The 57,138-nt window shown below is 36.0% G+C and carries 63 protein-coding genes, 1 tRNA gene and 1 riboswitch (1 of these 65 running past the window's edge); of the genes, 26 read left to right on the top strand and 38 right to left on the bottom strand.

The features are described 5' to 3' along the window. Positions 1–205 precede the first annotated feature (205 nt). A complete protein-coding gene (locus FIT61_RS06630) occupies positions 206–532 on the top strand; it encodes a hypothetical protein (protein WP_139873991.1) in 327 nt (108 codons plus the stop codon). Here FIT61_RS06630 and FIT61_RS06625 read toward each other — a convergent pair. From FIT61_RS06625 to argS, 8 genes are all read right to left on the bottom strand, one after another. Then, positions 529–1,626 carry an alkene reductase gene (locus tag FIT61_RS06625; RefSeq protein ID WP_139874083.1) on the bottom strand — a complete coding sequence of 366 codons (1,098 nt, stop codon included), beginning with the start codon at positions 1,624–1,626 and terminating at the stop codon, positions 529–531. The genes FIT61_RS06630 and FIT61_RS06625 overlap by 4 nt on opposite strands. A gap of 86 nt (positions 1,627–1,712) precedes the next feature. After that, positions 1,713–2,120 (bottom strand): hypothetical protein, encoded by a 408-nt coding sequence (locus FIT61_RS06620; RefSeq protein ID WP_139873990.1) that lies wholly within the window; start codon positions 2,118–2,120, stop codon positions 1,713–1,715. A gap of 17 nt (positions 2,121–2,137) precedes the next feature. After that, positions 2,138–2,395, bottom strand: a complete 258-nt coding sequence (locus tag FIT61_RS06615; protein ID WP_139873989.1) for a hypothetical protein — start codon at positions 2,393–2,395, stop codon at positions 2,138–2,140. After that, a complete protein-coding gene (locus FIT61_RS06610; protein WP_139873988.1) occupies positions 2,395–2,748 on the bottom strand; it encodes a helix-turn-helix domain-containing protein in 354 nt (117 codons plus the stop codon). The genes FIT61_RS06615 and FIT61_RS06610 overlap by 1 nt, the downstream gene beginning before the upstream one ends. Before the next feature lie 70 nt (positions 2,749–2,818). Continuing rightward, positions 2,819–3,613: an SDR family oxidoreductase gene (locus tag FIT61_RS06605; protein WP_139873987.1), complete on the bottom strand. Its 795-nt coding sequence runs from the start codon at positions 3,611–3,613 to the stop codon at positions 2,819–2,821. Next, the gene (locus tag FIT61_RS06600) at positions 3,585–4,217 is read right to left on the bottom strand and encodes a thiol:disulfide interchange protein DsbA/DsbL (protein ID WP_139873986.1); all 633 of its coding nucleotides are present in this window, start codon (positions 4,215–4,217) and stop codon (positions 3,585–3,587) included. The genes FIT61_RS06605 and FIT61_RS06600 overlap by 29 nt, the downstream gene beginning before the upstream one ends. Before the next feature lie 11 nt (positions 4,218–4,228). After that, positions 4,229–4,795, bottom strand: coding sequence for an SPOR domain-containing protein (locus FIT61_RS06595; protein WP_139873985.1), 567 nt, complete (start codon positions 4,793–4,795; stop codon positions 4,229–4,231). Positions 4,796–4,810: 15 nt separating this feature from the next. After that, positions 4,811–6,484 (bottom strand): arginine--tRNA ligase, encoded by a 1,674-nt coding sequence (argS, locus tag FIT61_RS06590; protein WP_139883879.1) that lies wholly within the window; start codon positions 6,482–6,484, stop codon positions 4,811–4,813. A gap of 76 nt (positions 6,485–6,560) precedes the next feature. Here argS and FIT61_RS06585 point away from each other — a divergent pair, with 76 nt between their 5' ends. After that, entirely contained in the window at positions 6,561–8,768 is a 2,208-nt protein-coding gene (locus FIT61_RS06585) for a primosomal protein N' (RefSeq protein WP_139883877.1), read from the top strand. Positions 8,769–8,772: 4 nt separating this feature from the next. Here the strand turns inward: FIT61_RS06585 and FIT61_RS06580 are convergent, their stop codons facing one another. The 3 genes from FIT61_RS06580 to FIT61_RS06570 are packed head-to-tail and all read right to left on the bottom strand — an operon-like array spanning position 8,773 to position 11,063. Next, entirely contained in the window at positions 8,773–9,501 is a 729-nt protein-coding gene (locus FIT61_RS06580) for a lysophospholipid acyltransferase family protein (protein WP_139873982.1), read from the bottom strand. 9 nt (positions 9,502–9,510) lie between these two features. Then, positions 9,511–9,858 (bottom strand): DUF3147 family protein, encoded by a 348-nt coding sequence (locus FIT61_RS06575; protein WP_320410140.1) that lies wholly within the window; start codon positions 9,856–9,858, stop codon positions 9,511–9,513. After that, entirely contained in the window at positions 9,858–11,063 is a 1,206-nt protein-coding gene (locus tag FIT61_RS06570; protein ID WP_139883875.1) for a GNAT family N-acetyltransferase, read from the bottom strand. The genes FIT61_RS06575 and FIT61_RS06570 overlap by 1 nt, the downstream gene beginning before the upstream one ends. A 39-nt stretch (positions 11,064–11,102) precedes the next feature. Between FIT61_RS06570 and FIT61_RS06800 the strand changes: the two genes are divergently transcribed. Both FIT61_RS06800 and FIT61_RS06785 read left to right on the top strand, forming a co-directional pair. Then, a complete protein-coding gene (locus tag FIT61_RS06800; RefSeq protein WP_222845042.1) occupies positions 11,103–11,402 on the top strand; it encodes an HNH endonuclease signature motif containing protein in 300 nt (99 codons plus the stop codon). A 42-nt stretch (positions 11,403–11,444) separates the two neighbouring features. After that, complete coding sequence (locus FIT61_RS06785; RefSeq protein WP_187351800.1) at positions 11,445–11,618, top strand: hypothetical protein; 174 nt, start codon at positions 11,445–11,447, stop codon at positions 11,616–11,618. On the opposite strand, the gene FIT61_RS06560 is transcribed toward FIT61_RS06785, so the two are convergent. Further along, on the bottom strand, positions 11,608–12,510 hold the full coding sequence (locus FIT61_RS06560; RefSeq protein ID WP_139883873.1) for an ROK family protein: 903 nt from the start codon (positions 12,508–12,510) through the stop codon (positions 11,608–11,610). The genes FIT61_RS06785 and FIT61_RS06560 overlap by 11 nt on opposite strands. Continuing rightward, positions 12,511–13,122 carry a DedA family protein gene (locus tag FIT61_RS06555; protein ID WP_139883871.1) on the bottom strand — a complete coding sequence of 204 codons (612 nt, stop codon included), beginning with the start codon at positions 13,120–13,122 and terminating at the stop codon, positions 12,511–12,513. Between the two features lie 401 nt (positions 13,123–13,523). On the opposite strand from FIT61_RS06555, the gene FIT61_RS06550 reads away from it, so the two are divergent. Continuing rightward, positions 13,524–14,942 (top strand): MBL fold metallo-hydrolase RNA specificity domain-containing protein, encoded by a 1,419-nt coding sequence (locus FIT61_RS06550; RefSeq protein WP_139883870.1) that lies wholly within the window; start codon positions 13,524–13,526, stop codon positions 14,940–14,942. A gap of 122 nt (positions 14,943–15,064) precedes the next feature. On the opposite strand, the gene FIT61_RS06545 is transcribed toward FIT61_RS06550, so the two are convergent. Continuing rightward, positions 15,065–15,340, bottom strand: a complete 276-nt coding sequence (locus FIT61_RS06545) for a cupin domain-containing protein (RefSeq protein ID WP_139883868.1) — start codon at positions 15,338–15,340, stop codon at positions 15,065–15,067. A gap of 111 nt (positions 15,341–15,451) precedes the next feature. Here FIT61_RS06545 and FIT61_RS06540 point away from each other — a divergent pair, with 111 nt between their 5' ends. Continuing rightward, positions 15,452–16,915 carry a protein adenylyltransferase SelO gene (locus tag FIT61_RS06540; RefSeq protein ID WP_139883866.1) on the top strand — a complete coding sequence of 488 codons (1,464 nt, stop codon included), beginning with the start codon at positions 15,452–15,454 and terminating at the stop codon, positions 16,913–16,915. A 51-nt stretch (positions 16,916–16,966) separates the two neighbouring features. Here FIT61_RS06540 and FIT61_RS06535 read toward each other — a convergent pair whose 3' ends face one another. The 6 genes from FIT61_RS06535 to FIT61_RS06510 all read right to left on the bottom strand — a co-directional run bounded on the left by FIT61_RS06535 (position 16,967) and on the right by FIT61_RS06510 (position 19,585). Beyond that, the gene (locus FIT61_RS06535) at positions 16,967–17,293 is read right to left on the bottom strand and encodes a uroporphyrinogen-III C-methyltransferase (protein WP_139873974.1); all 327 of its coding nucleotides are present in this window, start codon (positions 17,291–17,293) and stop codon (positions 16,967–16,969) included. 165 nt (positions 17,294–17,458) lie between these two features. Further along, positions 17,459–17,767 (bottom strand): hypothetical protein, encoded by a 309-nt coding sequence (locus FIT61_RS06530; RefSeq protein ID WP_139873973.1) that lies wholly within the window; start codon positions 17,765–17,767, stop codon positions 17,459–17,461. 183 nt (positions 17,768–17,950) lie between these two features. Then, positions 17,951–18,253: a hypothetical protein gene (locus FIT61_RS06525; RefSeq protein WP_139873972.1), complete on the bottom strand. Its 303-nt coding sequence runs from the start codon at positions 18,251–18,253 to the stop codon at positions 17,951–17,953. 31 nt (positions 18,254–18,284) lie between these two features. Beyond that, a tRNA-Phe gene (locus tag FIT61_RS06520) sits at positions 18,285–18,360 on the bottom strand. Positions 18,361–18,527: 167 nt separating this feature from the next. Continuing rightward, complete coding sequence (locus FIT61_RS06515) at positions 18,528–18,950, bottom strand: cupin domain-containing protein (protein ID WP_222845041.1); 423 nt, start codon at positions 18,948–18,950, stop codon at positions 18,528–18,530. Positions 18,951–19,120: 170 nt separating this feature from the next. Further along, a complete protein-coding gene (locus tag FIT61_RS06510) occupies positions 19,121–19,585 on the bottom strand; it encodes a MarR family winged helix-turn-helix transcriptional regulator (protein ID WP_139883862.1) in 465 nt (154 codons plus the stop codon). A gap of 141 nt (positions 19,586–19,726) precedes the next feature. On the opposite strand from FIT61_RS06510, the gene FIT61_RS06505 reads away from it, so the two are divergent. The 6 genes from FIT61_RS06505 (at position 19,727) to FIT61_RS06480 (ending at position 25,596) form a co-directional block, all read left to right on the top strand. Then, positions 19,727–20,320, top strand: coding sequence for a thermostable hemolysin (locus tag FIT61_RS06505; protein WP_139883860.1), 594 nt, complete (start codon positions 19,727–19,729; stop codon positions 20,318–20,320). 2 nt (positions 20,321–20,322) lie between these two features. Next, entirely contained in the window at positions 20,323–21,771 is a 1,449-nt protein-coding gene (locus FIT61_RS06500; protein WP_187351799.1) for an AMP-binding protein, read from the top strand. Then, positions 21,768–22,415: an iron-containing redox enzyme family protein gene (locus FIT61_RS06495; protein ID WP_139883856.1), complete on the top strand. Its 648-nt coding sequence runs from the start codon at positions 21,768–21,770 to the stop codon at positions 22,413–22,415. Before FIT61_RS06500 ends, FIT61_RS06495 begins: the two co-directional genes overlap by 4 nt. Positions 22,416–22,433: 18 nt before the next feature. Further along, a complete protein-coding gene (locus FIT61_RS06490; protein WP_139883855.1) occupies positions 22,434–23,219 on the top strand; it encodes an SDR family oxidoreductase in 786 nt (261 codons plus the stop codon). A 10-nt stretch (positions 23,220–23,229) separates the two neighbouring features. Next, the gene (locus tag FIT61_RS06485) at positions 23,230–23,886 is read left to right on the top strand and encodes a tetratricopeptide repeat protein (RefSeq protein WP_139873960.1); all 657 of its coding nucleotides are present in this window, start codon (positions 23,230–23,232) and stop codon (positions 23,884–23,886) included. A 183-nt stretch (positions 23,887–24,069) separates the two neighbouring features. After that, the gene (locus tag FIT61_RS06480) at positions 24,070–25,596 is read left to right on the top strand and encodes a phosphoethanolamine transferase (protein ID WP_244925192.1); all 1,527 of its coding nucleotides are present in this window, start codon (positions 24,070–24,072) and stop codon (positions 25,594–25,596) included. A gap of 211 nt (positions 25,597–25,807) precedes the next feature. Here the strand turns inward: FIT61_RS06480 and FIT61_RS06475 are convergent, their stop codons facing one another. Then, entirely contained in the window at positions 25,808–26,161 is a 354-nt protein-coding gene (locus tag FIT61_RS06475; protein WP_139883853.1) for a diacylglycerol kinase, read from the bottom strand. A gap of 163 nt (positions 26,162–26,324) precedes the next feature. Beyond that, positions 26,325–27,017 carry a GGDEF domain-containing protein gene (locus FIT61_RS06470; protein WP_222845040.1) on the bottom strand — a complete coding sequence of 231 codons (693 nt, stop codon included), beginning with the start codon at positions 27,015–27,017 and terminating at the stop codon, positions 26,325–26,327. 327 nt (positions 27,018–27,344) lie between these two features. On the opposite strand from FIT61_RS06470, the gene FIT61_RS06465 reads away from it, so the two are divergent. The 5 genes from FIT61_RS06465 to FIT61_RS06445 all read left to right on the top strand — a co-directional run bounded on the left by FIT61_RS06465 (position 27,345) and on the right by FIT61_RS06445 (position 32,761). After that, a complete protein-coding gene (locus FIT61_RS06465; RefSeq protein WP_139883849.1) occupies positions 27,345–28,664 on the top strand; it encodes a glycosyltransferase family 2 protein in 1,320 nt (439 codons plus the stop codon). After that, positions 28,661–29,578: a hypothetical protein gene (locus FIT61_RS06460; RefSeq protein ID WP_139883847.1), complete on the top strand. Its 918-nt coding sequence runs from the start codon at positions 28,661–28,663 to the stop codon at positions 29,576–29,578. Before FIT61_RS06465 ends, FIT61_RS06460 begins: the two co-directional genes overlap by 4 nt. Before the next feature lie 12 nt (positions 29,579–29,590). Beyond that, complete coding sequence (locus FIT61_RS06455) at positions 29,591–30,601, top strand: HD domain-containing phosphohydrolase (protein WP_139873955.1); 1,011 nt, start codon at positions 29,591–29,593, stop codon at positions 30,599–30,601. A gap of 254 nt (positions 30,602–30,855) precedes the next feature. Further along, the gene (locus tag FIT61_RS06450) at positions 30,856–31,710 is read left to right on the top strand and encodes a mechanosensitive ion channel family protein (RefSeq protein ID WP_139873954.1); all 855 of its coding nucleotides are present in this window, start codon (positions 30,856–30,858) and stop codon (positions 31,708–31,710) included. A 127-nt stretch (positions 31,711–31,837) separates the two neighbouring features. Continuing rightward, a complete protein-coding gene (locus FIT61_RS06445; protein ID WP_139873953.1) occupies positions 31,838–32,761 on the top strand; it encodes a class I SAM-dependent methyltransferase in 924 nt (307 codons plus the stop codon). Between the two features lie 57 nt (positions 32,762–32,818). On the opposite strand, the gene FIT61_RS06440 is transcribed toward FIT61_RS06445, so the two are convergent. Both FIT61_RS06440 and FIT61_RS06435 read right to left on the bottom strand, forming a co-directional pair. Then, a complete protein-coding gene (locus FIT61_RS06440) occupies positions 32,819–34,516 on the bottom strand; it encodes an alginate export family protein (protein WP_139873952.1) in 1,698 nt (565 codons plus the stop codon). A gap of 319 nt (positions 34,517–34,835) precedes the next feature. Next, the gene (locus FIT61_RS06435) at positions 34,836–35,741 is read right to left on the bottom strand and encodes a LysR family transcriptional regulator (protein ID WP_139873951.1); all 906 of its coding nucleotides are present in this window, start codon (positions 35,739–35,741) and stop codon (positions 34,836–34,838) included. A gap of 100 nt (positions 35,742–35,841) precedes the next feature. On the opposite strand from FIT61_RS06435, the gene FIT61_RS06430 reads away from it, so the two are divergent. Together FIT61_RS06430 and FIT61_RS06425 are read left to right on the top strand one after the other, a co-directional pair. Continuing rightward, a complete protein-coding gene (locus FIT61_RS06430) occupies positions 35,842–36,810 on the top strand; it encodes a sodium-dependent bicarbonate transport family permease (RefSeq protein ID WP_139873950.1) in 969 nt (322 codons plus the stop codon). A gap of 2 nt (positions 36,811–36,812) precedes the next feature. Further along, the gene (locus FIT61_RS06425) at positions 36,813–37,652 is read left to right on the top strand and encodes a DUF6671 family protein (protein WP_139873949.1); all 840 of its coding nucleotides are present in this window, start codon (positions 36,813–36,815) and stop codon (positions 37,650–37,652) included. 84 nt (positions 37,653–37,736) lie between these two features. On the opposite strand, the gene FIT61_RS06420 is transcribed toward FIT61_RS06425, so the two are convergent. From FIT61_RS06420 to FIT61_RS06410, 3 genes are read right to left on the bottom strand one after another with little or no spacing between them, the layout of a single operon-like run. Continuing rightward, entirely contained in the window at positions 37,737–39,509 is a 1,773-nt protein-coding gene (locus tag FIT61_RS06420) for a TolC family protein (RefSeq protein ID WP_244925191.1), read from the bottom strand. Then, positions 39,506–40,822: an HlyD family secretion protein gene (locus tag FIT61_RS06415; protein ID WP_139873948.1), complete on the bottom strand. Its 1,317-nt coding sequence runs from the start codon at positions 40,820–40,822 to the stop codon at positions 39,506–39,508. Before FIT61_RS06415 ends, FIT61_RS06420 begins: the two co-directional genes overlap by 4 nt. A 14-nt stretch (positions 40,823–40,836) precedes the next feature. Beyond that, positions 40,837–42,426: an ATP-binding cassette domain-containing protein gene (locus FIT61_RS06410; protein ID WP_244925190.1), complete on the bottom strand. Its 1,590-nt coding sequence runs from the start codon at positions 42,424–42,426 to the stop codon at positions 40,837–40,839. Between the two features lie 365 nt (positions 42,427–42,791). Between FIT61_RS06410 and FIT61_RS06405 the strand changes: the two genes are divergently transcribed. Both FIT61_RS06405 and FIT61_RS06400 read left to right on the top strand, forming a co-directional pair. Then, entirely contained in the window at positions 42,792–43,280 is a 489-nt protein-coding gene (locus FIT61_RS06405; RefSeq protein ID WP_139873946.1) for an arsenate reductase ArsC, read from the top strand. Further along, positions 43,270–43,908, top strand: a complete 639-nt coding sequence (locus tag FIT61_RS06400) for an aquaporin (protein ID WP_139883844.1) — start codon at positions 43,270–43,272, stop codon at positions 43,906–43,908. The genes FIT61_RS06405 and FIT61_RS06400 overlap by 11 nt, the downstream gene beginning before the upstream one ends. 62 nt (positions 43,909–43,970) lie before the next feature. Here FIT61_RS06400 and FIT61_RS06395 read toward each other — a convergent pair whose 3' ends face one another. Further along, on the bottom strand, positions 43,971–44,360 hold the full coding sequence (locus tag FIT61_RS06395; RefSeq protein ID WP_139883842.1) for an MAPEG family protein: 390 nt from the start codon (positions 44,358–44,360) through the stop codon (positions 43,971–43,973). A 122-nt stretch (positions 44,361–44,482) separates the two neighbouring features. Here FIT61_RS06395 and FIT61_RS06390 point away from each other — a divergent pair, with 122 nt between their 5' ends. Next, a complete protein-coding gene (locus FIT61_RS06390) occupies positions 44,483–45,142 on the top strand; it encodes a pyridoxamine 5'-phosphate oxidase family protein (protein ID WP_139873943.1) in 660 nt (219 codons plus the stop codon). A 7-nt stretch (positions 45,143–45,149) separates the two neighbouring features. Here the strand turns inward: FIT61_RS06390 and FIT61_RS06385 are convergent, their stop codons facing one another. After that, positions 45,150–45,734, bottom strand: coding sequence for a hypothetical protein (locus FIT61_RS06385; protein ID WP_139883840.1), 585 nt, complete (start codon positions 45,732–45,734; stop codon positions 45,150–45,152). Between the two features lie 14 nt (positions 45,735–45,748). Next, entirely contained in the window at positions 45,749–47,638 is a 1,890-nt protein-coding gene (locus FIT61_RS06380) for a TonB-dependent receptor domain-containing protein (RefSeq protein ID WP_187351797.1), read from the bottom strand. 113 nt (positions 47,639–47,751) lie between these two features. Next, positions 47,752–47,962, bottom strand: a riboswitch (cobalamin riboswitch). A 75-nt stretch (positions 47,963–48,037) separates the two neighbouring features. Between FIT61_RS06380 and FIT61_RS06375 the strand changes: the two genes are divergently transcribed. Further along, a complete protein-coding gene (locus tag FIT61_RS06375; RefSeq protein ID WP_139873941.1) occupies positions 48,038–48,310 on the top strand; it encodes an oxidative damage protection protein in 273 nt (90 codons plus the stop codon). Positions 48,311–48,374: 64 nt separating this feature from the next. Here FIT61_RS06375 and phoU read toward each other — a convergent pair whose 3' ends face one another. After that, positions 48,375–49,079, bottom strand: a complete 705-nt coding sequence (gene phoU, locus FIT61_RS06370) for a phosphate signaling complex protein PhoU (RefSeq protein ID WP_139873940.1) — start codon at positions 49,077–49,079, stop codon at positions 48,375–48,377. A gap of 68 nt (positions 49,080–49,147) precedes the next feature. Beyond that, on the bottom strand, positions 49,148–49,807 hold the full coding sequence (gene rpiA / locus FIT61_RS06365) for a ribose-5-phosphate isomerase RpiA (protein WP_139883837.1): 660 nt from the start codon (positions 49,805–49,807) through the stop codon (positions 49,148–49,150). A gap of 83 nt (positions 49,808–49,890) precedes the next feature. Here rpiA and ilvA point away from each other — a divergent pair, with 83 nt between their 5' ends. After that, complete coding sequence (gene ilvA, locus FIT61_RS06360; protein WP_139873938.1) at positions 49,891–51,402, top strand: threonine ammonia-lyase, biosynthetic; 1,512 nt, start codon at positions 49,891–49,893, stop codon at positions 51,400–51,402. A gap of 98 nt (positions 51,403–51,500) precedes the next feature. Beyond that, the gene (locus tag FIT61_RS06355; protein WP_139883835.1) at positions 51,501–52,544 is read left to right on the top strand and encodes a beta-propeller fold lactonase family protein; all 1,044 of its coding nucleotides are present in this window, start codon (positions 51,501–51,503) and stop codon (positions 52,542–52,544) included. Positions 52,545–52,588: 44 nt separating this feature from the next. Here FIT61_RS06355 and FIT61_RS06350 read toward each other — a convergent pair whose 3' ends face one another. From FIT61_RS06350 to FIT61_RS06325, 6 genes are all read right to left on the bottom strand, one after another. Continuing rightward, positions 52,589–53,047: an EVE domain-containing protein gene (locus tag FIT61_RS06350; protein WP_139873936.1), complete on the bottom strand. Its 459-nt coding sequence runs from the start codon at positions 53,045–53,047 to the stop codon at positions 52,589–52,591. A gap of 286 nt (positions 53,048–53,333) precedes the next feature. Next, on the bottom strand, positions 53,334–53,627 hold the full coding sequence (locus FIT61_RS06345) for a cell division protein ZapA (RefSeq protein WP_139873935.1): 294 nt from the start codon (positions 53,625–53,627) through the stop codon (positions 53,334–53,336). Beyond that, positions 53,624–53,824 carry a hypothetical protein gene (locus FIT61_RS06340; RefSeq protein ID WP_139883833.1) on the bottom strand — a complete coding sequence of 67 codons (201 nt, stop codon included), beginning with the start codon at positions 53,822–53,824 and terminating at the stop codon, positions 53,624–53,626. The genes FIT61_RS06345 and FIT61_RS06340 overlap by 4 nt, the downstream gene beginning before the upstream one ends. Before the next feature lie 60 nt (positions 53,825–53,884). Next, on the bottom strand, positions 53,885–54,778 hold the full coding sequence (gene xerC, locus FIT61_RS06335) for a tyrosine recombinase XerC (RefSeq protein WP_139883831.1): 894 nt from the start codon (positions 54,776–54,778) through the stop codon (positions 53,885–53,887). A 5-nt stretch (positions 54,779–54,783) separates the two neighbouring features. Next, positions 54,784–55,629 carry a diaminopimelate epimerase gene (gene dapF, locus FIT61_RS06330; protein WP_139883829.1) on the bottom strand — a complete coding sequence of 282 codons (846 nt, stop codon included), beginning with the start codon at positions 55,627–55,629 and terminating at the stop codon, positions 54,784–54,786. A 14-nt stretch (positions 55,630–55,643) separates the two neighbouring features. Next, positions 55,644–56,483 carry a lysophospholipid acyltransferase family protein gene (locus tag FIT61_RS06325; RefSeq protein WP_139883827.1) on the bottom strand — a complete coding sequence of 280 codons (840 nt, stop codon included), beginning with the start codon at positions 56,481–56,483 and terminating at the stop codon, positions 55,644–55,646. Positions 56,484–56,550: 67 nt separating this feature from the next. On the opposite strand from FIT61_RS06325, the gene metK reads away from it, so the two are divergent. After that, positions 56,551–57,138, top strand: the 5' portion of a protein-coding gene (gene metK, locus FIT61_RS06320) for a methionine adenosyltransferase (protein ID WP_139883825.1). The gene runs 570 nt beyond the window's last position; only the first 588 of its 1,158 coding nucleotides appear in the window; it begins with the start codon at positions 56,551–56,553; its stop codon lies beyond the right edge, outside the window.

Raw genomic sequence — 57,138 nt, 5'->3', positions numbered from 1 at the left:
CGATGCACATTAAGGTATAAAGTTTAATCCGCGACCTCGGCTAAATAAAGAGCCCCCACTAAGCCTACATAACCAGAAGCAATAACTGTGATTTTCATAATAATTCGTTGAATTTAAAGCTATATTTTATCTCTTTTGTTTAAGGCTTTCCTTTTCTGGGCATGGATTTCACTTATAATTTGAAGAATATTAAGAAAGGTTCAACATGGCGGCTTTATTTGAGTATTTACATGAGGTTCAAACAATCTGGGTAGGCAATCTTGAGTATCAAGTTAAACAAGGTTGGTTATGGTTAGACCCGTTACTTACCTTAGTGCGCGATTATTTTTTTGAGACCACCGTGGTTGTAACCGTCATTCTCTTATATTCCATTATTTTTTTCGGCATTTCACTTTATGGCAAAAAAAAGATAGCTAAAAAAATTGTTTACACAGATGAGTTCAAAAATTTAGTGAAAGGTATAGACCTTCATTTAGGCGATGAACCTAAAAAACCTGCAGCGAAAAAGCCTGCAAAAAATAAAATTAGTTAATCGCTATAAAAAGGGTAATCGATATAACCTTTTTCAGTACCACCATAAAAAGTTCTTTGATTTGGCGTATTAAGTGGGTAATTATTTTCAAGTCGTTTTACTAAATCTGGATTAGCAAGAAAAGGAACGCCGAAAGCAACAAGATCAGCCTCATTATTTTCAATGGCACTCTCAGCCATGGCCTTGTTATAGCCATTGTTTGTCATAATGTTCATACCACCATGCGTTTTAAATAACTTTTTTAATTCAGCAAAATTAACTTTAGGATTGGCATCGCGTGGCCCACCTGTTTCGCCTTCAATGATATGAAGATATGCTAATTTTCTTTTACCTAGTTCAGTGACAACATAGCTATATAAGTTTTGTGGATCTGAATCATCAATATCATTAAATGTAGATGCAGGTGAAATACGACAGCCGATTAAATTCGCCGGATAGACTTTGATGATTTCATCAACTACCTCTAATAAAAAGCGCGCACGATTTTCAATCGATCCACCATATTGATCAATTCGATGATTTGTTTTGTCTCTTAAAAATTGATCAATAAGATAACCATTGGCTGCATGAACTTCAATCATATCAAATCCAGCTTTTTGCGCATTTAAAGTGGCTTGAGCATATTGCTTGGTGAGTGATTTAATTTCATCAATCTCTAACGCTTTAGGTTCTGATACATCTACTAAGCCTTTGCTATTAAATGTTTTTGCCTTAGCTCTGATTGCTGAAGGGGCTTGAGGTGGCATGTTGTTTGGTAGTAATTCGCTATGTGAAATACGGCCGACATGCCAGAGTTGCAAACAAATCTTTCCATTTTTTTTATGTACCGCATCAGTCACTTTTCTCCAGCCTTCAATTTGACCCTCAGAATAAATACCAGGTGTTGAAATATAACCTTGGCCCACAGGACAAATTTGAGTCGCTTCGGCTATGATTAAACCGGCAGTTGCGCGTTGCTCATAATAGGTGACATTTAAATCGACAGGTTCACGCTTCTCATTAGCACGATTTCGAGTGAGTGGCGCCATAACGCACCGATTATTAAGAGTTAAATTGCCTAATTGATATGAGTTATAAAGTGCATGTGTTGTCATAAAGATATTTTTGAAATTTGATTGAAGTTGCAAATTGAAGAGCCCTATTCTACTCTCAAATAGGGCGTGAATGACATTAAACCGACTTACTTTTTAACTGACTTTTTTTCTTTAGCCTTAGTTGTCATTTTTGATTTCTTTAAAGCTTTTTTAGTAGTATTTACTTTTTTAATGTCTTTTTTTGCTGAGACTTTCGTTGCCTTTTTTGACTCAGCTTTCGCAGCCGCTTTTGCCAGCAATGATGCTTCCAACTCTTTCACTTGATTTTCAAGAGCATCAATACGCAACAATTTTGTGTTGGCATCTTCTAACTCTGATTTAAGCTTTTGGATTTCAGCGTCTTTAAAATAGGCCGCCTGATAACTTGCATAACCATAGATAAGAGAACTCACTGAAATAAAGCCAGTAATGATATAGATAGCGAGAGTCTTTTTATCTGCTTTCTTCTTTTCTGGGATATTAAAAGGCGCTTCTTCTTTTTGATCAAATTCCATTTTGTTTTCCTTATGTTTTATTGAATACGCATTATTCGAATACCATCAGTCTCTATTTTAGCTAAAAAAGTTTTTTTAAGTTTTTTATTAATTATTTTATGTTTTTTATTTAGTATCTCTATATTTGTATTACCAATTAAAAAACTCTCACCAATGTCCATAATTTGATATGGATAATAACCTGATACCTCAAAATGTAGTGATTTTCTGCGTTCAATAAATTTGAAATGCCGAGTTCTTAATTGAAAAAATAATTCTCTTAATTTTTGGACCATTATGCAAAAAGTTTCCAAACAAGTGTAGTAATAAACGCTGCAATTGAGAGATAAACATATTTTTTAAAGCGCTTACCAAAATTATCTTTTTTAATGTCTTGAAAACTAGTATCAGTTTCATCTAATTCATATTGAGTGATGACAGAGTTCACATCAATATTAAGAAAGCGACAATAGCGCTTAATGACCGCTTGCTTTAATTTATTGGAATGAAAAAAAGCACCTAGATTATTTTCAATCGCTTGGACTTGTTGCACAGATAAACACAATTCTGTTGCAACATCATCAGCTTTAAGTTTTAATTCACGACGCGCTTTTGCAAGCACTTGGCCGTTATATTCGAGGTTTGACATAAATAAAAAATGTAGTTAATGACTACATTTTAATTTATTTTACGTTTTAAGGATATACGTGATGTGGATATTACTGAATCATTTTCCTGTTTTTTTTAGGGCCGCTTTTTGCTAAAAAGTCCCACATAGATGTCGGAAGAAGCTTCATGATAGTCCCCACAATATCCATTTGCCAAGGAATAATCACAAAGCCTTTTTTGTTCTGAATGGCTTTCATAAAACGAGATACCGCAACATCGACATCTAAAATAAAAGGCATGGCATATCGATTATGCTTGGTCATAGGCGTGTGAATAAAGCCTGGTGCAATGGTTGTAACATGAATACCAAAAGGCTTCATTTCTATACGAAGACTTTCTAAATAATTAATAAGTGCTGCTTTTGAAGCACTATAAGCTCCGGATCCAGGTAAACCTCTAATGCCAGCCACACTTGCAATGCCTACTAATTGACCTGTTTTTTGTTTTTTAAAAGCTTCAATAAATGGCAGAAAAGTGTGAATCACCCCAAATAAATTAATTTCGATGACACGTTTAAATGTACGAAGGTCTTCTTTTTCACCTGCAAGCGTTCCGGTACTCACTCCTGCATTGGCAATGACAATATCAGGAGCCCCGTATTTTTTGATGAAATGATTAGCTGCTTTTTGAAGATCTTTTTGATCAGTGACATCTATTCCATAAATCTCACAGGGCGTTTTAATTTTTGATTTGATTTTTTGAAGCAGTTCCAGGCGCCGCCCTACTAAACCTAGGGTAGCGCCTTGATTTGCATACTGACGGGCTAATGAATCACCGATGCCACTTGTGGCACCGGTGATAAAGACTTTTAAAGTTTTATTTTTTATTGCGATCTTTTCTGACATTGTTGATGATGAAGTCAGCAATTTGAAGTGCTTCATTATTGCCACCCGCCATCGTGCTTGAAGTAATGTACTTACCATCAATCATGATTGTAGGCACACCTGTCGCACCTGATGCTCTAAAAACCTGCGCAGCTTTGTTTAGAGAAGCATTCATAGAGAATGAATTAAAAGCGTCCTCTACTTTTTTACGATCAAGGCCTGCTTTTAATGTCACCCATTGCAGAATCGCTTTTTCGTCAGCTGGGTTAAGGGTGCGTTCCTTATGAACCGCATCAAATATAGCTGTATGTAGTTTCTCAGCTACACCTAGAGTTTCCATTGCATAAAAAGCTCTGGCCATCGGCGCCCAATCTGGACGAGGAATAGCCGGCATACGTTTAAAGTAAACATCCTTAGGTAATTTTTTTACCCAATCATTCAGCATAGGATCCATTTGGTAGCAGTGAATACAGCCATACCAAAAGAGCTCTATGACCTCAATTTTATCTTTGTTATCTGTGGGGACAGTTTGGACTGTTTTATCAAAATTAACACCAGCTTCAGGTGCTGCCGCAAAAGAAATGGATGTAAAAAGCATTAAAAAAATGAATAAGATTTTTTTCATTGAAGATATCCTTAATTATTCGAGTTTGTATTGTTAAGTGTTGCTTTGACTAAGATCGGTTTAAAGCCATTTTTAATGAGATCATTTTTTGTTTTCATAATCTGTGCGTCGTCGGTCATAGGACCCACCCTTACTTTATGCACTATTTCATTATTTTGAGACGGTGCTGTCAGTACGACCGCTTCAAATCCTAAAAGTGCCAATTTTGCTTTGGTATTATCTGCATCTTTATCTGTTGTAAATGAGCCTACTTGATAAAAGTACACTTCTTTTTGTGGAATATTCGCTGGATTTTTTAAAGCCTGTGTTGTTTCACGATCTGAGATATCTTTATCACCATTAGGCAATATATTATAAAAATCAAATTTAGTCGGCTGGTCTTGAATAGCGTCATTCGTCGCTTCACCCTCAGGCTTTGCTCCTTGGATTTCTATACAAGCACCATTCGTGTCCTTGGTTACAAAAGGACTTTTACCATTAGTAATAAAAACAGTAATAGCAATCGATAAGCCAATGCCCATTAAAATGCCCATAAAAAGGCCATTCACAAAAGAACTACCCGATTTACCCTTTTCCATATTCACCTTATTAAGCTACATTTTTTCCGGAGCGTTGACGCCAAGAAGATCTAGGCCATTTTTTAATACCACCTGCGTTGCTCGAATTAAACTTAAGCGCGCTAGTTTTTCATCTTCATTTTCAACTAAAAACTTAGTGTCATTATAATAGCTATGAAGATCTGCCGCACAGTCTTTTAAATAGTTTGCAATGGTATGGGGGGCTAATTCAACACCTGCATGTAACACTATTTCCGGAAATTCGCTTAAGCGTTTTATGAGCATTAATTCCTGGGAAGATTTAAGATTATCTACATTCACTTTAATTAGTTGATCGATATCTCCGCCCCATTGTTTTAAAACTCCGGCAATACGCGCATGCGCATATTGAATGTAATACACAGGATTATCCGAATTTTGAGTTTTGGCTAAGTCAATATCAAAAACAAGTTGTGAGTCAGGTTTACGAGCCACCAAGAAATAGCGCGTGGCATCACAACCCACCTCATCAATCAAATCTCGAAGCGTTACATAGCTACCAGCACGTTTCGAAAGCTTCACTTCTTCGCCACCCTTCATCACGGTAATCATTTGATGAAGCACATATTCAGGATAGGTTTCAGGAATGCCAAGTTTTAATGATTGAAGCCCTGCTCTTACTCGCGTAATAGTGCTGTGATGGTCCGAACCTTGTTCGTTAATGACGCGTTTAAAACCCCGCTCCCATTTATTGAGGTGATAAGCTACGTCAGGAATGAAATAGGTATAACTGCCATCTGATTTTTTCATAACACGATTTTTGTCATCACCAAACGCTGTGGTTTTTAACCAGAGCGCATTGTCTTCTTCATAAGTAAAACCATTTTTAATCAGAGACGCTACAACCTTTTCAATCTGGCCATTTTGGTAGAAAGAAGATTCAAGCGTGAAGACATCAAATTTAATTTGGAATGCATTTAAATCCTGATCTTGTTCATGTCTTAAATACGCAACGCTGAATTGGCGAATGGACTCTAAGTCATTGATGTTGCCGGATGCTTTAATTGTTTTACCTTCGCACTCAATACTCTCTTTATTTAAAAAAGTATTCGCAATCTCGACAATGTATTCACCACGATAGCCATCTTCAGGGAATGCAGGATCTGATGGATCCATATTGTGGCATCTCGCATGGACTGATTTTGTAAGATTATCAATTTGTGCACCGGCATCGTTGTAATAAAATTCGCGCGTTACATCCCAACCATTAAATTTTAGAAGTCTCGCTAAGGAATCACCAATGGCAGCACCTCGACCATGACCGACATGAAGGGGTCCCGTGGGGTTCGCGGATACAAACTCAATTTGGATTTTTTGAGGCTTACCGTTTTCATCATGACCCGAAGTATTTTGTCCGTAAGCCTCCGGATTTTTTAAAATCTCATGGATAATGAAGGTGCGTGCTCTTTCATTGAAATAGAAATTAATAAAACCTGCACCTGCAATTTCAACTTTTTCAATAAAAGGCGAAGAAGGTAACTTCTCAATGATGAGGGCCGCTAATTCCCGTGGATTTTTTTTCAAAGGCTTAGCGAGCATCATGGCTAAATTGGTTGAAAAATCACCATGCTCGATCGATTTAGGACGATCTAATTGAATAGAATTCGCTAAAATCTCAGGATGTATTGATTGTGCGACGGGCAACAATAATTGTAGAAGATGCGATTTCACGTCTTAGAATGATAGGTAACGTTTAAAGCGTTTATTTTAACTTAGAATTGATGGACTCCCCTTAAAAACTAACACTATGACTCACGCACTTCATATTCTAAAAGTTGCCCTCGATGTCCCACTCGATCGGGTATTTGACTATAAGACTGAGAATCCAAATACTCAGATTGGACAGTATGTGGTGGTACCTTTTGGTGCCCGCAAAATGATTGGTGTTGTAGTAGGTGTTTCTGATACCAGCTCAATCGAATCAACAAAACTAAAGTCTATTATACGTCTTGACCCGGAAGTCATTTTTGATGAGCAAAGTTTTAAGCTCTTTCAATTCTGTAGTCAGTATTATCACTATCCTCTTGGGCAAACGATTTTGTCCGCGGTGCCATCTCGACTAAAAAAATTAAATACTAAGGCGATGATAAAGAAGTATCTTTATCGCTTAACTCCTGAAGCAATTCAATTAGGTGTCGATCAATTGCCGCCTCGGCAAACCATTTTAAAACGTATCGTCATGGCTTTAATTGATGCCAAAGAACTCGATGAAGCGAGTCTTCGTTCGATCAGCAGCACTTGGAAAAAATCAATCGAAACGTTAGATGAGATGGGTTGGATTGACAAAAATGAAGTGACTTTAGATAGCAAAGTGTATAAAGAAGCCCCTATTCCATCTTTAAATAGCGATCAACAAAAAGCGCTTGATGCCATATTAGAAAAAAAACAAAAATTTACACCTTGGTTACTCTATGGGATTACTGGCAGTGGAAAAACGGAAGTGTATATTCGATTAATTGAGGCAGCATTACAAAAAGAACATGCACAGGTACTTGTACTCGTTCCTGAAATTAATTTAACACCGCAACTCGAGAGTCGATTTAGATCGCGTTTTGAAAAATATATGCTCGTCACCCTTCATAGCCACTTAACGGATAACGAGCGCTTAACCCATTGGCGACTGGCTAAAGAGGGCGCTGCCCAAATTATCATTGGAACACGATTAAGTATTTTTACACCAATGCCACATCTGTCTCTCATCATTATCGATGAAGAGCATGATGCATCTTTTAAACAACAAGAGGGTTTACGTTATCATGCGAGAGATGTTGCAATCTTCCGTGCCAAATCTGAAAATATTCCAATTGTCATGGGTACTGCTACACCTTCTCTTGAAACCTGGTTTAATGCGACTAAAACTAAAGATGCAAAAAAATTTGGGTTTCTAAAATTAACCTCGCGCGCAGTTCAAGATTCAACACTCCCCGAAATTAAGTGTATTGATATTTCAAAGTCTGCAGTCACTAAAGGTTTTTCACCCTATCTTATTGAAGCTATTCGCGATCGTTTAAACAAAAAAGAACAGAGTCTTATTTTTATTAATCGACGAGGCTTTGCGCCCGTCCTCTTATGTTCGTCGTGCCAGTGGACAGGACAATGCCATCGTTGCAGCAGTCGTTTAGTGGTGCACTTAAATCAAAAAAGATTACGTTGCCATCACTGTGGCCATGATGAAAAAATGCCACAACAGTGTCCCTCATGCGGCAACACAGATTTATATCCTACAGGTTTAGGTACGCAGCGCATTGAAGAAACTTTAAAAGAATTTTTTCCTGAAGCGCGTATTTTAAGAGTAGACCGAGATTCAACGAGAACTAAAGAAGCGCTCAATGATTTATTCTTAAAAATGAAAAATCGTGAGATCGATATTTTAATTGGTACTCAAATGCTCTCTAAGGGTCACGACTTCCCTCACTTAAGTTTAGTTGGTGTTCTAGATACGGACCAGGCTTTATATAGCCCCGACTTTAGAGCAAGCGAACGCTTATTTTCGCAGCTGATGCAAGTGAGTGGCCGTGCAGGCCGTGCCAATATAAAAGGTGAAGTCTATATTCAAACTGCATTTCCAAATCACCCTTTATTTGAAGCTTTAAAAACGCATGATTACGAACACTTTGCGAATGAGCTTTTAAAAGAAAGGGAATTAGCAGAGCTAAGTCCTTTCGCGTTTCTAGTGCTCTTAAAAGCGGAAGCGCACGAATTGACGCATGTGATGAAGTTTTTAAATGAGGCTATGCAAAAAGCCCAGAACTTAAGTCATCACGTGACTGTTTATAATCCAGTTCGACCTATCATGGAAAGATTAAAAGGCATGGAAAGAGCGCAATTAGTTTTACAAGCAAGCTCTCGTGTTGCATTACAAAAATTACTTGATGAATGGGTAACTTTTTTACGTGAAAATAAATTAGGTCAAAAAGTGAAATGGGTAGTAGATATTGACCCTTTAGAATTTTAAAAAGTTATCTACTAATTTTTAATGCAATAGCTTCCTGAAGTTTGACAGATAGGTCTTTTCTTGATTGAGTAGGTTTGACTGGATGTCCAATATCTAAAACAACTTCAATTTGATTTGATTTGGCAATACGTTTGAAGGATTGAAATAAAGTTGTCGAACCATGAAAACTTGTACGATTTGTAATCACATTATTTTCTTTGTATTTAATCGACAGGGGTAGAAGTAATTTATTAGCTTCGAAAGCTGATTGAAATAAGTTGCTCTTAAATGGAAGCACTTGATATCCATTTGACGTAATACCTTCAGGGAAAATACATATCGACTGCTTATGATTTTTGAAATGATGATTCATTGCCTGAATCACTTCAAGCAAGCTTGATTTGCGATTGCGATCAATAAAAATGGCGCCGGAAATTTTAGCGAGCATTCCAATAATGGGCCACATTTTGACATCAGATGTAGAGACAAACGTGATAGGTTTTAATGAAAAGATCAGAGGAATATCAAGCCATGAAATGTGGTTTGAAACCACAAGATAAGTATCTTTATTTAAAAAATTTAAAACCTCTCCAGAAAGCGTAATTTTTATTTTTAAAATACGTAAAAGACGTTTTGCCCAGTGTTGAATAAGAACACCACTGATATTTCTTGGAAGTATAATCATAGCGATACAAAGAATCACTGCTAAAAGTAAATGTAAAGCCATCAAGATAGATTTAAAAATAAAGTTCATAGAGAGCGCTCATAAAAGTTCGATACCATAAAGCTTTACAATTTTTGCAAAAACATAAAATGCGATCAAAGTAATGACAACGGAGATACCGAGCGTTGGCCAAAAGCCAAATCGCTTCAGTAAAAAAGGAAACGTTAAGAACATGGGGAGCGTGGGCACAACGTACCAAAAGGTGTACCAAGCATGATTTGCAATTTTAGATTCCGGCTGTTTTTCTATATAGAGCCAAATTAAAGTAAGTACAGTCACGAGGGGCAGCGCAGCTATGAGTCCGCCTAATCGGTCACTTTTTTTAGCTACCTCAGAAATTAAAACCACCATACCTGAGGTCATTAAAAGTTTAAATAAAATCCACATCATTGCCTTTCTTCTCTTAAAGAGTCTAGATTTGGTTTTTCTTCAGGACAAGCTTTTAAGTAAATCGCTAGATTCTGATCGAGCATATCCCAGTCTACGAAACTAGCAATTTTTTTATAAATTTTATGAATGATTATATTTCGATGCTTACAAAAATTTGTTAAAGAAATGAGTTGATGACCAGTTTCAATTTTAGCAGGGTAGGCTGCTTGGCCACTTTGAATAGTTTTGGCACCAATTTTGTATGACCAGTTGATACATTCAATCCATAATCGAAAATAAATAAACCAATCCTGTGGAGCTTCATAATCAATACCTATAAATTTATTAATCACATGATCGTTTAAGTGAAAACATAGCATAAAAGCAATTATTTCATTTGAAGATTGATGTCTTAGAATAATAAAGTGGGCTTCTTTCTCACGAGAGATAAACTCAAAAAATTCTGGTGTCAGCTCTTCGAATCTATTTTTTTCTTTTATATAAGTTTTTGAAAATAGGCGATAAAGTTGATGAAGGGTCTGATTGTCTGGCAAATGAATGACGCTGACATCGAGCGGGGCCGAGAGGCCTTTTTTTAATTTCTGTCTAAGTTGATATCTTTGCGATGTTTTAAGTGATGCAAAGTAGTCCTCCGTTTCATTTCCTTCAAGCTTAAGTAGTGTTGATGGAAGTCCTACAAGCGGGAATAGATTTTTAGATGTAGAAATTTTTGAGAGTGTTTGATGAGATGCCTCTGGAAAATCTTTCCATACCAACATAGACGTATTATATTTTTTTGCTTGTTTTTCAGCAGCTTCTTGCACGCAAAGAAAAATATCATCTTGAGTGATCTCGTTATTTTTTAAAAACTGCGGGTCAATTCCGATATGTCCTTCATCAGAGCAGGCGGTTCCTATAAAAAAAATACGTTGATATAAAAAGGATGGGATGATTTTGCCTATTAATTTCGCTAAAGGAAGAAATATGGGGGGCGTTAAAAGTTCGATAGGCACATCCATAACAAAGGCAGGTACTATACCGACGGGTTGACTATTATAGGAAATCAGTCCGTAGGTAAAAGTGAATTGTTTTTCAAGATGAGAGCATTCAAGGGATCGATACCACCATTGACCTTCGTATGGAGCTGGGAAGCAATTATCCCAGAGCGCTTGCGGAATTTGCGATTCAGAATTAAGCCATTCAAGAGTGAGCTGATGTATCATTTATGAGAATTATACTTAAAACCTTATAATTCTTGACTTATGCAGAAATTTTTATTTTTTATAACTATACTTTTTTTTAGCAGCTCACTTTTTGCAGTTTATTCAGATTATTGCGTGAGTTGTGAGCGAGATAATCATGGCCGGATTAAAAGAAGTCTTGATGTAAAAAAAGCATTTAAAAAAATGCAGCCGTGCCCATCAACAGGGAAATCTTTTGGGGCTTGTCCCGGCTATATTATTGATCACATCATTCCCTTAAAGCGAGGTGGGTTAGATGATGCATCTAATATGCAATGGCAGACTTTAGAAGAGTCAAAAGAAAAAGATAAATGGGAATAACTTTTTATTTTGAGATGTGATTTCAAGTAATATAATCTACATATGAAACGACAAATTTTTTATATCGACTATCCTCAAGAGCATCAGGGCGATGCATTACATGCCTATCAATGTAAATACTGCAAAATAGATACAGTGAAAATTAACGGCTTACTTGAAAATCATTTGCCAAATTGTCACTATAGAATTGAAAAAGAAAAAACGATTACTGAGTAAGTCGCTCACCAATTAAGGCCGCACCAATGACGCCCGCCGAATCACCTAATATATTCTTAACGATAGGTGTTGTAGGCACATCATTAAAAATACGCTTATAAACTTCTTCAATGCCTTCTTTATATAAACTTCCTTCATTGGAAAGTCCGCCACCTAAGACGACAATGTCAGGATCCAGAATATTAATAAGATTAGCTAAGGCTTGTCCAAAACGGACATAGAAATCTTGTTTAATTTTTTTTAAAGACTCATCTTTTAATGGGATTCTAAAAAAATCCATTGCTGAGATCGAGTTGCCCGTTGTATTTTTAATTCTTTTTTCTAAGCCACCTCCTGATATAAAGGTCTCAACACAACCACTTGCGCCGCAATAACAGGGCGACCCTTGAGGATCAATCACCATATGACCCCACTCACCCGAAATATTTTGTGGGCCTTGTCTAATTTTTCCATCAAATACGATGCCACCCCCACAGCCAGTTCCCATAATGACACCAAACACCGAAGGATATCCTATGCCAGCACCCATTTTTGCTTCTGCGAGCGCAAAACAATTAGCATCATTTTCAATGACGATGTCATGCACTAATTTATCTTCAAGAAGAGCTTGCATTGGCAAATCATTCAAACAAAGGGTATTGGAGTTTTTTAGTAGATGTGTTTTTTTTGAAATAGAACCAGGCGTGCCTAAGCCAAGTGTATGCGATTTATTTTGTATTGACATAACTGCTTTCGAGTAGAGCGCATGAATTTGATCAAAGATATGTTCACTACCTAAATGAGCTTCTGTGAATAATCTTTCTCGAAAGAGAATCTTGTCCTGACTATCTAATACAGCCACCTCAATCTTAGTACCACCTAAATCAATACCAATATGATAATTGGAGGCCATTTAATTATTTTGAAAATGACGTTTGATATACCAGGCGATAAAGATTACTGCAGCACCTGCAATCACATAATGAAATTCGTGAAAGTAAACTTTTAATGTGTCCCATTGTTCACCAAATACCATGCCAATATATGCGAGTGTCCAGCACCATATAAAGGAACCTACAAACGTATAGATAATGAATTTCGACATATTCATTCTTGCAATACCTGCAGGAAGTGCTATAAAAGTTCTCACTGCAGGAAGGAGGCGGCCTATAAAAATAATGATCTCACCATAATTTTTAAACCAATCATCCGCCATCTGTAAATCTTTTTTAGAAATAAGTACGAAGCGACCATATTTTTCAGCAAGATTTCTTCCGCCTGTTTTACCAACATAATAAGCAGGTATAGAGCCCAATACACATCCTAGTGCACCCATGAAAGCGACGACCCAAAGCACCATCTCGCTTTTATAAACAAGGTACCCCGCAAAAGGCATAATAATTTCCGAGGGCAATGGAATGCAAGCTGACTCGATGGCCATCAATAGGACGATGCCTCCATATCCCATACTGGATATGACGCTCATAATCCAAACAGCCAATAATCCGATCAATTTCTCTAGCATTACTTAATAGCCCAATTAAAGTTGATATTGAATTCTATCTTATGTTACATAAACCTATAATGAATCAGTAAATCTTTACTATAATGAATAATCGAACTCTAAAAAAAACATATATGAAACAGATGACAGTTTTATTTCTATTTGCCTTACTCTCAAGTTGCAGCATGATGACTTATACAAATCAGAGTAAACTATCGAATACAAGTCAAACTTATATTATCAACTGTGCCTTTTGGGATGCTTGTTATGCAAAAGCAGAGAAGTTATGTTCAAAGGATTATAGTCTTGTGGATAAATCAACAAGCCTGCCTTACAGTTTAGAAATTTCATGTAAGTAACTTTTAGTTATTAAACGATCAAATCTATTATGCATGGCATGCATAATTTCTAAAGAGAGTTAAATGCAAATACAATTTTTAGGCGCAGCGGGCGAAGTTACGGGATCCAAGTATTTAATTCATACCAGCCTTGAAGAGTCATCATGTAAATTCTTGGTAGATTACGGCATGTTTCAAGGTGCGCGTGAAGCTGATGAAAAAAATCAAAAATTATTACCCCTGCATCCAGAAGAGATTTCTTTTCTAGTTCTCACGCATGCACATATAGATCATTGCGGGCTCATTCCAAGGTTATGTGCCGAAGGATTCAAAGGACCAATCTACTGTACGACTACGACTGCAAAATTACTTGAAATTATGTTGCTTGATAGCGCGCATATTCAAGTCTCTGATTTCGAGCGGGCGGAGAGAAAAAATAAATTGGGCAAATGGCGTGGCGATATGCCTGTTCTTTTGTACGACACCAAGCAAGCGATCGAATCATTGAATCAAGTCAAAGCGATTCCTTATGCTAAGAAGTTTTCACCTACCCCTAGTATTGAAGTGACATTTGAAGAAGCGGGACATATTTTAGGCTCTTCAATTGCAGTTATCGATGTTAAAGAAAAAAATGAAGCTTCAAAGCGCTTGGTTTTTTCAGGCGACCTAGGCATGTTTGAAAAGCCTATCTTCCGTCAGCCTTCATTGATTGAATCGGCAGATGTATTAATAGTTGAATCCACTTATGGAGATCGACTTCATCGAAATATCAAAGAAACAGAAAATGAGTTAGTCGAGATTGTGACGCAGACATTAGAAAGAGGCGGAAACGTTATCATGCCAGCTTTCGCTGTAGGAAGAACACAAGAAATACTATTCATCCTAGCAGACCTCATTCGGCGAGAACGTTTACCTCATTTAAATGTGTGGGTCGATTCACCTATGGCGACAAAAGTCACGGAACTTACAACTGCTTGCATGGATGAGCTTGATGATGATGCAAAATTACTTTACCAATGGCTTCTTGATCATAAGAATAAAATTGATGTGCGATTTGTAGGTGACGTAGAAGAATCAAAATCATTAAACCGATTAAAAAGTGGTGCGATTATTATTTCGTCGAGCGGAATGTGTCAGGCGGGAAGAATTCTTCATCATCTAATTAATAATTTGCCTTTTGAAAAAAATGCCATTGTGATTACAGGATTTCAAGCGCTAAGAACTTTGGGCCGTCGACTAGTAGATGAAGCCGTTTCAGTAAAAATTATGGGTGAGTATGTAGATGTCAAAGCTTCCATTCATACATTAGGCGGTTTATCAGCACATGCTGATCGAGATAATTTATTGAAATGGTTAAAAGGATTTAAACAAAAACCAAAACATGTTTTTGTGGTTCATGGCGAACCCTCAGCTTCTGTTCATTTTGTGCAATCGATTCGAGAAACTTTAAATTGGAATGATGTCATTATTCCAACGCTTCAAAGCACGTTTGATATTAGCTAATCGCTAAACTTTTTAAGAGATAAACCTAGGCTATCTTGAATCACTTGATTTCTTCGTCATTTATTTTTTATGTGATAACGGAGCTTAAAGAAGTCTCAACTGCTACTGATTCAATCTTTTCATTAACCAAAGTGATAATGTTTCTTCAGCGCTTTTTTAACATGCCAAGTGCAAGACAATCCTTCTTTAAAGGTAACAAGATCACCCTTACCAAAATTAACAGGCTCGCCACCGTCAGGCGTCACTGTCACTTCACCTTCTAGAATATAGGCAATCTCTTGTTCCGAATAACTCCATGGGAAAGTGGATGGCTCTTTTGACCATGTGGGACAAGACTTTATACCTAAATCATTAAGTCTCTCTTCGCTTGGATTTTTTTCAACAATAATTTTAGACATCACGGCCTCCCATAAGATGAATGGATAATTCATTATAATAAGCATATTAAAATATTAGTAAATCATCATGCTCAATTTAGAACACATGTCTTCCTTCCCAAGATTCATTCAATGAATAAGCAAAAGTCAGAAAAAGTGGGTTGGCATTTTGATCAAACCTATATAAAGCTTCCTAAAGATTTTTTTGTGGAGCAGCTCCCAATAGAAGTATCAAATCCAAAACTTATTTTACTCAATGAGCCTTTATTAAAATCTTTAGGACTAGATAAAGAAAGTTTGAGCCTTGAAGCGTGGACCAATATTTTTTCTGGCAATGAAATTCCTGAAAAAGCATACCCTATAGCACAAGCTTATGCAGGGCATCAATTTGGACACTTCACTCTATTAGGTGATGGAAGAGCAGTTCTATTAGGCGAACAGATTAGTCCAGATGGCAAACGTTTTGATATTCAATTTAAAGGTTCAGGACAAACGCCTTATTCTAGACGTGGCGATGGCCGTGCCGCATTAGGTCCTATGCTTCGTGAATACATCATTAGTGAAGCGATGCATGCCTTAAATATCCCAACGACAAGAAGTCTGGCAGTGGTAGCGACCGGAGACGTTGTCATGCGGGAAGAATCATTACCTGGCGCAATACTCACAAGGGTTGCAAAAAGTCATATTCGAGTCGGTACTTTTCAATTCGCATCCACACTGAACGATGTCAATAAATTAAAAATACTCGCTGATTACACGATTGATCGACACTTTTCAGAATGTAAAGAAGAAGCCAATCCCTATCTCGCTTTTTTAAATAGAGTCACGGAAAGACAAGCTTCACTTGTAAGCCAATGGATGCATGTGGGTTTTATTCACGGTGTCATGAATACAGACAATATGTCGATCAGTGGTGAAACGATTGATTATGGTCCTTGTGCATTTATGGATCGCTACCATCCTGAAACTGTATTTAGCTCGATCGATCGTCAGGGTCGCTATGCATATGCCAATCAAGCACCTATTGCACAGTGGAATCTGGCAAGATTTGCGGAGACACTGCTTCCACTTATAGATCAAGACACTGATAAATCTATTCAATTAGCATCTCAATCAGTGAATGGTTTTTCAGATCAATTTCAGAAATCATGGTTACAAGGCATGCGACAAAAAATAGGTTTATTTGATGAGGACGCAAGTGATATAAATTTAATCAATGAATTGTTAATTCTCATGCAAAAAAATAAGGCCGACTATACCCTCACATTCAGACATCTTTCGTCAGATGTAATTTTAAAGGACGCTATTTTTGAAGATGAATCATTTAAAGCTTGGTACAAAAAATGGCTCTATCGCATTCAAAAACAAAAAGAAGGTGAGGCGACATCAAAGCTTATGATGTTAAGACATAATCCAGCCGTCATTCCTCGTAATTATTTAGTGGAGAAAGCATTGTCGCTCGCAGTAGAAGATCAAGATTACAGATTCTTAAATGATTTTATTGCAGCGCTTCAAAAACCTTACGAGGACTCCAAGGTATTTAGTGAGCCACCTTTAGAGGAAGACAAGTCTTATCAAACGTTTTGCGGGACTTAAAAAAAGAAAATCACACATAAGGCGAATGTACCTTATGTGTGAAAAACGAAATTATTTTGCTTTTTTAGCTTTTGGAGCTTCTTTTGCTTTTGCAGGCTTAATAGATTTTGCAAGTTGAGCTTTAAGATCTTCAAGATCCTTACTTTGGGCTGTTACTTTTGCTTCTAAGTCAGCCACAATAGCTTTCTTTTGAGCATCAGCCTTTTCATAGTCAGTCACTTTTTGGTTAAGCGTTGCAATTTGACCATTTAAATTTTTAATTTCTGCAGTTTGTGCACTTAGTTGATCTTCAGCGTTATAAGCGCTATACGAAAAATAACCTGCTACTGCGATTAAGATTGCAATGATGATGTTTTTAAAAGTGCCAGAGTTTTCCATCTATGATTCCTTCTTGATTATGTTGAAGTTAAAAGTATTTTTATATACACATGCTCTACTTAGGTAGGCATGATATAAGAAAGTTCACCAATCTCAAAGCAACTGAGTATTTTTAGAGAAATAAAAAAACCCGCATTAAGCGGGTTTTTTTAAATCAGCGACTAATTATTTTAAAGCAATCACTTTTGCAGCTTTTGAACAAAGCTCACCACTTGATTTATTTACCATGCCTACAACATCTTCTGAGCGAAGATTGGCTTGTGCAAGTGCTTTTTCAGCCTCAGTTTGCGCTTTGCAAGCAAGTGCAAAATCGTTATTTTTGATAGCGATCACACTTAAGTTTTGTAAGCGTGCTGCACGCTCTAATTCGTGAAGTTTTTCATTGCTTTGAATGAATGTGGACGCAGCCACTGTAGTTGAAATTGCTGCAACAGCAGCGACAATAATAAGACTTAAACGTACTGACTTTTTCATTTCTTTTCCTTTTGGGTTGAATTAATATTTTGCACTTTTGATGCAAGACATCATTCTAGAATATGATTGTTAATGAATTATGACAAAATCGTAATTTTTAAATGTAGAGTTTTTAAGTAGATTTAAATAAAAAAGCCAGCGAGTGAATCACAAGCTGGCTTTTTTATGACTTTTAGTTCGAAATTATTTCGATTGTGAGTTCTGGGCTTTAGCGCATAGCTCCTGATTACTCTTATGGATCATACCAAGTAAGTCTTCAGCTTTTGAGTGAACTTTACCGAGGTATTCTTCTGCTTCAGTTTGTGATTTACAAGCAAGCACATAATCCTTGTTGCCAATAGCTATCAAGGTTAAATTTTGTAAGCGTGAAACAGCTTCTAATTCTTTAATTTTTACTCTTGCATTAACATATTTGAATGTTACAGCTGCTGTTGCAACTAAACCAATTAATGCAACCGCTATTGTTACTTTTGTATTTTTTTTCATTGCTTTCCTTAGATCGTACTTAATATTTGAATGGTGGCCAGGGGCAGAATCGAACTGCCGACACGCGGATTTTCAATCCGCTGCTCTACCGACTGAGCTACCTGGCCATATGGAACTTCACAACAAAAACCGTGAAGAAGCGGAATTATAGCAAAAATAGCCCTTTTTATCTTCCCCAAAGCAGTTATTGGTTAATCCGCAACCCTGACGACTGAGCTAAGTGACCATATAGAATCTTATGGATAGTAAAGTCGTTTAATACGACATCACATCTTTAATTCTTTTCTTTTATCGCCAAGGGAACCCCAACCTCTCCTGCATAAAACATGATGAGTTTCACAGGTACAGAGCCATAATTGACTCCATAGTGCCATCTATTAACTAACTCAACAATTGAATCGCCAGGATTGAGAATCAGTTGTTTTCCATCCTTAGTCATGACCGTCAGCTTCCCTTGCAATACTATGCCTGCATTAATTACTAGATGCTTATGCATTGGTAATCTTATGCCCGGCGGTATTTCATAACTAAGAATAGTAATTTCTGGATTTTTTGATGGGTAAGGAGGAAGCGCATTTCCATCCCAGTCCTTGGTAGTTTTCAGTATCTGAGTGACTTTTATTTCACCTTGATTCTTTTTAGTATAAGTTTGAGCATCGTTTGATTGAGCGAATGAAGATATGGAAAGCACGAACATTATTATTGAAATTAGACACTTCATCTTTGGCCTTAAGGTCTGTATGAAAGGATGACATATAGTACCGCAGTTTTAAACCACGTTAATATCATTTAAAAGTACATTTGAGGCTGGAGCTGGGGGGGGGGGGACGTCAAAATTTTTGACGGTTGTTTAAAAAAGATTAAATATTAATAATCTAAAGGTATATCTTTATAAACCTTATTAAGCACCTTCATTTTCTTAGCAAATTTAGTTAAAACTGTATTGAGCTCTTCCAATTCTTCAATACTTAGTTTTTTTAATGTTGAAGGTATGGCACCTTCTGGCGATTTTGGAGCTTTAAGCATTAATTGCTTACCTTTTGATGTAATAGTTAAAATAATCTTTCTTTCGTCAGTTGGGCTTCGAGCTTTTTCTACAAGGCCTTTTTTAATTAGTTTGTTTACAAGAATACTACATGTCGAAACATGAAGTGTGAGGTTCTTTGCGAGCTCTGAATTACTTATTCCATTGAAATTATAAATTTGCTGCATGATCCAAAGCTGAGAGCCAGTAAGACCTGTTTTCTTAACGTTATCTTTTAGTTCAGATTTAGCCTGAATATAGATTTCTCTAAAATGTTTTAAGACTTCTTTTTGCAATTTGATTTTCATGCCTCTTATTTTACAGCCTAATCCATGTTAGGTTTAATGATATTATTACATACTTTTACAACAAATAGTTTGACATAAAACTAAATTTAGATTTAAATGATCCCTAATTCTATTTAAGAGGAATCTGTTGAATTTAATTTTATGATTAATTCTCAATATCAACTGACGACGATACCATCGTCTGAACCTAGCTGTGCCGTCTCTATGGCTCGAAGTTTAGACAGGGATCGTTCAGATATGCAGCAGTTCATTTCTCACAATTTTTACGAAGCTTATCAGGCACAGGTCGATCATTTTGCTGATCTTCTTATTGGGTGCAAAAGTAATGAAGATCATCATTGGATGGCAGTTTTTGGTATGTCTAATCTAGCAGATAAAAAAGCATATTTAGAGCAATATCTTGATCAACCCATAGAGAGTTATATCGCTTTCATGACTGGGCAAAAGGTTGATCGCAGTGAAATATTTGAATTAGGCAATCTTGCAGCTGAATACCCTGGCGCTACAAGACGATTAATTAAAAAGATGGCATCAATGATCTACAATCAAGGAGGAAGGTGGGTAGTATTTACCGCTAATAATCTTGTGCTTAATGCATTTCATAAATTAGATCTTAATCCCCAAGTGATTTCTATAGCTGATCCTGATCTTTTACCCAATCACGGCATCAATTGGGGTCATTATTATGAAACAAACCCCCAAGTTATGTTCATCGAAGTCCCTTCCCATATTTAATTTTGACAGTCGCATTAGATATTAAGCAAGCAAAGATTCATGGCGTTTTATCTTTAGATGCGCTCGTGAATGATTTTTCTATAGCATTAAAGAATAGAAAATATCCTCACGCACCTGTCGGCGTCATAGCTGATAACTCAGCTGATTGGATTGCATTAGATTTAGCAACGCAGCACCTTGGTATTCCGTTAATTCCTATCCCGCATTTCTTTTCTAATGAACAAAAAAAACATTTAATTGATAGTGCTCATATTTTTACCTTATTTGCTGAACAAGAAAATATATTTGAGTTATACGGTTTTGATGAAAATAGCGGGCAATGTCATAGTTTATTTTTAAGTCACCTAGAAAATTATGAATCAAAAGATGTCAACAAAGATATTCAAAAGATTACATTTACTTCAGGGACAACATCTAAGCCCAAAGGCGTTTGCTTATCAAGTGAACAGCAATGGTCAGTTGCAAAAAGTTTAGAACATGCATTAGCAAATCTAAAAATTAAAAAACACCTGTGTTTGCTCCCCTTGTCAGTTTTATTAGAAAATGTTGCGGGCGTCTATACATCATTTTTAAGTCATACCGAAGTATTTGTATTTCCACTGAAAGACATAGGGTTTAGAGATCCATTCAATTTTGATGCAGCTCAATGCTTATCAAAAATTGATACATATAAAATTGAAAGTATTATTTTATTACCTCAAATGCTACATAGCATTTTAAATATCATTGAGCCTAACGATCCTCGCATCCAATCCTTAAAATTCGTAGCACTGGGAGGTGCTAAAACACCTCGATTACTCATTCAAAAAGCTAAAGATCTTGGCTTACCTATATATGAGGGTTATGGATTATCTGAGTGTAGTTCTGTGGTATCTCTTAATTTACCCAATGCTTATAAAGTTGGTTCCGTGGGCAAGCCCCTCAGCAATAGAAAAATAAAAATTGCAGAAGATCATGAAATTGAAATATCCATGACAAATAAGGTGAATTACTTAGGGGAAGTATCAGATGATGATTCATGGTTTAAGACAGGCGATATTGGACATATTGATGAAGAAGGATTTCTATTTATTGATGGCAGAAAGAAAAATCTCATAATTACTAGCTATGGAAGAAACATTTCACCTGAATGGCCAGAAAGCTTATTAATGGAACAAGGTCTTTATAAACAAGTGATGGTCATAGGCGATGCTCAGCCTTATTTATTAGCTCTCATTCTCCCCTCATTTGATATCAGCCAAGCATCCATTGAATCATCCATCCGGAGTGTCAATAAAGCATTACCAAGTTACGCATCGATACTTAATTACATAGTTTTAGATCAGCCTTTTAGTTTTTCTAATGGGCAACTCACAGAAAATGGAAGATTAAAACGTGATGTGATTCAGAGCTACTACCAAAAAGAAATTAATACTTTATATGAATCATCTAAGGATTTAACTTTACTATGAGTTTTTTTAACCAATTAGAAGCAGAAACCAAACAAGATCGAGAAGCACTTTTTTCTATTCCCATTATTCAAGATGCATTAAAAGGGGAGATTAAGCTTCATCAGTACTTGGCATTTTTAAAAGAAGCTTATCATCACGTCAAACATACAGTGCCCTTATTAACGGCTTGTAAAAATCAAACCTCAATTGACTATCCATGGCTTAAGGAGGCCATGGCCGAATATATCGAAGACGAAATGGGACACGAGGAATGGATATTAAATGATATTAAGGCAGCAGGTGTGAAGTTTGACGAAGTTCGTCATAGTGAACCAATTATATTTACTGAATTGATGGTGGCTGACGCTTATTATCAAATTTATCAAAAGAATCCTATAGGATTTTTAGGTATGGTGTTTGTGCTTGAAGGCACGAGTATTGCTATCGCAACAAACGCAGCTACTGCCATGCAAAAATCACTTCAATTACCCAATGAAGCATTCACTTATCTTAACTCTCACGGCAGCCTCGATTTAACGCACGTTGAATTCTTTAAGACACTTGTCAATCAATTCACGAAAGAAGAGGATCAGAAAATAGTGATTGAATGCGCAAAGAAATTCTATTTTCTTTATGGAAACATATTCAAACATTTACCGGCATAACTAGGAGCTTCTCTAAAAATGAGTCAAAAATATAAAGTAGTTATTACAGGCGCAACAGGCGGCATTGGAAAGGAAATTGTAAAGCGCTTAGATAAAAAAGCAGAGCTGATTATCCTAGTAGGAATAATTAAAGAACCATTAAATAACTTAAAAAAAGAATTACAAACAAAAAGAATATTTATTGTAGAAGGAGATATCAATAAGTTAAATGTTCGGGAGCAAATTAAAATACTTGCTCAGCGTGAGGGTGGTATTAATTTACTCATTAATAATGCAGGGATAGGCGATTACTTTATGTTTGAAGAGCAAGATCCTAATCTTGTTGCCGATATTCTTGATATAAATTTAAAAGCACCCATGCTTCTTACTCAATCACTTTTACCTTTGCTTAAAAATGAACCAAAAGCCGAAATTATAAATACAGGATCAATCTTTGGATACATTGGTTATCCTGCTTTTACTGCATATTGTGCGAGTAAATTTGGTTTGAGGGGTTTTACTCAAGCGCTAAAGCGTGAATTGAGTGATACAAACGTTAATGTCAGATATTTTGCACCAAGAGCTACTAAAACATGTTTTAATTCAAATAATATTTCAGAGATGAATTTGAAGTTAGGTAATGCGATGGATTCGCCAGAGAAAGTGGCAGATAAATTTATGATTTTTCTAACTAATAATAATTATCAAAAGAAAATTGGTTTAAAAGAATCATTTTTTGTATTTATAAATAAAATTTTCCCGAAACTCACAGACATTGCAATTGGCAAGCAATTACCAGTGATTAAACAATACCTCAATAAATAAGGAGTCAAATATGAACTTAGTTAAAAAAATTGTGATCTCTCTATTTCTATATGGCATATATATGCAAGCCTCATTAGCGGGTGTCGATGAAGATGTCTTCCAATTAAAAAAGACATGGGAGCAATTAAAATATAAAACATCTTTAAGTGAACAAGAGAAAGGTTTTGAATTACTTCTTAACCAATCTGAAAAAGTTACAGCAAAATATCCCGGTAAAGCTGAGCCACTTGTATGGCAAGGTATTATTGAAGGTACATTTGCAGGGGTCCGCAATGGAATACGAGGTCAATTGGCAGCATTATCATTAGTGAAAGATGCAAAACAACATTTTGAGCAAGCGATCCAGATAGATTCTCAAGGTTCTAATGGTGCTGCTTATACAAGTTTGGGATCACTTTATTATCAAGTGCCCCCATGGCCTATTGCATATGGTGATAACGATAAAGCTAAAAATATGTTATTGAAAGGCTTAGAAATTAATCCCGATGGTATTGATGCTAATTATTTTTATGGTGAATTTTTATTCAAAACTGGTGAATTAAATAAAGCTACTGAATTTTTAAAAAAAGGTCTATTAGCCGAACCTCGCGAAGGAAGAGAAATTGCAGATGAAGGCCGAAAAAAAGAAATTAATGACTTATTGAAGAAAATTGCAGATAAGAAATAAGCGTCACAAGAGGGTAATTACTGATCTCAGAATCGAGCCAATATCTGAGTCTTGAGATATTGAGATTCTTAAAATTTAATGACGAGAAAATATATTTCACTAATAAAAAAAATTCCTTGGTCGACCAGTATTTTTTGGGTCATTATTTCAGCCTTTTTTATAACAATTTTTGCAAATTTCACGATGTTTGCAAAAGCTAATGCTTATTTGATTGGCTCTGGCTCAAATCAACTATTTATGGTTGTGTTAGTTTTATTTCAATTTCTTCTTTTATTATTCTTCATGTCTTTACTAACAATGCACAAATGGCATAGACATATACTAGCCATTTTTTATTTTGTAGCTGCTTTTTCTGCTTACTTTGCTGATAGCTATGGCGTAATCATTGACAAAGATATGCTAATCAATGCGACTGAAACTAATGTTAATGAGGCTTTCGGTTTGTTATCTTGGCGCTTAATATTTTATTTTACTTTTTTATTTGTACTTCCAGTTTTTGTTATTTATAAAATAAAAATTATTCGACAATCTACGAGTAAGCGAGTTTTGTATCACTCTGGGGTAGCTTTGTTGGCACTGGTTAGTTTTGCTCTTACACTGCTTGCTAGTAGTAATTTTTCTATTTCATTTTTTCGTGAACAAAAGCATTTACCCTTATACTCAAATCCTTTGAGTGCCCTTTATGCTACCTACCAAGTTACTCATAAGTCTTTGAGATCTCATAAATTATTTATGCATATTGGAGATGATGCACATATTGTGGAGCCTGAAGAAGATCCTGAACTTATAATTTTAGTGATTGGTGAGACTGCAAGAGCTGATCGATTCTCGCTGAATGGCTATACAAAAAATACAAATCCTATGCTAAGCATGGAGAATGTGGTGAGTTTTAAAAATGTTTCCTCATGTGGAACTAGCACACGTATTTCGGTGCCTTGTATTTTTTCAATTGAAGGTAAAGATAAATTTGATTTATCAAAATTTAAAGATGAAGAAAATTTCCTCGATGTAGCCAATAAAGCTGGCGTAAATATTTTTTGGCGTGATAACAACTCTAGTTCTAAGGGTGTGGCTGATCGAGTCATATACGAAGATTTTTTAACCTCACAAAATAATCCTATTTGTGATCCAGAGTGCAGAGATATTGGTATGCTTTCTCACTTAGATGATGTTATTAATAAGCAAAAAAAAGGTGATATCTTGATTGTTCTCCACCAAATGGGAAGCCATGGGCCTGCTTATTATGCAAGGGTTCCTGAAAGCTTTCAAAAATTCAAACCTTTTTGTAAAACCAATCAGTTAGATCAATGCACCAATGAAGAAATTAGTAACGCTTATGACAATACAATTTTATATACCGACTTCTTTTTAAGTGAAGTTATAAAGTTTCTGAAAAAGTATGATGATCATTTTGAAACAGCAATGTTTTATGTAAGTGATCATGGAGAATCTTTAGGTGAGCATGGAATCTATCTTCATGGGATGCCCTATTTTATGGCGCCAAAAAGTGTTACAAGTGTCCCTTTAATTTTATGGTTTGGTGATGATCTTATCAAGAGTCAGAATTTAGATATGAATTTATTAAAGCTTAAGACTAATAAACCGATAACTCATGACTATGTCTTTCACACCCTATTAGGGATTTTTGATATTAAAACTAATATATATAAGAAAGAAAAAGACCTTCAATCTCTTGGAATTAAAAGATAAATATAGATGTTATATAAAAATGAAATTGTTGATTTTTTTGAGCAAACAATTTTTAATTCAAGCATTAAAACCTTTGACACTTAAAACTAAACAATAGCGAAGTCAGATTAATTTATAGGATATCGATAACTTCATGACAAAAATTATGAAGAAAGGTATCTTCTAGAAATAGTATTTGATAAGTAGTATTTTTACTTTAATTAATAAACTACTAGGCTTCTAGGTGCAAATACTTTCCAATAACCAATAGAAAAATTATTAGATACAGCATTACTAATAAAAGAATTGCCCCTGCCGCTAAATCTTTAATTTTTTTTATTTCATTATTAACGGTCGGCGTTATGTGATCGCATAGTTTTTCAATTGATGTATTAATTGCTTCAAATGATAATAGTAAAATTGATATTACAAATAGCAGTATGCTGTAAAAATTAGGGTAAAGATAAACTGTAATTATTGATAAAAGAACTAACCAAGCCTCTCTTTTTGCTGCTTTTTCTGTAAATAACTCATGTAGTCCATTTTTAGAATTTTTAAAAGCATCTAATAGGTTTTTATTTTTCATTTTTTTCCACCAATCCGCTGCTTTAGTGACTGAGTTACCTGATTATAAAATCTCACGATAAAAACCGTGAAGAAGCGGAATTATAGCAAAAATGCTGACTTTTACCGAGTTTTAGCCCTGAATTTAGCTAATATCAGCCTCTAATTCTGTGAAGGGGGAGATTTTAAATATTAGCCGCCCATTGAATAACTCTGTTACGACCTTTATTTTTAGCAATATACATTGCTTCATCAGCACGTTTGACATATTTTAAGAAAATAGAATTGGGATTAGCGCTTCTATCTTTATTTGGATCGTAATAAGAAACACCCGCACTTATATTTATATTAATTTTTTTATGCAAATAATTGAAATTATACTTTTCAATTTTTCTTCTAAGTCTTTCTGCAACTTCATTTAAAAATATATTATCAATATTAGGAAGTATTACTAAAAATTCTTCTCCCCCAAAGCGAGAAAAGGTATCTACATTTCTAATCTCATGTTTACAAAGACTAGATAGTTTTTTCAATATTACATTTCCTGCTAAATGACCATATCGATCATTTACTTTTTTGAAATAATCTAGATCTATCATGATAAAACCAACAGGTTTTTTATTTCTTAATGATCGAGATATATCACTTTTACCTCTTAAGTATGCTTCTTCTCGGCTATATGCACCTGTTAGAAAATCAATCTTTGCTTCTTTTTTTAATTGATTATTTTTTCGCTCTAGATCTATGACGATATTTTTTAGACCCAGCGTAGCTAATAGAATAAAAAGTGAAATTACAAGTGAAGCGATAGCATCAGACATGATTACTTCTTTTGAATCAAAAATCATGATTAGAGGTGTAATTTTTGTGTAAATCATAATAAATAATGCAGTTGATAAGCAGGCCCAACCGAACTGATACTTATTTAAATGCTTAAAAAGAAAAACACTTATGAGCGCGCTTACAAACTGAATTATTAAAGCTATTAAGTAGCACGCGATCGAAATGAAGAACATATTTTAGAGAAATCAAACCTAAGGTGTGTAATGCAATCGCAGCATTAAAGCGTATGCAGATAACGCATATTGCGGCATAATACCATCTGTAAACTATAGTTATCAAACTTTATATTCTGTCAGTATCTTGTGGCATCTATAAATAAGTTATTTGGTTAGTAGCTTATTCTTCATTTTTGAGAGAGTCGCATGCAAAATTACAGAAATCATTACGTTTCAGTTAATCAAAAATTTTTAATTTCCATTGCGGTTGCTGTTTTATGGGCCACTTTTTCTTTATGGGTTGCTAGATTTTGGTTTGATGATTTATCAAGCCTCATAGGAGGTGTATTAGCTGGTTATTTCATTTTATTCATTGCAATCGTTCCTGGATTCATCAATGCATTTATGTTCTCAAGCTTAATGCTTGATAGAAGACCAGACAGGATTCATTTAAAGAGATATCCTGGGTTATCAATTCTAGTAGCTTGTTATAACGAAGAAAAAAGCATTCAAGCCACTATTCTGAGTATCTATAAACAACGTTATCCTGGACCATTAGAAGTAATAGCCATTAATGATGGGTCAACCGATCAAACACTGCCCATTTTAAGAAAACTGTCTAGAAAGTTTTCTTGGCTGAAGGTAGTGCATGTCAAAAAGAATCAAGGTAAAGCACTATGTCTTAATCAGGGTTTAAAAATATCTAAATACAGTCTCATCGTAACGTTAGATGGCGATTCATTTTTATTTAAAGAAGCTTTATCAAGGATAGTGGAGAGATATAAAAGTAACCCAGTTCATACAAGAGCTGTCGCTGGCACAGTAATGGTTAGAAATTCCCGTGATAATTGGATTACTCAATCGCAAGAATGGGATTATTTTCATGGGATTGCAACAGTCAAGAGAGTTCAGTCCTTATACCAAGGGACGCTAGTTGCTCAGGGGGCCTTTTCTCTTTATAACAAGAAAGCACTGCAAGAAATTAATGGCTGGCCCGACACTATTGGTGAAGATATTGTATTGACATGGGCATTGTTAGAAAAAAGCTACAGGGTAGGTTATTGCGAAGACGGAATTGTTTTTACAGAAGCGCCAAATACACTTCTAAGCTTCATAAAACAAAGACAGAGATGGGCGCGAGGTATGTTTGAAGCTTTTCAATATCACCCTAAAATTTTATTCAAAAAAAAATTGCATTCTTTTTTCATTTGGTGGGATCTGCTTTTTCCATTTATGGATTTTGCTTTTACATTTGGCTTTATTCCAGGACTCATTGCTGCATGTTTAGGCCATTTTTGGATTGTAGGTCCTATGACTCTAAGTCTTTTTCCAATAGCCTTATTTGTTAATTGGGTGATGTATCACATTGAAGGAAAGATGTTTAATCTTCAAAAATTAATAGTAAGACGAAATATCTTAGGATTTTTTATTTATATATTTCCATACAATCTCATTCTTCAGCCCGCAGCAGTTGCAGGATATCTATATCAAATTTTTGGCCTTAAAAAAACTTGGGGAACGAAGTGAGATTATTTTTATTATTACTTTGCCTACCTCTTTATCTTTTTGCTGATGAGACAAAAAGTTACAAAGCTATTGAAATACCAAGCTTCTTAATTTCACATGATAGTGAAAACTTCAATGTAAAGAAGATCACCTTGGGCGCGTTACCTTTATATAATGATGCGTTGCATTATCAAGGAGTTCAGGTTTCTGATTTTTCTTACTCAAGTAATGATTGGTCAAAATCCTCTACACAAGTTAATTACATAAATAAATCCATCAATAAAAAAGATTACATAGGCTATTCAGTCAACCTGGGCGTCAAGAACTTAGATCACCATAACCTAGCCACCGCAGATATTAATTACGGTATTAAATTAGGTGAAACTACAGCATCAGAAGTTTTCTTTAATCGCGACTACGTAGAAACAGTCAACTCCTTAAATGGAGGAATTTACTACAATTACTATGGGGCTTCAATCCAGCAAGAGTTCTTAAATCGATTTACTCTCATAGGATTAATAGCCCAACATCAGTTCTCTGATGACAATACTAGAAATCACGTAAGAGCCAGATTAATTTATGACATACTCCCCGAATATGGCATTAATTTACAGCTGCGTCATAGACGATTTACCAATAGCGATGATCCTAAAGGTAATTACTTTAATCCAGATCAATACTTTGAAGATATGCTAGCAGTAGGCTATAGAAAACGTATAGAAGGATGGATGTTTTCATCTCTTGTAGGTATGGGTAAACAGAAGATCAATGGGGATAAAATGATAGATACGATGCTCATAGAAGCTGAAGTGACAAGTCCTTTAGTTAATCGTTTTTATCTAAATTCGAAAGCTGGCTATAACGAAAGTGCTGGTTTTAATGGACCCGATTATAGATATCAATACATTCAGGCTAATTTAATTTTTAACTTTTAATTCTGAGAATTTATGACGCAAGACAAAAATAACGAATCAAACGTTGCTGAATCTGAATTACGCTACAGACGTTTATTTGAAACAGCGCAAGATGGCATATTAATTATAGATTTTGATTCCGGGTACATTAAAGACGCCAATCCTTTTATTACTAATCTTTTAGGCTATTCGCGCGAAGAATTGATTGATCAAGAGCTATGGGAAATTGGTTTCATGATAGATAAAACCCTTGCATTGAAAGCTTTTACAACAATTCAAGAAAAAGGTTATGTACGCTACGAGAATTTACCTTTGCGCCATAAAAATGGCGATATTCGAGAAGTTGAATTTGTAAGTAATGCTTACCATGTGGGCGGCCATAAAGTTATTCAATGTAATATTCGTGACATCACTGAAAGAAAGAAGCTTGAAGAAGAGAATTTAAAATTCCAGCACTTAATGTCAGTTTCATTACACCAAATGATTGAGACTTTAGCGAATGTAATTGTAGCTAGAGATTCTTATACTGCAGGTCATCAGAAAAGAGTGGCTAACTTAGCATCTGCAATTGCTGCTAAGCTCAATTTGCCTCTGCATACTATTGAGGGCATTGAACTTTCAGCGCTTATTCATGATATCGGTAAAATTGCTGTCCCTGCCGAAATTCTTACAAAGCCAAGCAAATTATCCAGTTTTGAGTTGGCAATGTTGAGAAATCATGTTCAAACAGGATACGATATTTTAAAGAATATGAATTTTCCATGGAACTTAGCTCAGATTATTTTAGAACATCATGAGCGAGTAGATGGAAGTGGTTATCCAAATGGATTAAAAGGCGATTCTATTTGTGAGGAAGCAAGAATCATTGCAGTAGCAGATACTGTTGAAGCTATTTCATCGGATAGGCCTTATCGAAAAAGCAAAGGCATTGAAGCTGCGCTAGAAGAGATAACAATGAACAGAGGAATCTTATATGATGATCGAGTTGTGGATGCCTGTTTAGATGTTTTTAAAGAAGATCATTTCGAATTTCCAGACATTTAATTATTTTAACCGTCAAAACTTTTTTAACTTACTACCCGAACTTTGAATGTCTTTTTAAATAATATTTAAAAATTCAGTGTCTTCTATCTAGACGTCATGTATTTAACAGTTATTCCAAAAATTTATATTCAAAAAATCATAGTAATGATTGGGTATCGCCTCATGATGGTATTCATCTTCATTTAAATGTAGAGCTCATGAATATTCATTACAAAATAGATAATTAGGTCAATAAAGTTATTTATAATAACTGAATGAATTTACACTTTTTAGATAGTATAGAAACACTTGCATATCGCCTAGGCACTTCTATGTCTACATTATTTAAGATCACTGCCATTATTGCGATCGCTCTTATTCTAACTAATCTTCTTCGCCGCACTATTAACTTATTTAGTTACGAAATCGCTAAAAAGTCCTCAGGACGAGATGCTGAAACAAGGGTAAATACTTTAGGTCGAGTGTTTAGATATATCGCATCCGTTACTATTTACTTAATCGCTTTTATGCTGATCTTAAGTGAATTGAAGATTAATATTGCTCCCATTTTAGGTGCTGCAGGCATTGTCGGTGTAGCGATTGGATTTGGTGCGCAATCTTTAGTTAAAGATTATGTAGGCGGTTTATTTATTCTGATCGAGGATCAAATAAGACAAGGCGACACTGTCAAGATCGAAGGATATGAGGGCACAGTTGAAGAAATTACACTTCGTTATGTAAGGCTTAGAGATTACGACGGCTTTGTTCACTATGTTCCTAATGGACAAATTCGTATTGTCACTAATATGGGGCGTGATTTTTCATATGCAACATTTGACATTACTTTAGGTTATGAAGTTAACCTTGATAAAGCAACCAAGCTCATGCAAGAGATAAGTCAAAAGCTAAGAAAATCTTTCACTTATAAAACCAAAGTGCTGTCTGATATTGAGATTTCTGGTATAGACCGTCTGAGTGAGTCTAATCTGGTTATTAAAGCAAGAATTAAGACACAAGCTATGGAACACGCAAACATTAAACGTGAATATTTGCGCTTAATGAAAATAGCATTTCAAAAGGCGAAAATAAAACCACCTTATGCTCAAGTTGTTGTTCACCGATCAAAGTAGATAGCACTTTTAAATTAGATTTATAGCATATAGATAGCTTTAGCATTTCTTGATTCGATGATAGGATATTTTTTATTGGGCTAAAAATTTAAATCCCATAAATTTAAATATTAATTGGAAAATTTAAATGAAATTTAATTGTGGCTTGTGCGGTTCAAACAAAAATAAAGTTCTAAATAAAAGAGATGCGAAAAGTTTTGAACATTTAAAAATAGCAATTTGTTTAAATTGTTCTTTAGTTCAGCAAGAAAATCTGCCAAATGATGAAGTATTGAAAATTTATTACTCTCATAACTATAGAGAAGACTATAAAAAAACCTATACTCCAAAATTAAAACATATTAGAAGAGCTGGATTAGCAGCTAAAAGTCGCATCAGCTTTATAAAAAATAACATTAAAAATATTTCAAATATGAAACTACTTGATGTAGGTGCGGGGGGCGGAGAGTTTGTATATCTCGCATCTAAAAACGGGTTTGATGCACAAGGAATAGAGCCTAATGTCGGCTATTCAAGCTTCGCAAGAGATCAGTACGGCGTTAATATTAAAACATTGACGCTTAATGAATTAAAGGCTGACACAGTGAATATAATTACTCTTTTTCACGTTTTTGAGCATATGGCTAATCCCCAAAAAGTTATTGAAAAGCTATCTTACATTCTTAAGAAAGATGGATATCTGCTAATTGAGGTCCCAAACATTTTTCAGCAAGACGCATCACCACATAATATTTTTTTTAAAGCCCACCTTTTTTATTACAGTAAGTACACTTTAATTAGTGCAGCAAGTAAATTTTTTGATGTTGTTCAAATTGATGACAAGGGTAATTTGAAAATCTTATTTAAGAAAAAGAGTAATTCAACTAAAAGTATTAAGCTACCAAGCAAAACTGCGCTTGATGAGACTTTAAACCGCCTACATCAAAAGGGTTGGCTAGAATACTTAACTAAAGGCGGGGGATTATTAAAACCGTTTAAGAAAATCAAACAGAAATATTGTGAATCTTTAATTAAGCATCTAACTCCAAAAAAACTTCTCGATAGTCTATGATCTTTAACTAATCAATAGCAGCGTTTAAGCATATAAGCCAATTAATACAAATAATGATTAAAAACCTAATAATGTTAATTCTGCATAGAAAAATTGTGATTCAGAACTGCGATTTGCCCCCCCTTGGACTGCCCTGAATGTACTTGGCGAGGCTACGAAGTCCCCTCCCCAAAAATAGGCATATCCTAGGTTAAGAGAAGTGTATTGGTTAATAGGGAAGCGCACACGTAAATCGTACTCTTTACCTAAATCTGTACCACTTCTTCCTGAACCATCTCTTACATCTCCTCCAGCATTCCAACGATCGGTAGCACTATCTAGACGGTACCAACTAAATCCAGTATCGACCTTTACGTTGTCTAAAAAACTAATTTTGGGATCAAATTCAAGACGGACTTTATTGGTACGAATATTTTCCATCTGAATATAATCGTCGTTTGACCATGGACGCGCAAAACCAAAAAGCCTTTCAAAGCGCTCCATGGGGGTTCTATCGTTATTCTCAAGTCTTTGATCACCAGTGGCTACGCCATAAAAAGAGCTAACACGGGGCTTCCAAGGATGTTTAACGTTGTATCCTATTTCTATATTGTATGCATGGGCGTCATGATCGACCTCGATTAAATTATTTCTAGTAACTTCACGTTGCACCTTTCCCCACTGTTTGTTATATGCACCATCGAAGTCAAATTGGGTTGCTGGGATGACACCATAAGCGCGAAGCAGAGCAGTGTGAACCTCTTTATCTATTTTATTAGCAGCAGTTTGCGCTACTCCATTAGCATTGAATCGGACTTTATCCCCATCTTGTTTTAACAAGAAATAACTTGGCTCGAAAGTCACTATGTCCGACCAACCACGGTAATTTAAAATAGCCCCATAAAATTCTTGGGATTTATCTGTTTTATCATCAGCATTACTAAATCTTTGGACTGGATTGACTGCATGGAGCTCAAGTTGCCAATCATTTTTTTTATCCCCAATATTGGCTCTCAACCCATAAAAATTATTGGTTGTATTTCGCCACTCATTTCGGGCAATCAAACGGCGATCACCCGCCTCCCAGGCATGACGACCAGCTCTTATCCAAATGGGTCTATCGTTACCTAATGGATCTTTACCTAAAAAGGTTTCTTTGAAATTGAGCTCTAGATAACCTTGTAAAATATGTAAATCGTTTGTGTCTCGCGTTTCAATTTCATTAACATACCCTCCAAGATTTGTTCGAGAATCTTGAATTTCTAATGCAAATCTAAATGGATCTAAAATATTTTTAATGCCTATATATGCGCGCGTTCTTAAAAGTAACGGCTCATCTAAAGTTTGACTTCCGCGTTTATCATCGATTTGTCTACTTCCTGATATCGTACCCCGTCTAAAGTCGTTCTCTCGATATTCATAGCGAAAGCGTTGCTCTAAACCTAAGTCCAGCCAATTGGTATCGAGAAAACTATCAAAATCTTTTAGCCATGTTTTATTGGCCTGTTTTACATATCTTGGTGGTTCCGTTTCCTTACCTGTCCCGTAACTTTTTCTCTCAACGTAGTAGCCATTTTTTTCTCTATCTGCAGCACGCGTCTCTGCTGCAATTTCTGCTAGACGTGCTTTAATTTTTTTCTCTTCTGAAACCACTTCCGTTTCTTTATTCACGGGTAAGTCTTCGGCATAACTATACGAGATGCCAAAATTTAAAATAAGCCCAGCAACTATGAGGTGACTGGTTAAGGTTTTATTTTTTAATTTAGTAAAATTCATGTTTATTATCTCTGCCCCATCTTCTTAGTATTTAATAGTATTAGCAACTATTTTTTAAAATCCCATAACTGATAGTAAATTTTGTTTGAGATGATTTCTTTGCAAAACTTACTTTTCGTATGAATTTCTCAATAGTTAATTAATTGAGGAGCACTATATAAATTTGAAATGAGGATGTGAACTATTTAATTTTCATAACGTTATATGAAAAATTGAATTATTAAACTTAAATTTGGCATTTCAGACTATTTCTGATTTTACAGTCTGCGTTACTCAAACGTCATGAAAAATGATTTTAAATGAATAAAATCTCTAGATTTTAATTAGACAGAGAAAGCTTTTTAGCTTCATTAATTAAATGATTATGAAATGCTAGGGCTATTGGTGAAAATCTTTTACCATTCAAATTGACAATAAACCAATTAGAGGCTATCGGGAAATCCTTAACCTGAAGTATGCTTAAATTTTTCTGCAAGTTATAATCTTCAATTGCATGACGAGAAATAACAGCTAAACCAAGACGACTTTCGACACATTTTTTTATTGCTTCATTATTTCCCAGCTCTAACAAAACTTTAGGTTTAAATTTTTTTTTCTTAAAGTGTTGCTCAGTGAAAAGTCTAGTCCCAGAGCCATTTTCTCTTAATATAAATCGCTCATCTTTAAGTGTATCTAAAGAAATATTATTTTTTTCACTTAAAGGATGAGATTTGTGGGCAATGATCACTAATGGATTAGACATAAACATCTCTTCTTGAATATCAATTTCTTTGGGCGGTTTCGTCATAATATAAAGGTCATCTTTATTATCATGTAATCTTTTTATGACGCCATCACGATTAAGCACTTCTAAAGCTATATCAATCTGAGGGTAGAGCGCATAAAATGACCCTAACAATTTTGGAATAAAATATTTAGCCGTGCTCACAACTGCAACTTTAAGGGAGCCGCCATGTAATCCTTTTAATTCTTCTATAGATTGCTCAAAAGATTGCCATTCGTTAAGCATTGCTCTTACAGTCAATGCTAATTTTTCCCCCATTTCTGTGAGATGCACCTTTTTATTTATCACTTCAAAGAGAGGGAAGCCAATAGTTTCTGCAATTTCTTTTAATTGCATCGATGCAGTAGGTTGCGTGATACCCATTTTTTGGGATGCCTTTGTCACACTCAGCGTGTCTGACAAAGCCAAGAATAACCGCATTTGCTTAAAAGTAATATTCATAGATGAAATTCTATAGATAAATATTTAAATATAGAATTATAAAATATATTTATTATTCTATATAATTCTATTTAATTTTATAAAGTTATTAAAAATTGATATGAATATCTTTTTAGATCCAGCCGTTTTGTTTTTTATCTTTGGTCTTCTTGCAGGCTTTGCAAGATCTAATTTAGAAATACCACCTGCTATATCAAGATTTTTATCACTTTATTTATTAATGGCTTTGGGCTTAAAAGGGGGATTTGCTCTCTATGAATCTGGAGTCAATTCAGAAGTATTCTTAAGCTTAGTAGCAGCTATCTTCTTAGCTATTTTAGTTCCAGTAATGGGATACTATATGTTAAGTCAAAAATTAAAACCTTTAGATGCCGCGGCCGTAGCCGCAACTTATGGTTCGATAAGTGCAGTAACTTTTATTACAGCAAGTCAAAGTTTAGATCAATCTAGCATTCATTATGGCGGTCATATGGCAACAGCTATGGCTCTTATGGAATCACCTGCTATTATCTTTGCGATTATCATGGCCAATAGAATTCGTGCAAAAGAGCAGCAAATTTCAACAAATTCATCAAGCATAAAGATATCTAAAATTTTGCATGAATCATTTACCGATGGCGGTCAATTATTGCTTATCGGATCAATGGCGATTGGCATTTTAAGTGGTGATGTTGCTCACAAAGTTTTGGCACCTTTTTCTATTGATTTATTTAAAGGGCTTTTATCATTTTTCTTACTTGATATGGGCTTAATTGCCGCAAGAAATATTTCACAATTAAAAAACAAACCAATCATAATTTATGTTTATGCATTTATTGCGCCGATTGTTCATGCCCTCATTGCCCTCTTAATAGCAAAACTACTGGGCCTTGAGTTAGGTAATGCAATATTACTTATGGTTTTAGCGGCGAGCGCCTCCTATATCGCTGTGCCAGCAGTCCTCAAAGAAGCATTTCCAGAAGTCAGTCCAGCACTCTATATGGGAATGTCATTGGGCATAACATTTCCGTTAAATATTATTTTTGGTATCCCTTTATATACATTCATCGCACAAAGTATTATTAAATAGTCGTGCATCCTTACGAAAATATAAAGATAAGCTTATTAACTAAGCATAAAAAAGAAAATGTCATTGCTCCAAAATTCTTAAAGATGCTGAATGCTGAAATTATTCATACGGATGCATTTGATACTGACGAACTTGGTACGTTTACAAGAGATAAAGCAAGATATGGAAATCAATTAGATGCCGCAAGACGAAAGGCTATGATTGGTATGGAAATTACAGGTTTAAAGTATGGAGTAGCAAGTGAAGGATCATTTACTAGCGACCCTTTTATTGGGCTACTTCCTTGGAATCATGAAATTGTGATTTTCATTGATAATAATCTGGGCATTGAAGTGATTGGATCTTCTAAAGCAGCTGCAATGAGCAGCCAATCAAAAATTAGAAACTGGAAAGAACTCGCAAAATTTTCAAGATTAAATAAATTTCCAACACATCATTTAGTTCTAAGGCCAGATGACGAGAATCATCCTGTGTTGCAGAAAGGTATATCAAATAGAATAGTATTGGAGGAAGCATTTAATCAAGCTATAAAGCTTTCTAAAACAAAAAAAGTTTATGTAGAGCATGACTTACGTGCTTTTGCAAATCCTACAAGAATGAAAAATATTGCAAAAGCCACAACTGACCTAATTCAGAAACTAAAGAGTTTATGCCCCAATTGCCATACACCAGGATTTCAAATTACCAAGATTAAAGCAGGCCTTCCATGTGAGCTATGTGATATGGAAACTAGAGAAACAATGGAAAGAATATTCACCTGTATTAGTTGTGATTATGAAAAAAGTGAATTTGTAAAAAAGAAAAAAGCAGATCCAGCTAAATGTGATTTTTGTAATCCTTAAAGATGTATAGATAGTGATTCAACTATCGCTCTGATTGAAAGCTTATTGCTATCCGCGTATAAAAAAAGCAATGTATTAACGAAACTAAAAATCTAACTTGCTGTAACCTAAGACAGTGCCAGTAGCATATGCGGTATCTACAAATGAAGCCTGATAATCACTCACTGCTCGTACCTCTTTAATTTGCGCTTCACCAAGTCTCGTAAGCGTTTCCAATACTTCTGTCATGGTTCTTAAGCCTTCATTAAATTGTTTTAATTCAGCATCGTAGTTTAGGCCAGCAATCACAACCTGTTGTCTTGCAGCTAATATGCGTTGCCAGTTATTTTCAACTTGATCCAGTGCATCATAAATCTCTTTTTTTACGGTAAGGGTTTGAAGCTGTTTAGTGGCAAGTCTTTTATTTCTTTGTTGAACAGCCTCTTCTAGGCGCCCTTTATTGGCTTCATTAGTGAATGGCATTTCAAACTTTAATCCTACAGACCAATCATTAAATTGCCCATTTAATGTGTTTTGATAAACATTGCCGAAATTATTAGCACTTGGTGATAATGCGCCGTATTGATAGTCCAAGGTAAACAAAGGCAGGGTTTGATTTTCTAAATATTGAATATTAATAGCATCCGCTGCCAATTTAACCTCAAGTTCTAGTAACTCTAACCTTGCGCTAAGCGCTTCGTTGAGTAACTTCTCTCGATCAAACTCATAACGAACTAAATTAGGCTCAGTAATAGTATTGATGATGTTCGGTTGACGATCTTCGGTGTCCATGTCATTCATATAAAAACGTAATTGCCGTTGAGCTAGCTTGAGATTTGTTTCAGCAATGATTAAGGCTTCCATTCTGTCTGCCACACCAATCTCTGCGCGATTAAGTTCAATCGCAGCAGTCAGACCTTCAGTTACTCTGCGTTTAACCATGTTTAGATTTTGAATGGCTAGTCGATATTGTTGCCTTCTTACATCTAGCTGTGCCCATGCCTCATAAAGACTCCAATACGATTTATCAGTCATTGCGATAATACGTATGGCTAGTAGTTTAGTTTTATACTGTATCGCTTGTTGATTAAATTCTGAGACTCTAATGCTAGCTTCATTGACAGTTTTGCCAGCATTTCTAAGTAATGGCTGACTAATCGAAAAACGCATTGCACTTCGATATTCCTCACTACCAAATACGCCTTTATCTCTTTTGCTTTCAATAGGTGAGCTTAAGGTAACCGTACCACCAGTTCGTAATGGCACTTTTACACCCGCAGCAATATCAGTAGTTCGGATGTTTTGTTCCAATATGGAGAGTTTACCTTCGCCATTAAGAGCGTTGTTAGATTTTATGCCAATGTTATCCGATGAAATTCTTGGGGTATCTCTGTTAGATTGCTGCGCATAGGCGAAAATAATATTGTCAAACTTAGCTTGTTCTTGCCTAAGTGCAGCACCAGCAATCGCAGGATCTATTTTCGCTACTTCTATGCTTAAATTATTTTTGAGCGCCTTTGCACGAATATCAGTAATACTAAAGGAGTTAGCTTGAGTTTTATCAAAAGCTGAATCTATCACCGACGCTTTATCTGCTTCTTCTATAGCTTGTTTTAAATCAATTCTAATTTTTTTAGTTTGGTTTTCTTTTTTCTCTTGATAGTCATTCAAGGATTTTTTTAAGTCGCTAGGCGGGCCGGCAGAGTAATCTTCAGGCTTAAAAGATTTGCTAGGTTCAAGAGAGATATTGCCTTTAGATTGATCTACAATTTCAGCAAATGCTAGAGAAAAACAAAGCATAGATGTCAGATAGGTGATACCCAGTAAAGGCTTTGATTGCCTTCTAGCCACTTGTTTATGCGTGGATCGCTGGATCATTTTTTGTTTTGTTTTGTGCTTTTGGACTGCACAGAGTCAGCGGGTATTCTGGGTGGGAAGCCATTAAAAATTCGCCATAACTCGTAACCTATACTGACTTTCTCAAGCAGGATCCAACCTTTTGCACTAATACCTTGCCTTAAGAAATTTGATTGCGGCCAAGGTTGTTCAGTAGGATCTGGAATGACCATGACCCTAAAGTTACCAGTACCATTATCAACCGGATCGACAAATCCTACCTTGCCACCAAAGGTTCCTACACCAACGTTTGCCCAGCCTGGAACTTGTATGGCAGGCCAACCTTCAAACTCCAGCCTTACCTTACTTTCTTTTTTTATCAGCGGGGCATCACGGCCATCGACCATGAATTCAACAGCTGGAGCATTCGTGTTAGGTTGAATCACCAGCAATGCTTCGCCTTGAGATACAATTTGTGAGGATGAGTTGAAAGGTAATCTAAAAACTACGCCATCCCGTGGTGCTAGTATTTTTTGTGTATCCTGCCGTGAAACAGATATCTCAGAACTAGTCAGGCTATTTTCCGAATCCATTAACTCACCATAGATTTTTTTAATGACTGCCGAAGTAGATTCTAGTTCGGCTTGCGTGTCGGATTGGACTTGTCGAATTTCGGCCTTTGCTGACTTAGATTCTGCCAGTGCTGATTGATGCTGTGCCTGGGCGCTTCCAAAACTTCGTTTTGCAACCTCGTAATCGCGTTCAGCAACTTCTTCGTCGCGCTTTGAAACTAAACCATCTTCAAGTAAGCGTTGCAATCGTTTGACTTGAAATTCGGCAGTATCAAGAGTGGCTTGAGCTGAAATCATAGATTCGGACGCTGCACGAATTTTTTGCTCAGCCACGTCAAGTTTAAATTTAGCGGAAGCAATTTTTGCATCGCGGGCTGTTTTCATATTTTTTTGTTGCATTTCATATGAATTTAATTCTTCTTTTTTTGCTTGCAGTCTGTTGGATAAATTATCTCGCTGAGATTCGATACGTTTTTTAAAATTTGGATCGATATCTCGCATTTCTAGCAGCAAATCACCAGTCTTTACCAGCGATGCCTCTTGCACATGCCATTGAGCGATCAAGCCTTGAATAGGGGCGTCAATGGTTTGTGCTCGTTCAAAAGGAGCAAACGCAGTAACTTTTCCTCTGGTGGAAATATTTTGCTGCCACGGAAGAAATAAAAAAATAAAGGGAATGATAAAAAATGCCCAAATTAAAATCTTAAAAAAACGATTTACTTGATCTGGCGTATTACCAAGTTTAATTGTGGGTTCGAATATGTGTTTTTTATTTTTAAACATTATTGAAGTTCAACTCAATTAAGATTTAATGTCTTATCAAAACGTTTTGCAATATGCGCGAATCGAGTGCTGATAATTAAGATCCATTCATTTTTATGTTTTTCAAACATCGTCATCATGGTGTCTAATTCAACCTCGTTAAAGCTATCAAGCATGTCATCTATGATCATGATGTCAGGACTTGCAATGATGGCTCGGGCAATCATTAGAAGTTGTAATTGCCTACTTGAAAGAGGTGAGCCCGATACGTTGATTGGGGTATCTAAACCTGCCGGAAAACAATTGAAACTCTCCGCTAAACCGAGTTCACTAATTAAGGAATTAACTTTTGTTAGCGGAATATCACGGCCTAGGCAGATATTTTCTAGTATCGAGCCATTTGCAATTTCAATATTTTTAGCAAAACCCATCCTGTTTCTTAAGGCATTATTATTAAGGTGCCTGAGATCTAACTGGTTGATAGTAATATGCCCCGCATTTGGTGTGCGAAGTTTGGTAATGAGACTTAATAAGGTAGATTTGCCCGATCCAGAATCACCTAAAATAGCTAGACTTTCACCCTTTTTTAATTCAAAGCTGATATTTTTTAGTGGCTGTATATGGCTGGTAAAAGCAAAGTCGATAGATGCTACTTTAATCGAGGTGATGTCCAATACATCGACGCTATGTTCGCCGTTGATTTCTTGAGGCATGTCTTCTAAAACGCCAATTTTATCTAAAGCCGCCATCAAGTCGTAAAAGTATTCTAGTAAATTGACTAAGCGGACCATACCGTTGAGTACGCCAAAAATAATCAGTTCTGAAGCAACAAACTGACCTAAATTAATCTGTCCTTTGATTACTAAGCTCCCACCTAATGCTAGAAGTCCTGTACCAGCGATAGCGTAAATTAATGTAGCAGTTATATTTTGCCATATCAGGATATTAAAATGCTTGGACCGATTTTCAATGAAATGTTGAACGTATTCATGGGTTTGCTTTGCTACCCGTTTTTCACCTTCATAGAACTTAAAGGCATATATATTTTTTGCGATACTCTCTAGCCAATCAACCATTTCAAATTTAGCTTTTGATTCCTTAATAGCAGTTTTACTTCCATGTTGTCCGATTGAGCGAAGAATGAAAATCAAAAAACCAATGATGACAAAAATGAATACTGAAAAAAATGCACTATAAAAAATTAAAACAAAGCTACCAATTACTATTTGTAAGAGCGAAGTTAATCCACTGGTTAATAAAACCGCAATAGATTTTTGGACAGTGCTGACATCAAGGAAGCGATTAATGAGTTCTGCAGGATCCTTCGTATCATAAAGGCCTATTTCCACTTCTTTAGTATTTTGAGCGGTTTGTATAGCCGTACGAACAAATACTCTGCGTTGAATAAGTTCTACGATGAAAGACTCGAATACATAAAGCACGCCTGATAGCAGTAACAGTGAAAAAAGGATAATGCTTATGATATAAAGCGGCTGAAGCATAGAGCCCATGGACACAATATTCACCATGGCTTGAACAGAAACCGGTGTTGCTATGCTAATTAAGCCATAACCAAAAATAAGCATAGGCAATATTTTTAAGTCGTGCTTCTCAAGTTTTAGCAAGCTAAACAATCTTGATATCGGGCTTAATGGCATTGTATTTTTATCTTATGGTTAAACTGGTTTTATGATTAATAGTTATACCAAACTTCATCGTTTTTTATAGCATTAGATGTATAGATAAAGTCAGAAATACTAAAAACTTTTGTTTTAGGGCTTTAGGCCAGATAAAATCTCACGATTAAATCGTGGTTCAAGGCAAATTATAGCAAAAATAGCCCTTTTTATCTTATTCCTGCAGTTATTGGTTAATCAGCGACATACTGGCTAGTCTAAGAAAGTGGCTTCTAAAATTTCATTTAAAAGGGCATTGAAGCTTAGGAAGAAATGTCACATTTTCTTCACATATCATCCTTTATAATTTTGATATGAAACACTACAATATATTATTTCTCTGCACCGGCAATTCTGCCCGCAGTATTTTGGCTGAAGCACTTGCGACCACTTTGAGTAGCGGCAAATTTATTGGTTATTCAGCAGGCTCTCATCCAGTAGGTCGAGTTAATCCTTTTGCTTTCGATTTGGCAATAGAAATGGGATACCCAAAAGATAAACTACGATCTAAGAATTGGGATGAATATAGCTTGCCCAATTCGCCAAAAATGGATTTCATTATTACGGTGTGTGATAACGCAGCAAATGAAACTTGTCCCATTTGGCTCGGTAATCCATCAACAGCACATTGGGGATTTCCTGATCCTGCAAGCATTGAAGGAACTGATGCGATTAAACGTGAAGCATTTCAAAAAACATTATTAGGATTAAAAAAGAATATTGAAGCACTGGTTCAATTACCTATTGATCAACTAGATGCAGCATCTTTAAAGAAGGCTATTCAAGACATTCATGCTAAATAAAAAATATCTAACAGAATTCTTCGGCACCGCAGGATTATTATCTGTCATCACAGGATCAGGTTTTATGGGACAAGGACTCGCTGCTGGCAATGATGCTGTGACACTTCTTGGCAATAGCATTGCTACAGGTGCTGGTCTTTATGTATTAATAATGATTTTAGGTCCAATCTCAGGGGCACACTTTAATCCATTAGTCAGTGTGATGGCTTATAGACAAAAACAATTAAAACAAAACGATTTATTACCCTATATTGCTTCACAAATTACAGGCGCAATTTCAGGTGTTTGGATGACACATTTGATGTTTAATCTTCCTATTATTCAGGCATCAACAAAGATAAGAACTGGATTAGGTATTTGGGTCAGTGAACTGATGGCCACACTAATCCTACTCACAGTGATTTATTTAGGCTTGAAATATGCCAAGAAACAAATTGCGATGATTGTAGCCCTAACAGTGACTGCAGGCTATTGGTTTACTTCATCTACTTTTTTTTGTAATCCTGCTGTGACTTTTGCTCGAAGTTTAACAGACACATTTGTAGGGATTGCCCCACAAAATATTTTAGGATTTGTTATTCCTCAAGTCATTGCGCTCATGCTTATACTAAAAATTATTAAAAAATAATTTTATATAAACAACTGTTTCAGGAAATAACCAAAGATTTTTAGGCTAAAAAGACTTTCCTCTTAGTAACAAAGCACCATGCCATAGATTGCGCCTAGCCATAAACCCATGGTAGTTAGCATAGAAATTAAGAAACCAGGACCTCTTTTTTTAGCATCTTTCTCGTAAGACTCTGCATACCAAATGCGACCTACAATCCATAACAAACCAGCTATACCAGCGCCTTTATCACTCATGTAAATGGCATACAACCATAATGATGGAATAAAAATGACAAAACCTTCTAGGGTATTCATTTGAACGCGGTAGATACGTTCAAATACTTTATTTCCTGTAACAGCCGGAGCTTGAATTTTATATTTGTGACGAGCACGGCCTACATTAAAGGATGTATACCAAACTAGTAAGGTTGAAAGTAATGTAATTGCTGAAGCATTAAATAAAGAAATCATATTAATCTCCTAAATTATTAAGTACATTTTATAACTTTTTTGTTAAATATATTCTTGAATAATTTCTTGATGAGCGTATTTTAATAGAACTAAATGAGCATATCTAAATTAAGGAGATGGTTATGGCTAGCATTTATGGTAATCAACACAGAAAACTTCAAGATAGCTTTGATACAAGAAAGCTAGCTGATCGTATTGAGGAGATTACGGTTAAACAAGAGTTTGATGAAGACACAAAAGGCTTCATCGAAACACGAGATATGTTTTTCTTGTCAACTATAGATCATACGGGAAGACCCACTGTTTCCTACAAAGGCGGTGATCCCGGTTTTGTAAAAATCATTGATAACACAACTCTGGTTTTTCCAAGTTACGATGGAAACGGCATGTATATGTCGATGGGAAATATTACTGAGAATAATAAGATTGGTATGCTATTTATTGCCTTCGATAGGCCTCATCGCATTCGTGTTCATGGATTAGCCTCCATTAATCAAAATGACCCACTATTAAATGAATATAAAGAAGCAGATTTAATAGTCAGAGTGAAACTTACAGATCTTTGGCAAAATTGCCCACGATATATTCATCGATATCACAAAGAAGATGCATCTCGCTACGTACCTCGAGATAAATGCGAGACACCTTTAGCTGGATGGAAACAAACCGATATCGTTCAGGATGTTTTGAGTAAAAAGGATTCTGAAAAAGCTAAAAAATTAGGCGTGATTGAAATCGGCGAATGGATAGAGAAAATTAAAGCTGGGGATCCGACTGCTTAATATATTTTTACAGAGGTTTAAATTTTTTTAAATTACTAAAAATTTTATTTTTTATAATGATGTTTTGAGTTAACCAAAACAAACCTATATAAATAAATGATGATAAGAAATATTGGGGCAAATATTCCCAGCCATGTAATAAGCTCTCTGCTAGAGATGGACTTCCAAATCTTTCAGAAAAAAGATAATAGGTTTGTGTAGAAATTAAAAAAGCCACAACTACTGCAACTGATACATAAGGAATAAAAATTGATAATTTCTGTAAATATTTTTGTTTATTTAAAAAATATCCGCATATCCAAAGGCTAGCATAGGCAGGGATTAGACCCCAGTAACCTTTTGTTAGACAAAACGCTAGTTTTGGATCCAAAGCTGATGCACCAAAATCTATAAATAATGCTAATAAAAAGAGAGCAATAAAAAACCTAATGCTATTTAGGTATATGCCGCCAATTAGAAAAAGAGCAAGGCTTGCGTCAGGCAAGGCATAAAAAGTTGTTACATGATTTCCTCGTGTTATTACCATCAAAAATGATATGGCTAAAGTTAGAAAAAACTCTTTTGAGTCAGGCCTAGGCAATTTAAAAGTCATAATTTTCCTTAAATTTATTGTGGTTCATATCGTAAAGAGATAAAAAAACTTTGACTCGGTGTTTGATATCGAAAACCATCATTATTTGGATTTCCCTCATAAGCGAAAGTGTAATTTTTATCTAAAAAGTTATCTATTCGCGCATTCATTTTTAGATCTTTATTAATTTGATATTCAGCAAATAAATTTGTTCTTATATAGCCAGGTATATTATAAAGATTCTCAGCGTCATTATATCTATTTCCCGATCCGATAGCTTCAAAACCTAAATTCCAACTTTGAACATAATAATTTATACCCACTGTACCAAAAAAATTGCTTCTTCTTGGTAAATATTTATTAGCACTTTCGTTCATTGGGGATTGAACCGTGAAACTACTTTTGACTAGAAAATGATTAATAAATTGACTGCCTGATATTGTCGCACCATATATTTCAGCAGTATTGATATTATATGGCTTCCAGCCAGTTGTAATATCTGAAATTATAAAATCTGTTATTTTATTTTTAAAAGCAACGAGAGAAAAAACATTTGATTCAAATTGATATTTAAGATTTCCTTCAATATTTTTAGATTTTTCTGGTTGTAAATCAGGATTAGCGGAACTTCCTGCATATAGATAATTAAATGTTGGCGATCTAAAGGCGGTTCCAATTGAAGATGCTATTGACCAATTAGAATCAATTGCATATGAATAGCCTAAATTTCCTGTCGTGGCATCTCGATAGGCGCTATTAAAGTCTTTCCTAATGTTAGCTTGAAAATTATGGCTCGCTTGGCTCAGATTATAACCGATCATATATGCATCGTTTTGGCGATCTTTTTTTGAGTAACTTGTATCTGTGACGTTAATTTTTTGATCAAGTTTATCGTACAATAAAATGAGCGACCCTATAGGAAGAATTAAATCATTTTGCCAAGTGATTTGATTTTGTATTGTTCGATAAACGTTGTCAGCCTCTCTTGTAGCGCCAGAAATAAACCTTTGTTTTTCGACATACTCATCAATTCCTTGACCTACTCTAAAACTAGATTTCCAATAACTAGTAAGCTGACTATTAAACGTGCCGCTGAAGCTTTCTTGATCCTGAGTATTTTTCCAATCAATATTTGGAGCCCAATGTGCATAGCGATTGTCATATTTATTTCTACCTTGGCTTAAAAAGTATTGAAAGCTTAAATTGTGGTTTTCATTAATTTTATGACTTAGAGAGGCAGAAACACTTTTATTTCTGTAGCCATCCTTATCCAAATTATAGATATTCGCTGTTGCTGCCGGATTTGTGTTGGGCTCGAAAGCAGAAAATCCTGTGGAGCTTTGACTAGATAGGTTAATAGCATAAGAGGTAATGTCGTCACCTCCTCTTATACCTCCCTGTGCTATTGAAGTATTGTATTTGCCGTAACCATAAGAAAAATAAGGTTTAAAACCATTTAAACCTTTTTTTGTAAAGATTTGAATGACACCGCCAATAGCATCCTGACCATATAAGCTTGATGCTGGTCCTCTAACGATTTCAATTTTTTCAATTTGCGATAAGGGAATGTTTTCAATAGCAGTCAGGCCTGAAGTGACCGAATCAATTCTAATACCATCTAATAAAATTACCGAGTGTGTTGAGCTAGAACCTCTTAGAAATAGCGTAGAAACTTTTCCTTGCCCTCCATTATTTGATATTTCTATTCCGGGCTGTCTTTGAAGAAGCTCAGAAAGTAATGAAGGTCCAGCAAGTTTAATTTCCTCTTCAGAGATTGTAGTTATATCGGCAATGACATTTTTTTTGTGGACAGGAGTTCGAGTAGCTGTTACAAAAACATCTGAGGTTTTAAGCGTGGTATCTGCGATGGCATGAGTTATAAAAATTTGACTCAAGCACGCTGACAATAGCGTAATCTTTTTCATAGTATTTCCCTGAATAATCATGCAACCCCGCATGAGATTAATTAAGCAGAAACACTTTTAGGAATAAAAAAGAGAAATAGCGCTCACTCTTTCAATACCACTCCCCGTAGTATTTCTGTGTGAGTTACTAGGCCGGTCTCCGGACTTGTAAGATTTGATTCATGACCTTCCCGAAATAAATTCAGTGGCATGTGTTATGAATCCGCGCTTACTTACCGTTGCGGGGGCAGTATAGGAATTGTCATTAAACTCACCTATTTCCCAGTTTCAATGTTTTCTTAAATGATTAACCTTAAGAAGACATCACCTAACAACTTGAAATCATCGTAACACATCTTTGCTATACTAAAACTTAGTGATGTATAAATTTATGGATTGCAATTCAAAGGATATTTAGTTATGGCAAGAACAGTTAAATGTGTGAAGTTAGGTAAAGAGTTAGATGGTTTAGATTTCCCTCCTTATCCAGGCCCCTTGGGTAAGCGTATTTTTGAAAGTGTATCTAAAGAAGCTTGGGCTGGATGGCTTAAACATCAAACGATGTTGGTCAATGAAAATCGGTTAAGTTTTGCAGATCCGTCTGCACGAAAATATCTTACCGAACAAACCGAAGCTTATTTCTTTGGGGAGGGTGCAGATCAAGCATCAGGATACGTGCCACCTAAGAGCTAGATAAAAAGGTAATAAAAAAAGCGCTTATAAATGATAAGCGCTTTTTTTATTTCAAGAATATTAGTTATTCTTTAATAGTCTTTTGAATTTCTTTGATACTTGCGTGACGAATGTCTTTACCTTTTACAGTGTAGACAATATATTCAGAAATATTTTTTGCATGGTCACCAATACGTTCAATCGCTTTGGCAACAAACATCACTTCAAGTGACATGGAAATCGTTCTTGGATCCTCTAACATGAAGGTAACAAGCTGACGAATGGTTGAACGGTATTGTTCATCAACCAATTCATCTTTTTTGGCAATCTCAACTGTTTTACTTACATCCATACGTGCAAATGAATCGAGAGAGGTTCTTAACATTTGACGTACCACTTCCACCATAGTTTTGACTTCACTAAAGCGAAGCTTAGTCATACGATTATCTTCATTGATACGCAGTGCAGTTCTTGCAATTTTTGTGGCTTCATCACCAATACGTTCAAGATCGGTAATGGTTTTTAAGATCATCATGATCATACGAAGGTCACCTGCTGCAGGCTGACGTCTTGCAATAATTCGAGAGCAATCTTCGTCTACTTCGATTTCAAGTTCGTTGACGCGTTGATCAGAATCCATAACGCCTTGAGCCATTTGAGGATCAGACTTTACAAGCGCTTCGATTGCATTGACGAGTTGTTCCTCAACAATGCCGCCCATTTCTAAAACTTTTGCACGGACTGACTCGAGTTCATTGTCGTATTCTTTATAGGTGTGTTCTGAAGCCATAATCGTTACCTTAAGTTTAATGTATCAATTTTATTACTAAAATATGACATTTTTATGTCGAAATAGGTTTATTTAGTAATGGTTTTAACGCCATCATTTGTAGCCAAAAGAAGGACGTTGGCAGGCCTTGCTGCAAATAAACCGTTTGTGACCACGCCCACAATTTGATTGATCATTGCTTCCATCGCCACAGGGTCTTTAATGATAAGGCCATGCACATCCAAGATGACGTTGCCGTTATCAGTTGTAAAATTTCTTAATTGTGGCTGCCCACCTAATTTAGTGAGTTCTCTTGCCACATAGCTTTTAGCCATCGGAAGTACTTCCACAGGCAAAGGGAACTTACCTAATACGGGTACATATTTTGTTTCATCACAGATACAGATAAAGGTCTTAGCAACTGCCGCTACAATTTTTTCTCGGGTTAACGCTCCACCACCACCTTTGAGCATATGCATGTGTTCAGTGATTTCGTCCGCACCATCGACATAAATATCCATACTATTGACGCTATTAAGGTCAAAAACTTCAATGCCATGTTTGCGTAAACGATCTGCAGAAGCCTCGCTACTTGCAACTGCACCATCAATCTTATGTTTTACTTTTGCTAATTCATCGATAAAGTAATTAGCAGTAGACCCTGTGCCCACACCAATGATTCCAGACTTCACATATTCAATTGCAGCCTTTGCAACCTGTTGTTTTAATTCGTCTTGCGTGAATGCCATTTTTACTTAAACCTTTATATTTTATTTATAATGATGTTTTAACATCTATCATACACGCCAAGGCGACTCTTGAAAATTAGCATATGAAGAACGACTACGTAAAACGTATTAATGAAGCGCGTGTATATGACGTGGCAAAGAAGTCGCCGCTTGAATTTCAGACACATCTTTCCAGTCGTTTTCATAATCAGATTTTCTTAAAACGTGAAGACTTACAACCTGTCTTTTCATTTAAATTACGTGGTGCCTATAACAAAATGGCAAGCCTATCCAAAGCCCAGTTAGATAAGGGCGTCATCGCAGCTTCGGCTGGTAATCATGCGCAAGGTGTTGCGTTAAGCGCTCAGAAATTAGGATGTCGTGCTGTTATTGTCATGCCTACAACAACGCCGCTCATTAAGATTGATGCCGTCAAACATCGTGGTGCTGAGGTTGTGCTCTGGGGTGATTCTTATTCTGATGCATACAAACACGCGCTTGAGATCGAGAAAAAAGAGGGGCTTACTTTTGTTCATCCTTATGATGATCCAGAAGTCATCGCAGGTCAGGGCACCATTGCAAAAGAAATTTTAGACGAATATAAAAAACCGATTCACGCAGTCTTTTGCTGTGTGGGGGGTGGAGGCCTTCTTGCTGGGATGGCCACTTATATTAAAGCTATGCGACCTGAAATTAAAGTGATCGGTGTGGAGGCTAAAGATGCTGAAGCGATGACTTTATCTTTAAAAGCGGGCAAGCGAGTAGTGCTTGATCAAGTGGGATTATTCGCTGATGGTGCGGCAGTGAAGGAAGTCGGTGAAGTGACTTTCCCACTCTGTCAGTCTTATGTGGATGAAATGATTGTGGTTGATAATGATGCGATTTGTGCAGCTATTAAAGATGTGTTTGAAGATACACGCTCTATTCTAGAGCCTGCAGGTGCCTTATCAGTTGCAGGTATGAAGGCTTATATTAAGAAGCACAATTTAAAAGACGAAACTCTAGTAGGCATTGCATCAGGTGCGAATATGAATTTTGATCGCCTACGTTTTGTAGCAGAGCGTGCCGAAATCGGTGAAAAAAGAGAAGCTGTGCTCGCGGTGACTATCCCCGAAAAACCAGGGGCATTTAAAAATTTCTGCAAGTTATTGGGTCAGCGCAATATCACTGAATTTAATTATCGATTTTCAGATCCTAAAGAAGCGCATATTTATGTAGGTTTAGCTACCAATAGTGCGGATGAGGCATCACAACTAAAAGCTATGCTTGATAAAGAAGGTTTACCCACAATTGATCTTACCGACAATGAGGTTGCAAAGCTTCACTTAAGACATTTAGTGGGCGGACATGCGCCGCAAGCAAAGAATGAAATGGTTTTTAGATTTGAATTTCCAGAAAAGCCAGGTGCTCTCATGAAGTTTTTAGAGACGATGGGCCACAATTGGAACATTAGTCTATTTCATTATCGTAATCATGGAGCAGACTTCGGGCGTGTTTTAGTTGGCATGCAAGTCCCGCCAGAAGACGAGATTAATTTTGAAGTCTTTTTGAATCAATTAGGCTACCCCTTCTGGGATGAAACAGATAATCCAGCCTATAAACTTTTCTTAGGTTAATGCTTCCTTATTTTCATGAGACATTAAAGGGAGAAATCCCCTGGAAGATTTTTTATAGTTATTTAACAATTAAAAAAAGAATATTTTAGGAGAATAGAATGCAGTTTATAAAGCCAGCCGTCGTATTAGGATTACTTATTTCGTCTTTATTTGCAAATGCTGAAGATCGAGGTAAAGCCTACGTATCGAACCAAGAGGGCGGTGTCAGCATTATCAATTTAAATACCATGGAGACAGAAGGCTCGATCGATATTCAAGCTAAGAATCCTCGCGGTATTGGTGTAACAGAGGACGGACGTTTTTTAATTACTGCAAATAAAGATAATGAAAATTTATCCGTGATTGATTTAAAAACAAATCAGTTTGTGAAACATATTCCAGTAGGTAAAAATCCAGAATTTGTGCGCGTTTATAAAGGATATGTGTTTGTCTCTACAGAGCCAGCATCCTCAGGGAAGCCACCTGTAGCAGGCCAAGAAGATGATGATAAAGATGAACCAAAAATCCCTGCGCGTATTGCAGTGGTTGATTTAGCCAAGGGCAAAAAAATTCGAGATATTATTGGCGGCCCTGAAACAGAAGGTATTGAATTTAGTAAGAGTGGTAAAGAAATTATTGTGACTAATGAAGCTGATAACACAATCACAGTCCATAACTTTAGTAATGGTAAATTATTAAAAACTATTTCAACTAAAAAATACGGAGAGCGTCCACGTGGCATCAAGGTAGCGCCGAATGGAAAGTATTACGTATCCACTCTGGAGTATGGAAATAGCTTTATCGTCTTAGACAATCAATTTAAACATCTTAAAACGATCGCTACCGGTGAGTCACCTTATGGTGTGAGTTTTGATCGAGAAGGGAAAAGATTGTTTGTTGCAACTTCAAAAGCAAAAACATTAGAAGTGTATGACACAACTAATTTTGAAAAGATTAAAGATATCCCCACAGGCCGACGTTGTTGGCACTTTAGTTTTTCACCAGATGACAAAGATATCTTACTTGCTTGCGGAAAATCAGACGAAGTGCTTGTGATTGATGCAGAGAAATTAGAAGTGACTAAACACATTCCTCATAAAGAAATCCCATGGGGAGTCGTAGCTTATCCAAAGGCCATGGGTACTTTAGATAACGTTCAATAAAATAGTCTTACTTAAAAAAGCCCAAAGAGTCTTTGGGCTTTTTTTTATTTCAAATGTTTTTCAATGAACGTCCATTCATCTTCCGTCACGGGCGTGATCGATAAGCGATTGCCTTTTTGGAGTAAGCGCATATTTTGCAATGCTTTAAATTCTCTCAATTCTTTTAGGCTTAATAAATTTGTTTTTTTAATGAGTGTCACATCCACATTAAGCCAGCGTGGATTTTCAGGTGTTGATTTTGGATCAAAGTACTTGTGACCTTTTTGAAATTGAAAGCGATCAGGGTAAGCAAGCTTACTGACTTTAACAATACCAGCGATACCAGGCACATCGCAATTTGAGTGATAAAAGAACGCGAGATCGCCTATTTTCATCAAATCTCGCATAAAGTTTCTCGCTTGGTAATTTCTAATGCCATACCAATCAATTGTTTGTTTAGGAAGTTTTGCTAAATCGTCTATCGACACATCAGACGGTTCAGATTTCATAAGCCAGTAGCGCATAGTTTAATAATAAAAAAAGTTAAGAGTGTGTAAAGAGCTATGTTGATTTTCTTAAGTGTTGCCTAGACCAGCATCCTGAACCAAAGGTTCAAGGGGTAAAAGCCTAAGGCGCATTAGGTGCAATCGCCAAGGGTGTCTTAAAAGAGCGCCCAATTTAGATCGCTCACACCGCAACCTGATGAGCTAAAACCGATGCTATAGACTAGTTCAAGGAATTATTAGCCTAAGCAACACTTAAAAAAACAAACCTGCTCATCGCAATATTTGTTAAAGAATAGGCAGATCTTTAGTTTTGTGCAAGCACTTCATCGATTTGATGTTCGATCGATGAAATTTTATGGCGGAATTGAGATATATCTAGACCGTCAGAAGAATTTTGATTAAGAAGTTCATTGGTAATGTTGAGGGCTGCCATGATGATGATACGGTCGATACCTACAATTGTCCCTTGAGATTGAATGAGATCAATTTTTTGATTTAGGTATTGTACTGAATCTAATAAACTTTTTTCTTGGCCCTCTGGACAAGCGATAATGAATTCACGTGCCATGATCGTGACCGTTACATTTTTTGAGCTCATCGATTTTCCTCAGGCAGTTGCCTCATCATTTTTTCAAGACGAAGACTTGCTTCTTTCATATTGGATTGAAGTTTTGTGAGCGTAGCTTCAGAGGAAGCTAGTCTTGTTTCGAGCCCCTTATTTTTTTCTTGTGCAGATTCAATTAAGCTGATGAGCTGCTTAATTTTTTTCTCTAGTGCGATGAGTTGAGCTTCCATACCTTCACTATAGTTTAAAGAATTGAAGTGCGTCAATAGTGCTTAACGAAATTAAATACATCATGATTTCTTTTTGGCTCTAGGATGTGCTTTATCGTAAATGTTGGCAAGATGTTGAAAGTCTAAATGTGTATAAACCTGAGTCGTACTTATATTTGCATGACCTAACATTTCTTGAACGGCCCTCAAGTCTTGGCTCGATTGTAAAACGTGTGAAGCAAAACTGTGCCTTAATAAATGAGGATGCACGGTACTATCAATACCCTGTTTGATGGCCCACATTTGAATACGGTACTGAATAGCACGCGCTGACATGCGTTTACCACGCTCAGAAATAAATAGTGCATCAGTAGATTTCTCATCTACCTTAATTGTTGCGCGTTTTTCAATCCACGACTGAATAGCATGAATCGCTTTTTGCCCTATCGGAACTATGCGCGTTTTATTACCTTTACCTGTGACGGTAATCACACCTTCTTGAAGATCAAGATCATTAATATTAACGTTCACTACTTCACTTAAACGCAATCCAGATGAATAGAATAATTCTAGGAAAGCTTTATCTCTTACTCCTAATAAAGTTGAGTCATCAATCGAAATGAGTTTGACCATCTGCTCGATTGATAAAGTTTGTGGCAAGGTCTTGGCACTCTTAGGCGCATGAACATCTTTAACAGGATTTTCTTTAAATTGATGGCGCTCAATAAGGTAGTCAAAAAAACCTCGCCATGCAGATAGCATGCGGGCGATAGATTTACCGTGCAGTCCTTGGCTATTAAGTTTAGCGCTTGCGCGCCTAATATCTTGAATGGTGATCGACTCAAAACGGTCATGCTCGACGAGTGTCACAAGTTGAATTAGATCGTGTGTATAACTTTTAATAGAATTATGGCTTAGCCCTTTTTCAAAGGTGAGGTAATCAATATAACTTTTTTGGAAGTGATTATGTTCCATAAGATTTAAGCGATCTCAATATCTCCCTCGAAGAGGGTTACGGCCGGACCTTTCATCATGACAGGATTTGTATCACCTCTCCAATCAATAGATAATGACCCCCCTAGCATATCAACTTTCACAGGGGAGGTAAGTAGATGACGCTTAATCCCTGACACTACTGCAGCACACGCCCCAGTTCCGCAGGCGAGCGTTTCACCCACACCTCTTTCAAAAACACGTAAACGAATATGATGTGGTGTTACAATTTTCATAAATCCAACATTCACACGTTTTGGGAAAAGCGGATGTGATTCCAAATAAGCACCTAATGTTTTAACGCGAGCCTTATCAATATCTTCAACTGTAATCACTGTGTGCGGATTACCCATAGATAATACAGCTACATTTATCATTTCTTTTTGATCTGGCAACTCTATAGAAATAGAGTATTCATTTTTTTCTGTATCTGAAATAAATGGAATCAGTTTAGGATTAAAAATGGGTGCGCCCATATTTACTTCAATCATATGTTCGTGGTCTTCAGTCAATGTAATGACACCAGATTTTGTTTCAACGCGAATCAATTCTTTTTCAGTTAAATGCTTATCTTTTACAAATCGATAAAAACAACGCGCACCATTACCGCATTGTTCTACTTCACTACCATCTTGATTAAAAATACGATATTTGAAATCAACATCTTTGAGTGTTGAACCCTCAACCACCAGAAGCTGATCAAATCCAATACCGAGTTGTCGATGAGATAAAGATTGAATCTTCTCTTGCGTTAATTGGAAAGGAGACTTTGTATGATCAAGCACTATAAAGTCGTTACCAATTCCATGCATCTTTGTAAAATGAAGTTTCATAAAATGATTGTCTCTTATTTATTTGGTTTTTTAAACCGCTGATAATTCCAAAGATACTGACTGGGATGTTTTCGAATGAGCAATTCAAGTTGATCATTAATGCCTTGAGGTGAATGATCTGACCCGAGGGGCTCAATAAAGACTTCATATCCTTGACCCTTTGAAAGCCTGTGACCAAAACCAATCAGGACAGTGGCTTTTGATGATTCTGCAAGTTTCGAAACAAGCGTCATTGTATAGGCGGGTGTATTAAAAAATTGAGCCCACACACCCTGGCCCTCATTGGGCACTTGGTCGGGCAATATGCCAATGGCTTCACCTTTTTTTAATGCTTGCATTAATTGTTTTACACCTTGGATGTTAGCTTCAGCAAGATGAATGTGTGAGTGACGTCTGCCAGATATAACAATATTGGCTAACCATTTTTGTTTTGGACGTTTAAAAAGAACAGTGATGGGATAAAAATGTGCATAGTACTGAGCGGTAATTTCAAAACAGCCAAGATGAGGTGTTAAAAAAATAATACCTTTTTTCTTTTTGAGCGCAGCTTCAACATAGTTCCACCCATAACATTGCTTGACCCAGCGAAAATTCTTTTGAGGGGTATTAAACCAAATAGCAGGTGCTTCCATTAGGCACTTTCCGATTTCGCGAATTGCCAATGATGTGAGTTTTTTTAAATCGTTTCTATCCAATGAGGCAAAAGCACGTTTTACATTTGCATCGATACGTTCTTTAAATCGATGATCAAATTGATAAGCGATCCTTCCAAATAACCCTCCCAGTCCATGCAGCATAAAGAGAGGTAATTTAAAGAATATAGCAATGAAAGATAAGAGAAGTCTTGATAGCATAATTGTATTTAATCGCGATATTTTGCTATTCTAAACGCTTTACGTAATTTAAAACTTGGAAAAAACTATGAGTGAGTATTTATTTACCTCAGAATCTGTTTCTGAAGGTCATCCAGATAAAGTAGCCGATCAGATATCTGATGCGATTCTTGATGCTATTCTTGAACAAGATCCAACAGCACGTGTTGCAGCTGAGACTTTAACAAATACAGGCCTTGTGGTTTTGGCAGGCGAGATTACGACTACCGCGAATGTGGATTATATTAAAGTAGCGCGCGATACGATTCGCTATATAGGGTATGACAATACGGATTACGGCATTGACTATAAAGGCTGTGCAGTTCTCGTTGCTTATGACAAGCAGTCACCTGACATTGCGCAAGGTGTGGATGGTGCTTTAGATGATCCTTTAGATCAAGGCGCTGGCGATCAAGGCTTGATGTTTGGTTATGCTTGTGATGAAACAGCACAGCTAATGCCTATGCCCATTTGGTTATCCCATCGATTGATGGAAAGACAGTCCTACTTAAGAAAGGATGGCAGGCTTCCTTGGCTACGTCCTGACGCTAAAGCGCAAGTCACTTTAAAGTATAAAGATCATAAACCTTATTCGATTGATACTGTGGTTCTCTCAACACAACACGATCCAGAAGTC

This window comes from Candidatus Methylopumilus rimovensis, from assembly GCF_006364615.1.
Taxonomy (GTDB): Bacteria; Pseudomonadota; Gammaproteobacteria; order Burkholderiales; family Methylophilaceae; genus Methylopumilus; species Methylopumilus rimovensis.
The sequence above is the reverse complement of the archived record's forward strand: the minus strand, read 5'-3'. Positions and strand labels throughout refer to the sequence as shown.

Coding starts and splice junctions, on each gene's coding strand:
- FIT61_RS06785 (WP_187351800.1), top strand. CDS start 11,445: ATGAAACGACAAATTTTTTATATCGACTATCCTCAAGAGCATCAGGGC.
- FIT61_RS06550 (WP_139883870.1), top strand. CDS start 13,524: ATGCAAATACAATTTTTAGGCGCAGCGGGCGAAGTTACGGGATCCAAG.
- FIT61_RS06485 (WP_139873960.1), top strand. CDS start 23,230: ATGAACTTAGTTAAAAAAATTGTGATCTCTCTATTTCTATATGGCATA.
- FIT61_RS06610 (WP_139873988.1), bottom strand. CDS start 2,748: ATGTCAAACCTCGAATATAACGGCCAAGTGCTTGCAAAAGCGCGTCGT.
- FIT61_RS06415 (WP_139873948.1), bottom strand. CDS start 40,822: ATGTTTAAAAATAAAAAACACATATTCGAACCCACAATTAAACTTGGT.
- FIT61_RS06540 (WP_139883866.1), top strand. CDS start 15,452: ATGAATAAGCAAAAGTCAGAAAAAGTGGGTTGGCATTTTGATCAAACC.
- FIT61_RS06570 (WP_139883875.1), bottom strand. CDS start 11,063: ATGATACATCAGCTCACTCTTGAATGGCTTAATTCTGAATCGCAAATT.
- FIT61_RS06625 (WP_139874083.1), bottom strand. CDS start 1,626: ATGACAACACATGCACTTTATAACTCATATCAATTAGGCAATTTAACT.
- FIT61_RS06435 (WP_139873951.1), bottom strand. CDS start 35,741: ATGAATATTACTTTTAAGCAAATGCGGTTATTCTTGGCTTTGTCAGAC.
- FIT61_RS06470 (WP_222845040.1), bottom strand. CDS start 27,017: ATGATTTACACAAAAATTACACCTCTAATCATGATTTTTGATTCAAAA.
- FIT61_RS06445 (WP_139873953.1), top strand. CDS start 31,838: ATGAAATTTAATTGTGGCTTGTGCGGTTCAAACAAAAATAAAGTTCTA.
- FIT61_RS06615 (WP_139873989.1), bottom strand. CDS start 2,395: ATGGTCCAAAAATTAAGAGAATTATTTTTTCAATTAAGAACTCGGCAT.
- FIT61_RS06605 (WP_139873987.1), bottom strand. CDS start 3,613: ATGTCAGAAAAGATCGCAATAAAAAATAAAACTTTAAAAGTCTTTATC.
- FIT61_RS06530 (WP_139873973.1), bottom strand. CDS start 17,767: ATGAAAAAGTCAGTACGTTTAAGTCTTATTATTGTCGCTGCTGTTGCA.
- FIT61_RS06385 (WP_139883840.1), bottom strand. CDS start 45,734: ATGACTTTTAAATTGCCTAGGCCTGACTCAAAAGAGTTTTTTCTAACT.
- FIT61_RS06535 (WP_139873974.1), bottom strand. CDS start 17,293: ATGGAAAACTCTGGCACTTTTAAAAACATCATCATTGCAATCTTAATC.
- FIT61_RS06560 (WP_139883873.1), bottom strand. CDS start 12,510: ATGGCCTCCAATTATCATATTGGTATTGATTTAGGTGGTACTAAGATT.
- FIT61_RS06430 (WP_139873950.1), top strand. CDS start 35,842: ATGAATATCTTTTTAGATCCAGCCGTTTTGTTTTTTATCTTTGGTCTT.
- FIT61_RS06325 (WP_139883827.1), bottom strand. CDS start 56,483: ATGCTATCAAGACTTCTCTTATCTTTCATTGCTATATTCTTTAAATTA.
- FIT61_RS06440 (WP_139873952.1), bottom strand. CDS start 34,516: ATGAATTTTACTAAATTAAAAAATAAAACCTTAACCAGTCACCTCATA.
- xerC (WP_139883831.1), bottom strand. CDS start 54,778: ATGGAACATAATCACTTCCAAAAAAGTTATATTGATTACCTCACCTTT.
- FIT61_RS06800 (WP_222845042.1), top strand. CDS start 11,103: ATGCAGAAATTTTTATTTTTTATAACTATACTTTTTTTTAGCAGCTCA.
- FIT61_RS06375 (WP_139873941.1), top strand. CDS start 48,038: ATGGCAAGAACAGTTAAATGTGTGAAGTTAGGTAAAGAGTTAGATGGT.
- FIT61_RS06350 (WP_139873936.1), bottom strand. CDS start 53,047: ATGCGCTACTGGCTTATGAAATCTGAACCGTCTGATGTGTCGATAGAC.
- FIT61_RS06465 (WP_139883849.1), top strand. CDS start 27,345: ATGCAAAATTACAGAAATCATTACGTTTCAGTTAATCAAAAATTTTTA.
- FIT61_RS06455 (WP_139873955.1), top strand. CDS start 29,591: ATGACGCAAGACAAAAATAACGAATCAAACGTTGCTGAATCTGAATTA.
- FIT61_RS06450 (WP_139873954.1), top strand. CDS start 30,856: ATGAATTTACACTTTTTAGATAGTATAGAAACACTTGCATATCGCCTA.
- FIT61_RS06420 (WP_244925191.1), bottom strand. CDS start 39,509: ATGATCCAGCGATCCACGCATAAACAAGTGGCTAGAAGGCAATCAAAG.
- FIT61_RS06395 (WP_139883842.1), bottom strand. CDS start 44,360: ATGATTTCTTTATTTAATGCTTCAGCAATTACATTACTTTCAACCTTA.
- FIT61_RS06575 (WP_320410140.1), bottom strand. CDS start 9,858: ATGTGGATTTTATTTAAACTTTTAATGACCTCAGGTATGGTGGTTTTA.
- FIT61_RS06630 (WP_139873991.1), top strand. CDS start 206: ATGGCGGCTTTATTTGAGTATTTACATGAGGTTCAAACAATCTGGGTA.
- FIT61_RS06600 (WP_139873986.1), bottom strand. CDS start 4,217: ATGAAAAAAATCTTATTCATTTTTTTAATGCTTTTTACATCCATTTCT.
- FIT61_RS06405 (WP_139873946.1), top strand. CDS start 42,792: ATGAAACACTACAATATATTATTTCTCTGCACCGGCAATTCTGCCCGC.
- FIT61_RS06475 (WP_139883853.1), bottom strand. CDS start 26,161: ATGAAAAATAAAAACCTATTAGATGCTTTTAAAAATTCTAAAAATGGA.
- FIT61_RS06340 (WP_139883833.1), bottom strand. CDS start 53,824: ATGGAAGCTCAACTCATCGCACTAGAGAAAAAAATTAAGCAGCTCATC.
- FIT61_RS06585 (WP_139883877.1), top strand. CDS start 6,561: ATGACTCACGCACTTCATATTCTAAAAGTTGCCCTCGATGTCCCACTC.
- FIT61_RS06505 (WP_139883860.1), top strand. CDS start 19,727: ATGATTAATTCTCAATATCAACTGACGACGATACCATCGTCTGAACCT.
- FIT61_RS06355 (WP_139883835.1), top strand. CDS start 51,501: ATGCAGTTTATAAAGCCAGCCGTCGTATTAGGATTACTTATTTCGTCT.
- FIT61_RS06620 (WP_139873990.1), bottom strand. CDS start 2,120: ATGGAATTTGATCAAAAAGAAGAAGCGCCTTTTAATATCCCAGAAAAG.
- dapF (WP_139883829.1), bottom strand. CDS start 55,629: ATGAAACTTCATTTTACAAAGATGCATGGAATTGGTAACGACTTTATA.
- FIT61_RS06545 (WP_139883868.1), bottom strand. CDS start 15,340: ATGTCTAAAATTATTGTTGAAAAAAATCCAAGCGAAGAGAGACTTAAT.
- phoU (WP_139873940.1), bottom strand. CDS start 49,079: ATGGCTTCAGAACACACCTATAAAGAATACGACAATGAACTCGAGTCA.
- FIT61_RS06580 (WP_139873982.1), bottom strand. CDS start 9,501: ATGAACTTTATTTTTAAATCTATCTTGATGGCTTTACATTTACTTTTA.
- FIT61_RS06345 (WP_139873935.1), bottom strand. CDS start 53,627: ATGAGCTCAAAAAATGTAACGGTCACGATCATGGCACGTGAATTCATT.
- FIT61_RS06495 (WP_139883856.1), top strand. CDS start 21,768: ATGAGTTTTTTTAACCAATTAGAAGCAGAAACCAAACAAGATCGAGAA.
- FIT61_RS06380 (WP_187351797.1), bottom strand. CDS start 47,638: ATGAAAAAGATTACGCTATTGTCAGCGTGCTTGAGTCAAATTTTTATA.
- FIT61_RS06400 (WP_139883844.1), top strand. CDS start 43,270: ATGCTAAATAAAAAATATCTAACAGAATTCTTCGGCACCGCAGGATTA.
- FIT61_RS06595 (WP_139873985.1), bottom strand. CDS start 4,795: ATGGAAAAGGGTAAATCGGGTAGTTCTTTTGTGAATGGCCTTTTTATG.
- FIT61_RS06515 (WP_222845041.1), bottom strand. CDS start 18,950: ATGTTCGTGCTTTCCATATCTTCATTCGCTCAATCAAACGATGCTCAA.
- FIT61_RS06490 (WP_139883855.1), top strand. CDS start 22,434: ATGAGTCAAAAATATAAAGTAGTTATTACAGGCGCAACAGGCGGCATT.
- FIT61_RS06555 (WP_139883871.1), bottom strand. CDS start 13,122: ATGCTAGAGAAATTGATCGGATTATTGGCTGTTTGGATTATGAGCGTC.
- FIT61_RS06510 (WP_139883862.1), bottom strand. CDS start 19,585: ATGAAAATCAAATTGCAAAAAGAAGTCTTAAAACATTTTAGAGAAATC.
- FIT61_RS06480 (WP_244925192.1), top strand. CDS start 24,070: ATGTTTGCAAAAGCTAATGCTTATTTGATTGGCTCTGGCTCAAATCAA.
- FIT61_RS06525 (WP_139873972.1), bottom strand. CDS start 18,253: ATGAAAAAAAATACAAAAGTAACAATAGCGGTTGCATTAATTGGTTTA.
- ilvA (WP_139873938.1), top strand. CDS start 49,891: ATGAAGAACGACTACGTAAAACGTATTAATGAAGCGCGTGTATATGAC.
- rpiA (WP_139883837.1), bottom strand. CDS start 49,807: ATGGCATTCACGCAAGACGAATTAAAACAACAGGTTGCAAAGGCTGCA.
- FIT61_RS06390 (WP_139873943.1), top strand. CDS start 44,483: ATGGCTAGCATTTATGGTAATCAACACAGAAAACTTCAAGATAGCTTT.